This window comes from Mycoplana rhizolycopersici (genome assembly GCF_013378445.1).
Lineage (GTDB): Bacteria > Pseudomonadota > Alphaproteobacteria > Rhizobiales > Rhizobiaceae > Mycoplana > Mycoplana rhizolycopersici.
This window is the reverse complement of sequence record NZ_JABXYK010000027.1, coordinates 1-47,643: the sequence shown is the minus strand read 5'-3', so window position 1 is coordinate 47,643 and position 47,643 is coordinate 1. Positions and strand designations below refer to the sequence as shown.

Genomic DNA, 47,643 nt, shown 5'->3' with positions numbered 1-47,643 from the left:
CTTGAGACGATCGCCACAATGAGTGATGATCAGCTCATCAACTTGCCTGCTGCAAGTTGACCCGTTCCCGGCCCTGTCCGGAAAGCTCGAGGATCGCCCGAGCTACACCACTCCCTGGGACATCATCTTCTCAGCGCCCGCGGCTGTTGATGCAGCGCGCATTTCGCCAGGCGCCAAACGTCCGCGGACCCGCCTGTACGGAAGGACGATATATTTCTCAGCCATTGCCATCGCTGCTGCTCCTTAGTTTGTTCTATAAATGTTCTCATTTGGGGTCGATGTCAACGCGCATCATCGTCAGACCGGCATCGGCCTCCGAACGGGTCAGTGTTTTTTTCGCGCCCGCTTCACCTCCGCGAGCACGGCTACCGCGGTGCATAGCGGAAGTCCTGTCGCCGCTTAAGGAAGAGCCGCCCCTTACTCACCGGTAAAACCGGCAGGCGAATTGGGACGCTTTGGACCAAAATCATCCCCCTGTAACCGCACGTCAATGTTTGATGTGTAGCTGCAACCAATGTGGTGGAATGACCTCCGAAAAGTACTCGTGACAACTGTGCTGAGTTTCGTGATGCTTGCATCTCTCGGCGCAGCACCACTTTACGCCGCGGAGCCTATGGACATTCGCAGCTCTTGCTGGACGTCCAGCAGTTTGTCGGACGATCTGGTCTCCGTTGCCCGCTCATCTGGGCGCTGGACCTGCGGAAATCATATCTATTCGCTCGAAGGCGAGCGGACGCTGTTTTGAGACCGCGAGCAGACCGTCCGAAATTGGATTGCGAATGGCGAGAGCGGATATCCGGGCATCTCGCGATGCGGTCCGAGTTCGACCCTCATCTGCCCTCTGCGTCAGACGCGGTATCGGTAGGGTCTAGGGTTGCTAAGGGCGGAAAGCGGACATTTTCCTCGGATCGTACTCTCAAAGGGTCTCCGAAGGTTTCTCAGAGATGTCGCGCGTCACTGCGACCACCATCTTACCTTCAGCGAGGCCCTCATTTACTGCTGTACACTTCTGTCCCACGAGGGCAACGAGTTCTTCGAAGTTCACCGCTTTGCCAGCGACAGTCTTTTGGAAGGCGCTTCTCTTAACATTCTTGGTCTTCTTGTCTTCCTCGAGTAGCCTTGGACGAGCGGCATTGACGAGAACATAGATCCCTGTGTGAGATGAAGGCTCAAACAAATATTGCTTTGAAAGCTGTTCACCCGGAGTGTTGACCAGCTGATCTCCTGTCCAATGATCCATATCCGCAAGTTTGATCTCAACGGACACCTTCCCCAAAGCGTCTACTCTCGAATGCAGCCTGAGGTCGGGTCGCTTTTCGCCCGCGACTTCCTGCTCCCTTACTACTGTGTAGTAGCGCTCTCCCGCGTCTCTTAGGCGAGCAGCGAGCCAATTCCTAAGATCGCCCTCTTTCGCGTCGCCGCGCCGGAAGAATGCGCTTTCATCATCGTCGGAAGTGTGCAGCCTTTCGAGGAGCGTCTGTACATGCATTTGGCAGAGCTGCCTGAACTCTTCCACAGTCGCTGGTGGCTTGGAGTGATCGTTAAGAAACCGAATTGCCTCATCAAGTGAGAACTCGGGCCTTCTCCCCGCTCCTTGTTTCATGAGCTCGATCTCGTACAAAAACGTATCTCGGTAGCTCGAAAGCACCATTGATTTGGCCAGTCTTTCAAATGCGCTGACAGCATCGGGCGTTTGAAACATCGCCAACATCTTGGTGTAGTTTCGCCTGTTGCTCTCCGCATGGTCTTCTTTTCCCGGCGAGTAGACATTCTCGTGCTTCACATCCTTCTCAGGTGGCCATGCCAGGTATGATGCCTGAACCAGCCACTCTAGAAGAATTGCATCTTGCTTGTACTCCACTCGGACTTGGCTCGAACCTTCGTCCAGAGCAGGCTTGTGTCCTTCTCGACCCAAATATTCGAGAAAGAGCGCCCTCTGCCCGACGCTGTGCAGATCGCCAAAAGTCGTGACCAACACATTTTTAGCGGCACTTGAGTTCGAGTTCATTAGACCATCAAGCCACACCCATGCCTCGCGGAAATCAAAACGGGTCCATGACGCCCGATAGCCCGAGATAAGAAACCTGGAAAGGCGGTCTCGCTCGACAGTCGGCGCGCGAGCAACGACGTCTAGGCAGAGCAATCTGTCGAGACGGTTTCCTGGAAGAGTACACATTAGCATCCGAAGAAGCATCGGAGCCACCAGGTTTCTAATTCCGACACTAGAGTAGGCGATCTTGCTTATGCAATCCGACGCGTGGAGGTCATCGTCACCTCGACCAGAGCTGAAGTCTGCCAGCAAAGCCCCCTTGATCTCAGAGCAAAATTGGCTTGGGAAATTGTTTGCTAATTCCTCAACCCATTGGGGAAAGCCGTTCAATTCGTGGAAAGCGTAACGGAAGGCCTTTCGCGCAAGGCCGGCGTCAGACGGGGGTTCTCCAAATGAGTAATCGAGATTAACGCCTGCTAGGCCTATGTGGCCTAGGTATGTTCGCCGGTCAGCGTAGCTCGTATCATTGATCTTCCAGTATTTTCGCAAGCCATTACTAAAAAGTTTGGCGATCCCCGCCCCATACTGCTCCTTGATCGCGCGAATAGTTCCATTTCCGAGATCATCTGGAGATTGTTCAAAGAGCCAGATGGCGTTGTTGTTATCGAACTCACCAGCGGAAATCTCCCTGCGTCTACTCTCGAAGAACTTTCTATTTTTTCGTGCGGTTCCCCAGGCCTGAATAGTTTCCTTCTTGCTCAGAAACTGTCTCGATATATTATAGCGGTATTGATGCTGGAAGCGTAATTTCATTCGAAGAAACCAGCCGCGGATGCCGAGATGCCGCCGTTGATTCACGGTCCCGTATTTCTTGAGATGCTTTCTGAGCACATCCACTGCAATATTGTGATCTGCACCCCGGAGTTTGGTAAGAATCGTTTGGGCTAAGTCGAGCAGAAATGCCCGCTGGCATTTATCGTTGGCCTTTGACGCAAGCTCGCAAAAGTGGGACACATCGGACCGATCGAAGATGTCTCCATGTCCCTCTTCATCATTAAACTCTAGAGGGTGGATTACTCCGAACGGGACCCGGTGCCCCTGCACGTTATCAGAGAAAAGGGCCACTCTTCGTTGAACAAGAGCGTGTTTGACGTTGGGTCGTGCGCGCAGGCCATTCGCCAATTGCTGTGTTGGTGCCTTGCGACCGAATACGTCAATCCTGCGGCCCTTGCCCATCGCCATCTCAATGGCGTTGAGCAAGTCATCGTCGTCTGGAGGCATATCCTTATCAAGCAATAGTTCCGACGCTATGTGGATTATGGCAGGCACGAACCTTGAGTACCGAGCCGAAGCGTTGGGCATTCGGTACCGGTTCTCAGAACGGCCGGAAAATGCAAAGCGCAGCAAAATTGACAGCCAAATCTGCTTTTGCGCCTTTGGCAAGTCTTCGAGTATTTCGATCAAATACCTAGATGTCGCGGATGAGTAGTTTGAGCGCTCTCTTTGAATACTCGAAAGAATGTTAATCCCGTCGAGCAGAGTGGCCTCGCCAGAGCCGTATTTCAACGCCTTCAGCTGGAACATGTTCCAGTTCGGAGCAGAGTCGGAATCCTCGGCGTCTGGTGGTGTAGCCGTCAGGGCTGCTGCCAGTACATCGGCGCGGAAAGTTTGATCCCCTATCTCATCGAGCGCAGTGCATGCTTCCGCTTTTATTCGATACCCAATTTCTGCATCTCCCACATAGGTCGCCAGTTTTGAAGCGAGTGGCTTCATTTTACCAAATCTAGCGATCTCAACTAAAAACGCGGTCAGCTCAGGAGAGCTGGATTTATCTAGGAGTTCATCGACTAAAGGCCATAAGTCAGCGTGTGAGAAGCGCTTCACATCATCATGATAGAACCACTCGCCTCTGTAACGGAGGTTGTCGTAAAGACGCGCTTGGTTGCGGAGTGCGATCTCCCTATCGCCGACAGATAATGATTTTGGATCACCAGTCTCTATGAGAAGCGCAGGTCTGACATTTGCTACAACTGCCTTTGCAGAGCTGTTCAAGGCGGCCAACCAGCCCATGAGGTGCTCTGTCGACTGCGGGATCGATCGCCGTCCTAGTCCCTCAGCAAAAAGCGGTGCGATTGTCTTTTCAGAATGTGCTCTAGCTCGCAAGCTCTCGTCGAAATGCTCAGCTGCGAGGAAGTCCCGTATCTCCCGATGTGCGAACCTGATACGCCCCCCTACAGATGGCTGAAACAGCCCGCACGCGAGCAGTTGACGCACCTCTGTATTTGTCCAAGCCTCCGCATCTGTAGACAGGATATTCGCAGCATTCGTGGCATCGCCTGCCGCCAACGGAAGGACAGAAAAATCCTGTCTACCGGACAAAATCACGAAGGCTGCAAGTTTCGCTACGGCCTTACGTGCGCGGTTAATGTCGACATTCAAGCGATCTTCGCTTTCAGATCGCCCGAAGAGCCGCCACGTAACCAAATCGCGCATGATTTGGAGTCTTGATTTGAAGACGTCCTCGGGGGAACGGCCCTCATTAACCGCCTTTTTCCAGACATCTAAAAATAGATGCGCGTCCAGCGGTTGTTGGATTAGGCCTGTAGAAAGATGGGCGTTCACAGCGCTGATAAAGTCCGAGGGCTTCACATCACGAGAAATAGCAAGTTTCTCAATGTCCCCAGTCACTAGCGGTGCGAGGCGGTAAATCTTGTGGATCGGGGCGTCTGCTCCCAAGTCCTGTTCGGCATTTCGTGTCTGTCGTATGAAACGATCTAGACGTCTCACATCGCCATCACCAAGCCACTCGCTTGGGCGACTGGTAACCAGAACACGCAGGGGCTGCTGTCGTCGCCCGACCTCTCGTGAGACAATGTTGAGTGCCTTGTCCAGCGCACTTTCGTTGCGTGAAGACGGTAAGCGTGCCTCGTCGAGAGCGTCAAAAAACAGAAACGCGCCTTTTCTTGTTCGTTTCCATTTTTCAAACCGCTCGCCTTGATTTTCCAATTCGAAGTCGAATGAATCCGGCAAGGTCCCGTCTTGCAACGCTTCCAAGCGCATCAGGAACGCGTCTTGTCCTGCCTCAACGAGGCGCTTCACTTGCTGACGAACTTCAGTTGTTTTACCTGATCCAGCTGTGCCAAGGAGAATAGACACATCATTCGTTAGAATTTCTTCCCACGTTTTCCCTGTCTCTCTGGTCGCGAGACTAGCCCAAATGCTATCCGGTTCGTCGTCAAAGTCTGCGGAATAGATTTCGACGAAGCGTCGTGACAAAGAAACGTACTGGCTGCTGTTCACCGTAACCCCCGATACCCGTTGGGGGATAGTATCAGCAGTGTAGCCCATGCGCCATCTAGGTTTTCAGAAACTCAATTAACTTCAACAAGATAGAAGTTCTTGTCGGTTGTAACGCAAGGGGTACCTCCTTCTCGGCGGCGTCCTTCGTTATTCAATCGCCCCCGATGTCCCAAGGGGCCTGATGTAGGCCGCCCGGTTTGCAGTATTGGCTGTTTCGAAGGCGAGGCTGGCTAACATCGGGAACAGGCAGAAAACTCGTCTGGCTAACCTCACGGTTAACCGATGAATTTATATGGATATTTACTGGCCCTCCGGGCCCACCAACCGCTTTTGTGCGGAAAAATTCATCAACAAAATCAATAAGTTAGAAAACCGGAAATCGGCTGAAATGCCATTCTGACGGTATCCTGAGACGCAAATACCGTCGCTCAGTTCAACAGTATCGCTGACGGCATTAGTCAGAGCGATTCAATCATGACTCTCAACGGCTTATCTGTTCCAGTCTAGTGCGGTCAGGTGTTAAGTCCGAAGCATGTGTAGAGACATGACGGTTGCGGGTTCGTGTCCGATACGTTGCAGGTGCGAGTCCTGAAACTATTTATGGTATAGTTTGCGATCAACTATTTGTTGAACGGTCCATTCATCATGTATAGGGTTTGGTCTACATTATGTTGAGTGTGATCGGTATGCGAATCGCGGACACTGGCGGGCCGCACTTGCTTATTGGAGATTGCATTGAGCGGATGTGTGAGATCCCAGACGGGTCTGTCGATCTAACGCTGACGGATATCCCCTATGGTGAGGTAAATCGCGCTAGCAGCGGCCTGCGTAACCTAGACAATTGGTACGCCGATATCTCTTTGACAATGGCTTGATCCCGATATTAGTCGGTCATTTCCATCGGGTTACGACAGGTGCAGTCTATGTTTTATGCGGCACCCCCCCCCCTAAGCGATAATAACCAAAGCCCGTGGGAAAGGCTTATCCGCAGTATTATTGCTGCCTGAACTTCGTTGTGGTCGCAGCGTTTGATACCCTCGCTCAAACAATGCGGAGACTTCATGAGTGCGCTGAGTCGGCTTTGGGCAGGGAACGTTTACGGGACGAACACAGGCAACGTGTTTGTCGAACTCGAAACTAGCGAGCAGGACGACCTGAAGGGTCTGATCAGGTTGCAAGACCACCTGTTCGGACTTGCCCTGTATGATGTCGCTGGAACATTCGACGGAAAGACGCTCGCGCTTAGTGGGGCTGCACGTCAAGTAGCGGAAGGCGTGGCTGCGGGCGACATCGAAGTCAATGGAACCCTCACCGAGAATGGGCAGATCCGGGGCCGGTGGTCATCGACGCTCGGAACGGGCGGAACGTTCATCCTGCATCCACACGACCAAGATAATTCGGCGACCAAACAGGGGCCATCGCCAGAGCAGTTGCATACCGCTGTTCGACAGATTGGCGCTGTTCGGCTTTACGCGGAAGACGTGCGCCATTTGATTCAGTTCATCGCCAGTGACTTTGGTCACAAGACCGTCACGGTCAGCTTCCGCGAACGGCGCATCGAGACGAACATGTATGCAGCCGACTTCCTCAACGAGAGCGAAAGGCTGGGTGAGCACCGTTACCTTCGGCTCTATATCCAAGAGCCCGACCTCTACGGCGTGAACAAGATGGTCGTGATCGAACTGAATGCCGAAGGTGAAAACGAAATTCGTGTGCAAGGTGCGCAGGAGAGTTGGGTCACGGGGAAAGCCGAGTCACTCGTCGCGCATATGAAAAGTTTTGAAAAGCCACTGGCAACGTCGGTGCGAAAGTTCGGCTTGAATGTGAATGGGCTGATGCTGCTGTTCGTAGTCGCCTTGATCCCCGACTTGGATTTTTGGGGGCGCATCGCGTTTCTGGCAGCCGTTGTGCTCATCGCAGCCGTGGTCGTGCAGATGCACAAGAGAATGATCCCGAACACAATGATCTATCTCAGTCCTCGGAAGCCGGGGGCGGTCGGGCGCGCCTTACCCACAGTCCTGTCGTGGGGGCTGGCATTCACCTCGGCCTTGGTGGCAGCGGTAATTTATGGTCTTATCAATGGCGAGATACCAAAACCATGGTAGGAAAACATTCGCATCCAGACGACGGTATTTTTGACGGTATCGGCCTACAAAAATCCCAAAAACCTCAATGATTTCAATGATTAATACGCCCCTCCGGGCCCACCACTCCATCTTTTTATCATCAATAACTTGCATGGCGGCTAGCCAGCAAGGTTAGCCGATCTGTTCGCCTCGTTGCCTTTGGAGCCGCAGGGTGTGGGCCGGGCTTGATTTATCCTGTTTGCATGCTGTCGGTGTTCAAACGTCGATGTCCAGTTCTGGATAGTGGCGGAAAATGCCGCTTTCGTTGAAGGGGAGGCGACGCGGTGAGGCGAGGTAGGTTGCGATTGCCGATCTTTTGGCGACCACACCATGAAGTCGCGTCAGTTCCGGAAATCGCGCTCGATAGCGTTTCATCGCGGCGGGAAAGGCATAGCTCAGGCCCTCGATCATCTGGAACAGCGAAAGATCGACATAGGTCAGGCCGTCGCCCACCACATGGCCGTCTTGAGCCGGGTTTTGCCTCAGAACCCGCTCGAAATAGCCGAGAAATTTCGGAATGCGGTTGGTGACGAACTCGCGCGACCGCGCCTTCGCGGCGTCCTTCTGATCCTCGTAATATTTCGAGACCGCAATCGGGTGATGCGTGTCGTGCGCTTCCGTGACGAAGTCCGTCACGGTAAGCTGCAGGCCGTTGGCGAACCAGCGCAAGGTCTCATCCTTCGGCGCAAGACCAAGCTTCGGGCCGAGGTAGAACAGGATATTTGCCACATGCGAGACGATCTGGTCGCCGTCTCTCAGAAAAGGCGGGGCAAAGGGGATCAGCAGCGTGCGCGTGTCGTCGACAAGCTCCATCATCTCCCGGTTGCCGCGCCCCGGGACGCGTGCGACATCGACATAGTCGGCGCCTGCCTCCTCGAGCGCCAGTCGCACGAATTCTCCACGTCCCTGGATGCCGTCCCAATAATAAAGCTCGTAGGTCATCTGGTCCTCCACGATGCGGTTCGAGACGCGTCGTCCTGGCGGTGTCTGCTGTCTTACTCCTCCTCATCGAGGAGCCGCAGCCCGTCGTCATTGATGCGGGTGCCGAGTATACGGGTGCCGGGCGATCCTTGTTCCTGTTCGGAAATCGCCGGGTCTTCCAGGTCTGGAGATGCCTTCTGCGCGAGGCCCAGCGATTGCAGGCGTTCGGCCATGGCCGTGGGGACCACATGGACACGGCCGTCGGCCAATCGTTTGAGCCAGGAGACCTCTGCAGCCTCCAGGTCTTTCAGCGCGTAGCTCATATCAAATCTCCCGATGGAACGTTGAACACCAGGAGAGAACGATCCGCCATGCCGGCAGTTCCATGCAATTGACGCCGGAGCGCAAAGCCCCGTAGCCGTAATGCGGGCGCCGGAGCGCCTGCGTTAGCCCGTTACTTGTCCGCCGCCGGTTGCGTTTCGTCAAACCCGATCGACCAGTCGCTGGAGCGCTTCGTTCCCGGCGGGTCCCTGTTGACGGTGGCATCGTCGCTGCCGGTGATCACGCGCGGTTTTGCGCTGGAAACGCCGTCGTTCGTTGCACCGTGGCGCGTTTGCCGGAATTGCGGCGCTGCGTCGCGTTCCGCAGCCGGCTGCGTGTTCGTCTCGCCGTCTGGTTTGGAGGCGGGACCATGATTTGCGGCGTTGCGCGCCATGCCGGCCTGAATGATGGCTGTGATCTCGGCGCTGGCAATGCGCTGAACGGCATACATCGTGTCCGGATCGATTCCCGGATCCTCTTCATGGTCCCGATGCACCTCATGGTCCCGTTGCACACGCTGAAGTGCCGAGCGCGCTGCGGGCATATCCGCCAGCAGATCGACGATCGACACCAGAAGCTTTCGGTGGGCATTCAGCCTGCCCTCAATTGACGTCAGTTCGGCCGGCATGTGATCTCCTTTCCTCGTCTCGTCTCGTCTCGTTCCGTGGCGCGACGCGCCCGCTGCCTTTCGATGGACAACCGACAGGCTCGGCCATGGTTCCAAGTTTCGTGATCGTGCCGGAACAAATCGTCCCATCGAGACTTTTTGCTTTTTCGCTTGAACAGGAGCGATGCCATGCCAGCGAAGTCCAAGGCGCAGCAGAAGGCTGCCGGTGCGGCGCTCGCCGCCAAACGGGGTGAGATGAAAAAGAGCCAGTTGAAGGGCGCTTCGAAGGAGATGGAGAAATCCATGACCGAGAAAGAGCTTCGCGACTTTGCCACGGGCAAGCAAAAGGGCAAGCCGGATCACGTCAATTGAGCGGCGTTAAAGGTTATGTTCCATCCCTCAGTGCAGCACGCTGCCGCGTCTGCAGATATCCATCGAATGGTCGGCGCCTTTCCGCTCGGTGGCGATGATCGCTAGATATGTGGCCTTGTCGCGCACGCCGGCCTGATAGAGCAGCATGATGCGTCTGGCGACCTCGTCGGCCACGGCGGAATGGCGCGAAATATGTCCTTTCAGGCAAAGCGTGTCGAACAGTTCCTGCAGCCGGGCGAGATCGTCTGGCCTTGCGGAGGCGGGTGAGCAGGGGAAGTCAGACATCCTATTATCCTCCCAACGGACGAGTTTGCTCCTCCAAAGAGCTGGCGGCAACCAACCAAAGCGATAATCAGGCTACCTCCATTCTGGTGCGCGTGGACCCGTGTGGAACCTCACGGCTTCATCGCAGTTCATGCTCGCAAGGAAGGAGCCAGCCATGAACGCGCAATCTGAAGCAGGTGTATTCACGAAATTCGCCACGCGGTTTGCCGATTGGGCGGGGCATCCGACCGCCTTCGTCGGTGCGGTCGCATTGGTGCTGATCTGGGGAATTTCCGGGCCACTCTTCGGCTTTTCGGAGACTTGGCAGCTTGTGATCAATACCGGAACGACCATCATCACGTTCCTGATGGTGTTCATCCTCCAGAATTCGCAGACGCGCGAGGGGCGGGCGCTGCAGGCAAAGCTGGACGAACTCATCCTGTCGTCGCACGCACAGAACAAATTCGTCGGTATCGAGGACCTGGAAGAGGAAGATCTGCGCGAACTGAGCCGAATGCTGGCGTCGCAGGCAAAGCGTCTTGCAGGGGCGGCAGAACAGTCAAGAAACGGGCCGGATGAATGCGATGACCGCGGCGAGGGCAAGGTAAGCGCATCCGAGCCTCGCTAGGGTCGATCACCGCCTTGCGTGGGTGGGACAAGTCGTTGGCCACGCCGGCTGCTGGCGAGGGAACAAATCGACCCATCTTCTGTTTCCCAAGACATGAGCAACGGCGACAGAAGCACTCTTCAGGCACTCGGGGCAGAGCTCGGCATCGGCACGACGGCTGCATCGAAAACACTGCGCGAATTCCGTGGCAAGTGCCGTGTCCTCGTCGTCTTTGAAGAGCTTTCGAGCGGGAAGGCGGAGGTTCAGGAGTATCTCATCGCCGAGAAGCAGGACGCGTTGCAGAGGCACAACGTTGCCATCATCCGCGTTGCGGCAACGGGCGTCTTCCAGGAACTTCGTCCCCGCGATGACATGGATCCGGACGCGATCCGTTCGGAACTCGGCGGCCCCGCCGCGGACAAATTCGAGGCGGTGCTGCTTGGCGCGGACGGTCTGGTCAGGATGCGGACCACTCAGCCTATCGCCGTCGGCTACCTTCTGGAACTGATCGACAAATTCCCCTCCGCACACGGAAACTGACAATCGATCGCAAACGCCGGTGTTTGGAAAAAGCGACATGTCAGAATTTATAGCCCCCTAATTTAGACTTTGGTATTAGTGCTCGGGTCAGGGAGGACAAGTATGCATCAGATCAACCATTTGGCGATCGCCGCTTCGGCCACGCGCGTGCTGTCGGTCGTGGATTTCTGCAAGGAATACAAGATCGCAAAGCCGGAGGAGGCGAAGCTGCTCCGTCTGTTCGGCCGCTATGCGACGGAATGCGAACTTCGATACAACGTTACACGCGAGCCGCGCGCCCATTGAGGGCGGAAGATGTTTTTAGGCGAAGCCCGGCCGGATGGTCGCAAATGGCATCCGGACGGCGCCTTCCGACAGAGCACATTTAAAAACTTGGGCCTTGGAGCTGTGGCCATGAGAGAATGACCGGTGGCGCAAATGCCCGGAGCGTCGGTTGCGATCGCAGCGCGTCGGCATGCTACGGGCAGTCTACAGACGAATAAAAAATACGCCCGCCAACAGGGTGAGAACTGCCGCCTGCAGCAGGAACATCGGTAGATCCTCGGCCATGGGCACCTCCTTTGACTTCGGAAGAATGTAGGGCGATTGCGGCCATTCCCAAGTGGCCGTGCGGTACAGGCGCACACTCCTTTCGGCTGCTCTTGCGGACGCCGCCTCTTGGGCGGCCACCGTGCCTCGCTGCTACCGATACACCGGGCAATCCCTGCGTTGCGCTTCCGACCGAAGGCCTTCGGCCGCCCCGCACTTATGTCTTCGGGCCTGCTGGTCGTGGAGGGATATCTGCAACTATCTCTATACGTCCTTAACTCACCCTCTGGCTAAAACTGCAACTTCTGATATTGCAGATCAAAGGCATTTCGGGGGTATTCCATGCGCGAGGGTTTTCATCTGGCGACAAAGGTGGCGCGGGTCATTACATGCGAGGGTGATTTTGACGGGGCGGCCTCGCGCGGTGCCGTTGCCGCAACGGTCAATTCTTTGGAACTGTCCGGCTGGGTTCGCGATCTTGCGTCCGGAGCGAGCTTGCAGATTCACGTCGAAGGCGAGCCCGAACGAATCAGAACCTTTGTCGACAGCTTGCTTTCCGGCAGGCTCATCGGAGAGCTCGCCCACGTTCATATCGCCAATGTCGCATGCCATGGTTACACGGAGTTCTTCCTTTCCTCCGCCGGCCAGCAGCGGCCGCACAATTCGTTGGTTTCCTCGCTCGAAAACACCATCCCGTTCCTGCGGCGCCAGTTCGGAGAGGTTGTCAGCACCATGGTCCGGGTCGCCTGGAAGGCTGATGACGACAGGTTGAGGCGGCTTGTGGAAAAGGTGCCGTCGGAGTTTATCAGCCAGCGCCTGCTGCAATTCCCCGGCATTCGCACACAGGATGCCGTCGCTTCCTTCTCTTCGTCCATGTGGACCCAGACCCTTATCCGGAAAAAGCAATCGGCCCGCATCGGCTACGCGCCGGAGGACATTCTGGCGGACAAGCAGCGGGGGAAGGAATTTGCGCGTTTTCTCGGCATGCGGTGTCCGGCAACGCCCCAGTTCAACCAGCCGCTGGAAAAGCTGGAGCTTCGGCCGGGGTTGGCAGTGAAGCCCAGCAACGCGGCCGGCGCACGCGGTGTTTTTCTGATCCATTCGGAAGACAGGATCTTTTCGGTTCGCGACAAGAGCGTGATCTCGTCCATTGCCGAGCTGCGCACCGAGGCGGCCGCCTTTGTCGCACAGAAGAAGGAGAAGGACCGCTGGAACACTGAGGAGATCGTCTATGGCCCCAATGAGGAGCCTGCGAGCGATCTGAAGTTCTACTGCTTCTATGGCGAAGTGCCGCTCGTGCTCGAAGTCATCCGAACCGGTCGCCAGAACGTCCGCTATTGGTATGACGGCAAGGGTGCCCCGGTCAGGACGGGCAAATATGACGATACCGTTCTTGCCGCATCGCCGATCGACAGGGAATTGCTGGAGTTTGCCGGCAACATCAGTCGCAAGATCCCTGCTCCCTTCATCCGGATAGATTTCTACCGTTCGGAGGATGGTCTGGTTTTTGGCGAATTTTCTCCGCGCCCGGGAGGATTTCACCAGTTCGGCGTTGAAACCGACAGGCTGCTGGGTCGTCATTTCGTGGAGGCACAGGCGAGGTTGTTTGCGGACATGTTCGATGGGGACGCGCGGTTCCCCGAATTTCGGCAATTCGTCGCGCAGAACGTTCCCCTGAAAAGCAAGGCGGGGGCTGCGTGGACCGATGTCCGCAAAAGGGTCACATCCGGATTGATTGCCTTGGCGATGGCGGGCGCTTCGCTTGCATTCGCATCCGAGGCCGAGGCTTCGTCTCCAGGGCAGACACCACCGGCTCGGGCGGCGTCAACGGCGCGGTAGCCACTCGCGTTTGGCCAGTTTTTGCGGCGCGTCCCGGCGCGCTTCGTGGCTTCGTGTGGCAAGCAAACTGGACATCGTCCTCTCTAAGCCCCAGTTTATCTATCGGCCCGCCACAGAAGCTGGTGCATGCCGTCATTCTGAAGGAGCCAGGGATTGAGCGTTGCCTTTGTCAAGGAAGAGAGTGCCGAAACGGCTGCGGAAACCATTCTGCCGGACCGTCCGATTTCGCCCCATCCCAACCTTGTGACGCAAACGGGATTGAGCGCACTGGAGCGCGAGCTGCAACAGGCGCGCGCGGCCTATGAGGCCGCAAATGTCGTGGAAGACGTGAACGAACGACGGCGGCAGGTGGCGGGACCGTTGCGCGATGTGCGTTACTTTGCCGAAAGGGTGCGCACGGCCCAGCTCGTCCCAGATCCGGCTTCGTGCGATACCGTGGCGTTCGGAAGCACGGTCACATTCAGCCGCGACGACGGGCGCATCCAGAAATATCGCATCGTGGGGGAGGACGAAGCCGATCCCAAAACGGGGTCGATTTCCTATGTATCGCCGGTGGCGAACATCGTCCTGGGAAAGGCTGTTGGCGACGTGATGAGCCTCGGGGATAGCGAAATCGAGATTATCGACATCTCCTAGAGCATGTCGCGTCTATTGACCTGCCGCGACTCGCGGCGGTGACGGCCTCGACAGGACCGGTTGGGGCGAATGACTGAAGGCCTGGATGACTGAATTGTGCAACCGGTGCCGGCAAATGCCGCGGATGAAGGCTTTCCTCGGTTCAGCCGGCTTCCGCCGGATGGGCGGCGAGGATCGTGCGCAGGTTGGTGACCAGTTCTCCGGCATGGACCGAGAGGCAGGTCGAGTGGTGGCCCGGCATCTGGATATGGCGGAAATTGCGCGCGAGCCTGCCCCATTGTTTGCCGTCGTATAGTCCGCATTGCCGGCCCTGGCCGTCGCGCCCGGTGGAAAGGACCACTACCGGGACAGTGGACGGCTGGGGGACATAGGAGGCAAGCGCTGCCGTATAGACGTGGATCAGCCCGGCATAGCGCGCCTGGAGCTGCTTTTCGCTCGAGCTTTTCGACTGCAGGTCTTCGGCCAGGCGCTGGCGCTCCTTGAGCCGCCGCTCCTTCATGGTGCGGGCGAGATGGGTGATCTCGGCCGGCGACAGATGGGCGACGCGGCCTACGTTCCAGACCTTGCGCATGATCACGCCGAGCCGTTCCTGCGCCTTTTCCGAGCGCTCGGCCGGCGGGGCGAAGAAGGACGACAGCGCGCGATGGATCAACCGGTAGCCCGGACGCGCATTGAGGGATGAGGGTTCGATCATGATGACGAACTCTACCTCGCAGCCGCGCTCCTGCAGCAGGCGGGCACATTCATAGGCCACCAGCGCGCCGTTGCAGTAACCGGCAAGGCGATAGGGGCCGGTCGGGCGCACCGCGAAGATGTCGGCAAGGCGCTCGCGGGCCATCCACTCGATGCTGGGCTTGACGTTGTCGCCATTCATGCCGTGCGGCGCGAAGGCGACGAGGGGATGGGCGCAGTCGTTGGCAAGCTTTCGCACATAGACGCCGCCCATGTCGAAGTCGCCGTGGAACAGAAGCAGCGGATTGCAGCCGGGCGCGAGATTGTAGGACTGCAGTTCAGGGCTTTCGTCGGCGCAGGCCTTGCGCCAGTGCCTGAGCTTTTCGAGGCGGCGGGCCCGCTTTTCGTCCGGGTTCTCGTTTTCGACCTTCTCGTTCATCGCGGCGTCGCTCCCGGGCATTCAGAAGACCTTTTCCACGAGGAGCGGGGCCAGATGCAGCGGCCGGGTCGTCTTGCGCTTCGACCGGATGTCCTGCCATACGCGTTCGACCTGCTCGGGAGAAAGGCCCACGGCTTCCACTGTTTCCTGCGCCGAGATGTTTTCGTTGAAGGCAAAGAGGCAAAGGTCCATCCGGTCATAGGGCAGGGCGAAATAGAATTCCTCCTGCGTCTGGGCGAGCGACCAGGTGTCGGTCGTTGGCGGACGGGCGACGACGCGCGCGGGCACGTCGAGATATTCGGCGAGCTGATAGACCTGCGACTTGTAGAGATGGGCGATCGGCTTCACGTCGGCGGCACCGTCGCCGTTTTTGACGAAGAAGCCCTGATCGTATTCGAGCCGGTTGGGGGTACCCAAAACCGCATAGTTCAAACGGTCGGCGTGATAGTATTCCATCTGCTTGCGGGTGCGCTGCTTCATGTTCGTGGCGGCCACGATACCGAGATAGACCGAGGCTGGCATGCGCTTGCGGTGGATGGAGCCGTCGGGCGCCTGCAGCACGAGGGTCGAGATCGCGAAGTGATCGCTTTCGAGCGGGCTCGATATCGAGACCTTGCAGGCCCAGCCGGGGCCGTAGGCAGGCTCGACCTCGCGGATGAAGGCGTCGCGGCGGCGGTAGCAGCCCATGGCATCGAGCGTCGGGCCGATGTCCTCCACCTCTCCGGCAATGCCGTAGGTGTCGGCGACCTCGCGCGCGATCGACAGGCTTTCGGGATCGGAATCGCGTTCGGGCATATAGAGCGCAAAGACGTTTTTCGCGCCGAGCGCGTGTACGGCGAGCGCTGCGCAGACGCTGGAATCGACGCCGCCGGAAAGGCCGAGCACCAGCCCCCGGCGGCGCATCTGCGTGCGGACCTGGTCGCGCAACGCTTCTGCTATGCGAGCCACCTCGCGGGCCGGGTCGAGCTTCAGCGCTTCGGCGGAGAAGGCAGCGTCAATGCGTGCATCCGGTCTCATCTCGCCATCTCCGTTTCTTGTCTGTTGAATTCGTCTGCCGCCAGCCGGCGACTCAGCTTGCCAGTGTCAGTTCTCGGCAGTTCCTGCGTGAAGGAAACCGAGCGGGGAACCATGAAATCCTCGAGGTTCTTCTGGCAGTGACGGATGACCGCCTGCTCGCTCAGGGTGGGATCGTTCACCACGACGACGGCATGCACGGCCTGTCCCAGAACCGGATCGGGAATGCCGAAGACGATCGCCTCGGAGACGCCGGGGCAGGCGTGCAGCGCTGCCTCCACCTCCTTGGGTGCCACCTTCTCGCCACGCGACTTGATGATGTCGTCCTTGCGGCCGACGAAATAGAGAAAGCCGTCGACATCGGTGCGAAAGAGGTCGCCGGTATGGAGCACGCGCTCCCATGGATGGGGGCCGGGGCGGAGCACCCGTGCGGTCGCCTGTTCGTCCTCCCAGTAGCCCTGCATGACGTGCGGCCCGCGGATGACGAGTTCGCCTACCACGTCCGCACCGACCTTGCGGCCTTCGTCGTCGACCACATAGGCCTCGGTGTTGGGAATGGCGATGCCGACGGAGCCGGGCCTGATGTCGAGCTGCGACGGCGGCAGCCAGGTACAGCGCTTGCACTCGGTCAGCCCGTACATGGAATAGAGCGTGACGCCGGGAAAGAGCCGGCGCAGGCGGCCGATATGCTCCACCGGCAGGGCGGCGGCCGTGTTGGTGATGTAGCGAAGGCCCGGCAGGAAGCCCGGGCGCAAATCGCGCATGTTCAGGATCATCGCCGCCATCGTCGGTACGAGCGGAAAACCCGTGACCTTTTCGCGCAGGATCGTATCGAAGATCGCCTGCGGGAAGGCGAAGGAGTTTTCGAGAACGATCGTGGCGCCGACCTTTGCTGCCATCAGGACCTGGTAGAGGCCGTAGTCAAAGGCGATCGGCAGCACGTTGAGGACGATGTCGTTCGGCGTGTTCTCCAGATAGGTGGTGATCGAGGTCGCCGCCGCCTCGACGTTGCGATGGGTCATCATGACCCCTTTCGGCCGCCCGGTGGAACCGGACGTGTAGATCAACATGGCGAGATCGATATCGATGCCGCCATGACGGGGCGCAGCCGCAGGTTCTGCGATGCAGTCCGAAAAGCGCAGGGTGTTTTCGCCGCCTTCGCCACCGGCGCCGGCCACAATGACGCAATCGACGTTCGAGCCCGGCCTTGCCGCCTCGACGATGCCTGTCAGTTTCGCTTGAGTGATCACGGCGCGGGCGCGGCAGTTGCGCAAGATGTAGGAAAGCCTGTCCGGTTTGGTGGAGGAATTGATCGGGCTGAAGACGCAGCCGGCCTTCAGGATTGCGAAGATGGAGACCACCGCCTCCCAGCAATTGTCCATGAAGACCAGAGCGCGGTCGCCGGGCTCCAGACCGGCTCGCTGCAGCGCTGCGGCAAGGCGGTCGGAACGTGAGTCAAGCTCGCGAAAGCTCAACCTGTTGGCGCCGGCGACCAGGGCGGTCTTCTCGCCATGAAGGCGGGCGCTGTTGCGCAGGAAGTCTTCGACGCGCATGCCTGATCCTCGCAAAGCTTTAGGTTTCGGGCAGCCGCCGAGCGGATGTGTTCGGCGGCGGATGCCTCGTTCAGGCGGCGTCGTCCTGCTGGAGCCCGCCTCGCTTGGACGCGACGAAGGCTGCGAGCTTGGCGATCGAATCGAAGTTGGCCGGCAGGATCTCCGCATCGGCGACAGGAATGCCGAGATTGTCTTCGACGAAGGCGACCAGTTCGAGGATGCCGGTCGAATCCACCACGTCGTTCTCGATCAGGGAATCGTCGTCGCCCGGTGTTCGGGACGTGTCGCCGAAGAGGAAGCTCTCGACGATGAACGCTCGGATTTCTTCATTCAGGGTCGCCATCATGCGTCTCCATATTGGATTGTTCGTGACGGTTCGTGGTGGCCGGGCTGCCAGGCAGACCGTTTCGTGAAGGCTTCGTGCCAGAGCTGCGTCGAGAGGATGCCGACGAAGGCGGTATTGTCGCGGAAGCCGTTGGCCTGCCGCCGGCACTTGGAAAGCAGCTTTTCGGTGGCGAGCGAATTGAACAGTCCCGTCTTCTCGATCGCCGTCCGGTTGAGGAGACGGCCGACATAGTCCGGCTCGGTGCCGGTGAAGAAGGAGGCGCTGTCCGGTGCGCGGTAGGGCTGCTTGACGCGCTTGTTGATAGATGGCGGCAGCAGGCCCGCCGTCGCCTTGCGCAGGATGCTCTTCTCCACGAAGCCCTTGAGCTTCATCACAGGCGGGATCCGGGCGGCAAGCTCTACGAGCCTGTGATCGAGGAACGGGAAGCGCCCCTCGACGCCATGCGCCATCGCCATGCGATCCCCCTGGCTCGACAGGATGTAGTCCGGCAGGAGAAACTTGGTTTCCAGATACTGTGCCTGGTGCAGCGGGTGCCAGCGGGAGAAATCGGCGGGAAGGCGCGAAAGCAGTTCCTCTGCCGCATCGTAGCCGGCAAGCTCCTCGCGAAGCGCTGCGGAGAAGAAGATCTTCGCTGCGCCCGTGCTGCGAAAACGCGGCCGGTGCGAGAACAGCGGGTCGGCGGGGTCGTCGGCATGTGCGCCGAAATAGGCGGCAAGAGCATCCGGAGATTGCTGCTGCAGACCCGGCAGGTAGGGATAGAGGCGGCGAAAGAGCTGCCAGCGTCGCTGCGAGCCGGGCTGTCGGGCGCAGAAGTGGCGGACCCTTGCCTCCTTGAATATGTCGTAGCCGGCAAAGACCTCGTCTGCGCCTTCGCCGGTCAGGACCACCTTCATCGCCTCGTCCCGGACGTGGCGGGAGAGGAGATAGAGCGGGGCAGGTGCCGTGCGGACCACCGGCTTTTCCGTGTGCAGAACGACGGAGGGAAAGGCTTCGGCGATCTCGTCCGGGCCGCAGAAGATTGCGGAATGTTCGGTGCCGAGCGCACGCACCATTTCGTGCTGGAAGGCGCTCTCGTCGTGCTCCTGCGAACCGAAGGTCACCGAGAAGGTGCGCAGACCGCTTTTTGCATAGGGCTTGGCAAGCGCGCAGGTGATGGAGGAATCGAGACCGCCGGAGAGATAGGCGCCCACCGGCACGTCGGCCCGCATGCGGATCGCCGTGGCATCGTCGAGCAGGGCCAGCACTTCGTCTGCGACATCGGCCTCCGAGCGACCTGCCTCCCGGTCCGCCGCGTCGGGGAAGGCGAGATCCCAGTAGGGCCGTACCGCCATCCCGCCATCGTCGACTGTGAGGATGTGGCCGGCGGGCAGTTCCGAAATGTCCTTGAAGATCGTCCGGGGCGGGACGGGGGCCCAGAAGGTGAAGACCTGATCCAGGGCGAAGGGATCCATTTCTGCGCTCAAGCCTGGAACGCCAAGCAGTGCCTTCACCTCCGAGGCAAAGAAAAGCGTATTTTCGCGCCGGGTATAGAACAGCGGGCGGACGCCCATCCGGTCTCGCGCGATCAGCAGGCGGCGGCGCAATCCGTCCCAGAGGGCAAAGGCGAAGTCGCCATTGAGTTGGCCGACGCATTCGTCACCCCTGTCGGCATAGAGGTGCAGGATCACTTCCGTGTCCGACGTTGTGCGGAAGCGATGACCGCGGCTTTCCAGCGTTGACCGCAGTTCGACATAGTTGAAGATTTCGCCGTTGAAACAGACGACGAGCGATCCCTCACCATTCGCCATGGGTTGATGACCGTCGGCAAGACCGACGATGGAGAGCCGCCGGTGGGCGAGGCCGATGCCGTCGCCAATATAGAGCCCGGCATCGTCAGGCCCCCGGTGCTGGACGGACTCGGCCATGCGATGCAGGAGATGCCTTGCCTTTTGGGTCGGCACTTCACCGCCGAAATATCCGATCACTCCGCACATAGCGGTCCCTTCATGCAAATTGCATTGGCAACGCCCGGCGTTGTGGGCTCGACGTTCCGGCGCAGTTCCAGCTTCAGGTGCCCTCGCAGATGGAACCACGCCTGGCGCTCAAGTGTTGTCGATGCCACCTGTTCGAGGCAACGACGCAAACGGGCTACCCACTGAGAGCGATGCCGTTCCGGGCGGGTTAACCCTGATGCCCCGGCGCGGCCGTCTTTACGCTCGTGATGGCCGGTATGAACATCGGGCTGGCGCCGGATGCCTGTCTCACATGGACCGTCGCAGGAAACCGGGCAGCAATCCGGCAAGCCCCGCCGCCAGAAAGCTGGCATCAGGAGGATTGTACATGACGTCACATCACACGATCGATACCGGGCCGGCAGGCGCGGGCGCAGGCGCCGGAGTTCCGCTCGGCGCAGTCGACGCCGGTTCAGGCCTGGTCCGGTTCATGGAGATGGATTTCGAGCTCGGGCCGAACGTTCTGGCGCCGCGCGAGGAAACGGAGCTTTTGGGCAAGGTCTGCGTGGAGCACCTGGCGCACGGGGTGGCCGAGCCCGTCGTGATCGACATGTGCTGCGGAAGCGGCAATCTCGGCATTGCGATCGCCCGCAACATCGAGGGAGCGCGGGTCTACGCCTGCGATCTGACGCCGGAAACGGTGGAGGTCGCGCGCCGCAACGTCGGCCGTTTCTCTCTGGGGGACCGGGTCACGGTCGTACAGGGCGATCTGTTCGAGAACATCCGCAATCAGGGCCTTGAAGGCATGGTCGACATGGTCGTCTGCAACCCGCCCTATATTTCCAGCGGGCGGTTGACGGCCGATCGCGCTCACCTGTTGGAGCACGAACCGCGGGAGGCTTTCGACGGCGGCCCCTACGGCATCGCGATCCACCAGCGCCTGATCTATGACGCGCTAGATTTTCTGCGCCCCGGTGGCGCACTGGCCTTCGAATTCGGAGAAGGGCAGGAACGCCAGACCCTGGCGCTGGTCACGCGGACCGCCGGCTATTCCAGTGCCCGGTTCGTGTTCGACGTCTCAGGCGTTCCCCGCGCCGCGCTCTGCCTGAAGCGCTGAGCCAGCCGGGCATCGCAGCGGGAGCGATTACGCCTGGCCCTTTCGCGTGTCAGCGATGCCGAGGGCATCCTTTGCAGCCAGCGCCCAGATCGCGGCCTGCGTGCGGTTTTTCACAGCGATCCTGCGCAGGATCGCCTTGATGTGCACCTTGACGGTGCCTTCGCTGATGTCGAGATTGCGCGCGATCTCCTTGTTAGAGGCGCCCGCGGTCACAAGCTTCAGGATCGCCTTTTGGCGCGGAGACAGGCCGCCGCGGCCATCGCCAAACGTTACCGGAGCAAGCGGAACATGGGGGTGTTGCGGTGCGGCGCCAACATCGGCCTGCAGTGCGAAGCCGTCGTCCAGCGCAGTTGCGATGGGGGAGCCGGCCGCAGGCGGCAATGTCGCCTCAACCCTTACGTCCGCCTCCGTGGCGATGTTCCTGCTACCCGCCGTGCTGCCCGAGACGACCGAACATTCGTCCGCGACGAGCTGCAGGGCCTTGATGAAGTTGTCAGCCGACAGGCCCTTGTGCAGGTAGCCCTTGGCCCCGAGCGTGACGGCCGTATCGGCCGCCTCCGCATCGTAGTTGTCCGCGAGAACGACGATCCTGGCACGTGGATTGACATCCAGAATGGCCATTATGGCATCCGATGCAGTCGCGCCTTCGATCGTACCCACGATGAATAAAAGGGATGTGCCGGCATCCGGCAACTTGCTGATGTCGGCTAGCGACTCTCCCACGCCGACGACATTGAATGCGAAAGAATCGAGCAGAATGCGCGTTCCTTCCCGAAATAATCGGCAGGATTCAAGCAGATAAATATTATGCGTCATGCGTTTCTCCAAGATTGTCACGGATGGCGCGATGTTCGCTGGCGCGAGGCCTCTCGAAGTCAAACGCAGAACGATATTGTTAACGAGAGAATTTAAATTCCTTTGAATTTATATATAGTCAAAAATATACTAAATAACAAACTTTGTGGATACCTATTTCTGGCATTTCTATTTGTGTTTAGAAAATTATTTATAGCATGTGCCCATTTCGTCATCAATTGTTTTTTCCTAATGTATTGAGTAGGGCGTCGTCCCTCAATTTCCTTTCGAAGATATACCTAAGGGTGACAGGGGCTCGGCGAGTGGTAAAGGCCGTTCCATGAATTCGGCGGAGCCACACGCCATGCCATACTGCTTTGGTTGAGGTTTCGGACGAGATTGTCCGTGCTGCAGTCCTCTAACTGGCTATGGCCCGAAATAAGTATATCTCCCGCTCCCCTCCCAAGGGGTAGCCCTTCTGTTTCCTTGCAAAGCGACAGGCGCGAATGGTGTCCTTGTGGCGCTCGAACGCGGAGACGCATCTCCGCAGTACCGCTTGAAAAACAAGAAGGGGAGGGTGCTTTGAACGAGCTGAGAAAACTCGCTTATGCGACGCCGGCATGGCGAAACGCCGGTTTCCTTGAGACTGCGGGCCAGGCCTTCAAGCGTACGCTCGATGTGGCCGTCGCCGGATTTCTTATGGTCCTGCTTGCCCCGCTCTTCGTCCTGATCGCCATGCTCGTGGCGCTTGACGGCGGCCCTGTACTGTTCAGACATACAAGGATCGGAAAGCAGACGAAGCCGTTTGGCTGCCTCAAGTTCCGGACCATGATCGTGGGCGCTGAAGAGTGCCTCCAGGAATATCTCTTCCACCATCCCGACGCACGTTTCGAGTGGAAGGAGCGCCAGAAGCTCGGCTTTGATCCGCGCATCACGCCGATCGGCAAATTTCTTCGATCGACCAGCCTAGACGAGATACCTCAGATCTTCAACGTGTTGCGGGGTGAGATGAGTCTGGTTGGGCCGCGGCCGGTGACCAAGGCGGAACTGGCGCACTACAAGCAGCACGTCGGCGAATATGCGAGCGTTCTGCCCGGGATAACCGGCCTATGGCAGGTCAGCGGGCGCAACGACGTCAGCTACGACCGTCGTGTCGAATACGACCGGGAGTATGTGAAGATGCGCTCGATCCTGCTGGATCTGAAGATCCTTCTCAGGACGCCGGGCGTGGTCTGGTCTCGCAGGGGTGCTGAGTGAGCTCATGCACAGGAACCTTCCCGAACAGCCGGAGGAGGAGGGCGGATGCGCCTCCGGCAGACATCATGCCAACAGCTCCGCCATCGTTACTGCAGCGGTCTCCGTCCTGATCGCCACCTATGTGAAGGAAAAGGCGGCCAATCTGGCCGCCTGCCTGGACAGTCTGGGGGCACAGACGCTGCCGCCTGCGCAGATCGTCCTCGTCGTGGACGGTCCGATCGGTGCCGACCAGGAGCAGGTGATCGACGCATTTGCCACAACCGGAAATGCATGGGAACTCCGCGTCGTGCGGCTTTCGAAGAACGGCGGGTTGGCCGCCGCGCTGAATGCGGGCCTGAAAGCCTGCACGATGCCGGTGATCATGCGCATGGACAGCGACGACATCTGCCTGCCGGATCGCATCGAGCTCGAGTACCGCTACCTCGACGCCCATCCGGAGGTGCACATCGTCGCCGCCTGGGCCGAAGAGTTCGACGACGAAAGCCCGGCGGTGCGGCTTCGCATCGCGCCCACCGTGCATGATGCGATCATCAAGGCGCTACGGTGGCGCAACGTCATCGTTCACCAGTCGGTGGCGGTCCGGGCCGATCTGCTGCGCTCCGTCGGGGGCTACAGCTCGCGCTTCGGCCTCCTGGAAGACTATGATCTCTGGATCCGGCTGGCACTTGCCGGCGCGCAGTTCCACATCATTCCGAAGGTTCTGGTGCGCGCGCGCGCCGGCGCCGGCTTAAACGACCGGCGAGGCGGCTTTCGCTATCTGGTCAACGACGTCCGCTTCCGTGCGCACGTCTTCAGGGCCGGCTTCCTGACGCTGGGCGAATTCCTGATGGTGACGACGCTCTACTCCGGGTTCCGGCTCATCTCAGGGCCGATGCGAAGCAGGCTTTATGCACTCGTAAGAAGCAAACCGTGAGGGGACTGCCATGGAAAGGCGAACCCGAAAATCCGCAAGCGAGGCTGCCCCTCAGGAAGACACCGGGCCGCTACCGGAGCTTTCCGCGCCGATGCTTTTGCCGCCTGAGCCTGCGGTAACTGAGCCCGCCGAGGCGGGGCCGCGATATTCCGTCCGGCGGTTCTTCGACGGGGCGGCCTCCGTGCTGGTGATGGCCGCGGTCGCCTGGCCCTTCCTGCCGCCGGTCTTCGAATCGACCGCGACGCTGGTGTTGAGGCCGACGGACATGGAGGGGCAGGCAAACTATCCGCTGGCCGTGCGACAGCCGCTTGACGAAAGCTTCATCCTGTCCGAGCTCGATGTCTTCCGTTCGGAGGCCATCTCGGATGCTGTGGTCAACACCCATCGCCTGGCCTTCGATGACGAATTCATGTCCAAGCCCGGCGTTGCGACGAAGGTCGCAGGGCTTGCTTCCGGCCTGTTCGGGAACCTGGTCACCGAAAGCATCGCCCGGGAAGACCCGAAGGTGCGGCTGGTTGAAACCGACCGCTCGGGCGGCGAGGTTACCCTGATAGGCGTAAAGGAAAAGCTCCTGGACAAGATGGTGCTTCGCCGCGACCGGCAGTCCTACACCGTTCGCGTCGGCTTCCGTTCGAACGATCCGGAAAAGGCCGCCGCGATGACGAACACGCTCGTGCACGCCTTCCTGGCCTCGCAGGTCGAGCGCAAGGCGCAGAATGCCGACGCGATGAAGGGACTGCTGAAGGATCGCATCGACGAGGCGCAGCGCGAGGCCGACCGCTCGTCGGCGGCGGTGGAGCAATTCATGATCAGCTCCGGCCTGATCGATCAGGGCGAGCAGATCGCGCTCGAGGCGCAATTGCGTGCTCTCAGCGACGAGCTCGCCACGGCACAGGCCCGCCTCATCGATGCGCAGACGAGGGCGAACTCGCTGGCGCGGATGCAGGCGGCCAACACGCTGGAGAGCGCGCCGGAGGTGCTTGCTTCGCCCACGATCCAGCGGCTCAACCAGAGCCTCACGGAGAGCATGTCGCGGCTCGCCGTGATGTCGACGGAGTCCCGCAACATTCTCAAGCAGGCCGCCGACGAGCGCGATCGCATCGTTCGAAGCGCGCGTGTGGAGGCGGACAACTGGGTCGAAAGGGAAAGCCGCCTCGTCAGCGAAGTCGCGCGGATCCGTCGTGCGATGGTCGAACGCGAGAAGTCGACGCTGCAACTGGAACAGCTTCGGCGCCAGGCTAGCATCGATGCGGAACTGCTGAACGACGCCCATACGCGTGCGGCCGCCCGGGCCATGGCCACGGGTGCGCTGAAGCCGGATGCCGAGGTCATTTCGCAGCCGATTGCGCCCGATAAGGCGGTGTTTCCGAACGTGATCCTCTATGGCATCGGGTCTATGGGGCTGGCCGGACTAGCAGGCGCCGCCATGAACGCCTCGGCGATCCGGCGCGACCTGACCAGGCTGATGAAATCATGAACGCAACCGGATACGGCGGCGGAGCGGAGCGGAGTGTCACCAACTTCGTGTTGGGCACGCTGCTGCTGAGTGTCTTTCCGGTGTTCTTTCTGGCGCAGCTTTCGGCAAACCAGTCGATCGCGGCGGTGCTTCCCTTTGCGCTCGGTACGGCCGCCTTCGGTTCGGTTGCCGTGGTCGCGGCCGCCGGCGGACGGAAATGGGCGATCACCCTGCTCTTCGTCTTCGCATTCTTCGGATTGAGTTTCGGCATGCGCATGGATGGCTATGCCCGCACGGGCGGCATGGACTGGCAGAACATGACGAAACTCGTCGCCTGGCTGCTGGTCTTTCTGATCTTCCCGTTTCATATCCGGCGACTTGCACCGTTCCTGCGCGAGAAGACCATCGTGCTGGCACTGATCTATGGAGGTGTGGCCTTTGCTTCCTCCGCCTGGTCGCTGATCCCCGCCTATACCGCTGCCAATTCGCTCGGCCTGATCTCCTACATTATCCTGGCATGTATCGTCGTCTCAGTCCTGGGGGCGGCGGCGACGATGCGCCTGCTGACGCTGACGCTGCTCGTCTTCCTGACGATCGGGTTGATATCGGGCATCGCACTGCCGGACATTGCATGGCTGCCGCCTTCGACAGAGGAAAGCGTCTATCGTCTACGCGGCTTCTCCGGACATCCCAACGTTCTGGGGGCGCAGGCCGCCCTGCTGGTCACGTTCGCAGTGGTGCTTAGACGGCGCCGGCTGCTGCCCGCGATGCTGTTTCTCCCCGCACTGTTGGTGGGGTTCGCTGCGATCATCGCCGCCGACAGCCGCACGATGCTCGCCGCGACGATTGTCGTGTGGGTCGTGATCTCGCTGCGCGAGCGGAAGCTGTTGGGCCCGATGGCGGCGCTCGGCGGTGTCGGGATGATCCTGGCGGTGGCGTTGATCGCGGTCGGAGAGTTTCCCGACCTGACATTCCTCCTCGGACCGCTGGCGCGGACCGGATCCATCAGCGAGGTCGTCACGCTGACCGGGCGAACCGAACTCTGGGTCGTTTCCGGAGAGCTGATCGCGCAAAAGCCGCTTCTCGGCTGGGGATTTGGTGGAACAGAGGCACTCTTGATTGAAAGCGTCGGGCGCACGTTCCAGGGGGCTCCGGTCAACGCCCACAACATGTATATCCAGGCGATCTTCAATCTTGGCTTTCTGGGTGCGTTGCCGATCCTCACCCTTCTTGGCGTTCTCGTGACGCGGATGTGGACGAGGCCGGATGCGATACGCGACCAGCCCGTTCTGCTGATGATGGTGATGGGGCTGACCGAAGTCAGCATCCTCGCATTGCCGGTCCTTTTGACCTTCACCTTCTTCCTAGTTCTCGCCCGTGAGGCGCGGCCTGACGTTGCTGGCGAAGGCGTTTTGTCGTCGGGGCCGAAAGAGATGAGGACAGCTTGATGGAGAAGCCCAGGCTTGCGCGCATCGACGGGCGGCAGTCACACGACGGAGGCGGTGTGATCGGCGCCTATCTCGTCGTCCGCAACGAGGGCGACCGGCTGCCGCATCTTCTCGACTATCACCGCCGCCTCGGCGTCGAGCGGTTCTTCGTCTGCGACAACGGCTCGGACGACGGCTCCACGGATTTTCTGCTCTCGCAGGGCGATTGCGTCGTCTACCACACCGCGGAATCCTTCGGGGAAGCCGGCTGCGGCATGAACTGGATCAACGCGATGGTGGCCCGCCACGGCGAGAGCGGCTGGTGCCTGTTCATCGACGCAGACGAACTCTTGGTCTATCCGCATGCCGAAAAGGTCGGCCTCGGACAGTTCTGCCGGTTTCTGGAGAAATCCGGCCATGAGGGCATGTTCGCCACGATGGTGGACATGTATGCCGATGGTCCGGTCGCCGATGCCGTCTATGTCCGCGGGACGCCGTTCGTCGAGACCTGCCCCTATTTCGACGCGGACTATGTCGTCCGGCAGAAGGCCAGCCTGCCATTCTCCAATCGCTTTCTCGACGTCGAAGCCGTCGGCGGGCCGCGGCTTCGGGTGTTCTATCCGCGCTATCACCGGATGAACATCTGGGAGATGGCGGTCGCCCGGGCGATGCGCAACCTTCGGCAGCATCGCCTGGGCAAGATGATCGGCATGCAGCGTTCCAGCCTCGGGTCGCTGCCGCCTGATATCACCAAGGTGCCATTGATGCGCGGAAAACCCGGGCGCCGCTGGGCGACGAACCACCGGACAGAACCGCTGGCGATCGCGCCCGTCACCGGCGCGCTTTTGCATTTCAAGCTGTTTTCGACCTTCGACGAAAAGGCGCGCAGCGAGGTCAGCCGCGGCGAGCATTGGGACGCAGGCGTTGAATATCGTCGCTATGTCGCCTTGCATGAGAAGCGCGCGAGCGTGTCGTTCATGTACGAGAACAGCAGGCGCTATCGCTCCAGCGGCGATCTTCTGCAATGCGGCATCATCCGCTCGACGGACGCCTTGGATCGATACGCAGCCGCACCGATGCCGGCCGCGCGCCCCCGCATCGTGTCGGTGAACCCATGAGCGCGCCACCGGACACCTGCCGTGCCGTCGGACCGCCGCAGTTTGTGGCCGGGCGGGCGTCCGCTGCGATGACGTGGCTGAGCGGCTTGCAAAGGGCCGCCTGGATCGGGCGGCCGTCCACCTATGCGCTGGGCGCGCTCGTGCTGACCGTTCTCGGCTGCGGCACGACCCTGATGGCGCCGAGGCTGCTGGGGCCGGTCGATTTCGGCCGGTTCGCGCTGCTGACGACGCTTTTCACCTATGCGGGCCGGGTCGATCTCGGCCTGTCGCAACTGGCCGACAAGCAGATCGTGGGCAGAGGCGGGCCAGCGGCGACGAAGGCCGCGCGCGACATCCTCGGCGCGCTCTGGCTCGTCGGCCTTCTTGCGATGGCAGTCACGGTGCCGGTCGCACTGCTGCTGGCGGGGGCGGAGGTCTCGTTTTCGCCGCTCGATACCGTCCTTGCGGTCGGCGGCGGGGTGATGGCCATGATCGCGAACGGCCCGGTGACGGTTTACCGGGCCGCCTCGCGGCTCTGGGAATTCACGGCGCTGGCCCTGATCCTGCAACTCGGGATGACGGCGCCGCGCCTTGCCGGTCTCCTCTATGGCGGCGTGACCGGAACCTTCGCCGTGCTTGCGGTCTACTATGCGATCCTGGCGGTGCTCTTCGCGCGGCCCGTGTCGTCTCTGCCGAGCCTGAAGGCGCTCGTGGCTATGGCGCGGTTGTCGTTGCCGCTCTTTGCCTTCACCGCCTGCTGGGTCTTCTATCTCGGCGCGAACCGGTGGATCGCGTCCGTCCTCTCTTCGCCGCACGATCTCGGCCTGTTCTCCTTCGGCGCCAGCCTGGCGATGATCGGCATCGGCCTTTTGTCGACGATCGCGCAGGTGCGATATCCGAAGCTGCTCGTGCAGATGGGGCAGGCCGGGGAAGGGCGGTCCAGCACCATTGGCGCCAGCACAGCCGGGATCGGTACACCCGGGGCCGGTGCGATGGTGGAAAGGGAATTGCTGGCTTTGACCGGGCTTCTTGCAGCCATTGCGCTTGCGGCGATCCTGTTTGCCGGACCGGTCATCGGCTTTGCCTTCCCGGCCTTTACGGAAGCGACGCCCTCGACCATCGCATTTGCGGCCGCCTGCGTGCCGCTCGGCGTGATGACTTGGATGGTGCCGATGATCGTCGTGCGGTCGCACCGGCCGATGGCCGACGCCGCCATGCTCGCAGCCGTCGGCTTCCTGTCGCTGGTGCTGGCGATGATCGCGGGCGATCGGCTCTCCGGGATCGAGGGGCAGGCGTGGGGCAATGCTGCGGCGGCCTTCGGTCTTTTGGTCGCAATGGCGCTGATCATGTTCCGGCTCGGCATGCTGGGCTGGCGGGTGCTGTGCCGGATCATCGGTGTGCAGGCGATGGTGCTGGGTGTGCTCGCGTTGATCGTCGCCATCGCCTCGCCGGCCCCGGCAAGGGCCCAGACGGCGGCAGTCCCCATCGTGACCGAAGGCTGGAAGGTCATCTTTCAGGACGATTTCGATCGGCTCGATCTGCAACTCGGCGATGTCGGCACCTGGCTGCCGTACTATCCCGGCGGCGGGCGGAGCAATTCCGGCAACAACGAGCTGCAATATTACGTCGATCCGCGACCGGCCGGCGACAGCTCCGACATCCAGGCGCTGGAGCCTTACCGCGTCGTGGACGGCGTGCTGGAAATCCGCGCGAGCAAAGTTCCCGACGCCTTGCGGGCAAGGAGCGGCGGATATGCCTACGCATCCGGCCTGCTGACGCCCTCCAATCGGCTGAGTTTCCTTTACGGCGCGGTCGAAATCCGCGCGAAGGTGCCGCGCGGGCGCGGCCTGTGGCCTGCCTTCTGGCTGCTTCCCTCCGACCGGACCTGGCCGCCGGAGCTGGATGTGCTCGAGGTGCTGGGACACGACACCCACACCCTGCATGTCACCGCGCACAGCGGCCTCGGCATCCCCGCCGGCGACAAATCCGCGCGAACGGGTGCTGCGGTGCCAACGGTTGATTTGTCGGAGGATTTCCACGTCTACGGCCTGATCTGGACCGCGGACAGGCTGGTCTGGACGTTCGACGGGCAGGCGGTCTTCGAGACGCCGACGCCGCAGGACCTTCACAAGCCGATGTTCCCGCTGGTCAATCTCGCGGTCGGGGGCAACTGGCCCGGGTCGCCGGATGCAATGACGGCCTTTCCGGCGACCTTCTACGTCGACTGGATCCGGGTGCGTCAGCCGGGGTCCGAAATTCCGAAAGCTGAATTGGAGAACAAGCCATGAAGCCGATCGCCTTTTGCGCCCTCAGCCTGGCGACGATGCTGGCCGCGATGCCCCTCTGTGCCGCAGCCGCGGAGCGGGCGCCTTACCGGCTGGCGCCGGGGGATATCCTTCAGATCGGCGTCTTCGGCGTTGCCGATTTCGGACGGCGGGTCACGGTCAACGTCGATGGCGACATCTCGGTGCCCTTCCTGGGTGAAGTCGAAGCCGAGGGGTTGACCATTCGCGACCTGCGTCAATCGCTGGGCAACAGGCTGATAAAGGACGGCCGTATCGAGGCCGCCGACGTCACGGTCGAGCTTCTGGAGTACCGGCCCTTCTACATTGCCGGCGACGTGTCTCGGCCGGGTGCCGTGCCCTACAGGCCGGGGCTGACGGTGCGCCATGCCGTGGCGCTCGCCGGCGGTTTCGACGCCCTTCGCTTTCGCGCCGAAAATCCCCTGATGACCGCACCCGATCTGAAAAACGAGAACGAAGAGCTGTGGATCGACCTCGTGCGTCAGGAGGCGCGCGCCATCAGCCTGAGCGCGGAGCTCTCCGATCAGGACACGTTCGATCTGTCTCCCGCCTATTCGGCGCCGCTTTCACGCAAAACGATCGACGAGCTTGCGGATTTCGAACGCCGTGATTTCTCCATGCGCAGGTCCGCTTTCGTCACCCAGAGGGCGTTCCTGGAGAGCTCGCTCAGGCGCGTCGATGATGAGCTGGCGACGCTTGCGGAAAGCCGCAAGCATAATGCGCAGGCGCTTATTCTGCAGCAGGCTGCCGTCGACCGGATGGAAGGATCTGCCACCAAGGGGCTGGTGATGGTCAGCCGCGTCGACGACGAGCGGCAGACGCTCGCCGAACTGCGCGGCCAGCAGGTGGACATCCAGTCGCGGCTGGTCATGGCGCAGCGCGCGCGCGCCGAACTCACCCGCAATATCGAGCTGCAGAAGGAGCAGCACCGTGCCCAGCTGAACGAGCGGCTGCGGGAGGCGACGATCGAGAAGGAAAAGCTTTCCAGCCGGCTGCGCGCCTCGGGCGAGAAGCTGCTTTATACCGGAGCCATCAAGGCGCAGCTCCGCGATGACAATTCCGGCCTGAGCGTGGTGCTCCACCGAAAGGTCGACGGCGCGCTGACCGGAATCCAGGCGGACGAAGATACCGAGATCCTGCCGGACGACGTGGTCGAGGTTACGCTTCGGCCGGAGCAAATGATGCTTGCGCCCGACAGCAACTGACCGCCGTCACGCAGGGTCAGTGCCTGCCTTCCAGCGACGAAATCGGCGTATAGAGGTTCGGCCTTCTGTCGCGATAGAGGCCCCATGCGGCCCGCTGCCGCTCCAGCGCATCGAGATCGAAGGTGGCGGTGATCACGCTTTCGCCGGCGCGATCGGCCTCGGCGACCTTTGCTCCCGTCTGGTCGGCGATGAAGGAGGAGCCGTAGAAGGTGAGGGACGTGCCGTTGAGCCCGTCCTCCCTGCCGATGCGGTTCGACGCGACGACCGGTATCATGTTGGCGGCGGCGTGGCCCTGCATCGCCCGCTGCCAGTGCGCGGCGCTGTCGATGGTGGCGTCGTGCGGCTCGCTGCCGATGGCCGTCGGATAGAGCAGGATCTCGGCGCCCATCAGCGCCATGCTGCGGGCGGCTTCGGGAAACCACTGGTCCCAGCAGATGCCGCATCCGATGGCGCCGAACCGCGTGTTCCAGACCTTGAAGCCGGTGTCACCGGGCGAGAAGTAGAACTTTTCCGTATAGCCGGGGCCATCGGGGATATGGCTCTTGCGGTAGTTACCGAGAACCTGCCCGTCGGCATCGATCACGGCGAGCGAGTTGAAAAAAGCGCGCCCCGCCTTCTCGAAGTAGCTGACGGGCAGGACGACGCCGAGTTCTGCCGCCAGACGCGAGAAATGGCCGATGAGGGCGTTATTCTCGAAGGGATGGGCCAGTTCGAAGAAGTCGGCATTCTGGTCCTGGCAGAAATAGGGCGTCTCGAACAGTTCCTGTATGAGGACGACGTTCGCGCCTTTGTCAGCCGCCTGGCGGACAAGACTGTCCGCCAGGGCGATGTTTCTATCCGTGTCCCAGGTGCAGGCCATCTGCGTGGCTGCGACGGTAACGTTCCGCATCGTGCTCGCCCTCACGCCTGATAGGTGACGCGGCCGTCGCAGATCGTCGTGACCGGGCGGATGGCGGCGAGATCCTGGCTCGCCGACGCTTCGACGTCGCCCGACAGCACGACGACGTCTGCCAGATATCCGGCCTTGAGCACACCTTTCCGGTCTTCCATGAATTCGAGCCAGGCGCTCGTTCTGGTATAGGCGGCGAGCGTTTCCTCCAGCGACAGTCGCTGGTCGGGAAGCCCCTCCTTCCATGGCTTGCGCGACATCGCATCGCGGATGCAGCCCATCGGATCGAGCGGAGAGACGGGCCAGTCGGTGGCGAAGACGATCTCGGCGCCGGCGTCGACAAGCGTCTTCCATGCAAAGGCGTAGGGCCAGCGCTCCTCGCCGATGAAGGACAGGTAAGGCTCGAGCGGCAGGCCGGCGCTGCCCGGCGGATGCGTCGGCTGCATGGATGCCACCGTGCCAAGGGAGGCAAAACGCGGAATATCGTCGGGATGGACGACCTCGATGTGCTCGATGCGGTTGCGGCTATCGCGCTTTCCGTTCGCGGTGATCGCAGCCTCGTAGCCGTTCAGCACCATGCGCACGGCGCCGTCGCCGATCGCGTGGACGGCGACGGGCAGGCCGAGCCGGTCGGCCTCAATGGCGATGCTGTCGAAATGCTCCTGGCTGAACAGCGGATCGCCCTTCCAGCCGGGCTTGTGGCTGTAGTCGTCGACGAAGACGGCGGTCTCGCCTTCGGTCACGCCGTCCATGAACATCTTGACGAAGTCGCAGCGCAGCCGGTCGCCGGTGAAGCGCTCATGCCATTTCGCCGCCTTCTGCTCCAGGTCGGAGAGAGGCATGAAGTTCTTCATGTGGTAGGGCATGCGCACGCGCACCGGAAGCCCGGAGGTTTTTTCGATCTCGTCCAGCATTTCGAGCTGGTAGAGGTTCCCGTCCATGTTCTGGATGGAGGTGATGCCCAGCGAAGCGCAATAGGCAAGCCCCTGCTTCAGAACCTCGATGTCGCCGGCCCGCTCTTCAGGCGTCACGTTCTCCGGCTCGCCGCCGGTGCCGACGCCCAGCATTTCTCGCCCGCCCGTTTCACCCAGTGCGGAGACCGGACGGATGGCGTTGCTTTCGCGAAGCTCGCCGTTCGCAAGGCCGTCCTCGCCCATGACGATCTCGTTGCCGACGCCGACATCGCGGCCTTCGAGGATGCCCGCCTGCTTCAGCGCGATCGTGTTGGCCCAGGCGACATGATGGTCGGGCGCAACGATCAGCAGCGGGCGATCGGGCAGGATCCGGTCGAGATGATGGCGGGTCAGCCGTTCCTCGTCGGACAGGATGGTGTAGTCGGCATGCTGGGCGATCAGCAGGCGGCGATCGGGATTGGCGGCGGCGTAGGCCTTCACCGCCTTTTCCAGCGCTTCGAAGCCCTTGACGCGATAGAGCGACAGTTCGGTCAGTTCGACCGATCCGCCGAAGATGTGCATGTGCGCCTCGTTGAAGCCGGGCAGCACGGTTGCGCCACGCGCGTCGATCACATGCGTGTCAGGACCGGAAAAGGGATCGATCTGCGCCTCGGAGCCGACCGCAAGGATGCGGTTTCCGGAAAGCGCGATCGCTTCGGCGCGCGGGTTGGCCTCGTCCATGGTGAGGATGCGCGCATTGCGGATGATGAAGCTTGCTTCTTTCTGCATGGTTTCCTGGTCCTGTCTCTCAGAACGCCATCTGGCATATTGTTCGGAAGAAGCCGAAGCTGTCCTGGTTGGTCTCGTCGCCAAGCGGGTCGGGCTGCGAGGAAAGCTTGACGATCACGGTCGCTGTCGAAGGGTCGACATAGAGCCACTGGCCGTGGATGCCGATCGCGCAGAAAGCGCCGTCGGCCTCGCCGGACTGGTACCACTGGCTGCGATAACGGCCATTGGGCAGGTCGACGTTGCGTCCGGCCTGCCACGCATCGCGGTCGCCGTTTGCGGCCATGTCGTCGATCCAGGCCGCCGAAACGATCGGGCGGCCATCGACCCTGCCGCCCTGGCGCAGCATCTCGCCGACACGGGCGAGGTCGCGTGCGGTGACACAGATGCCGCCGGCGGTGCGCGCGGTGCCGATGGCATCCACCGCGACATAGGCGTCGTTCTTCGCGCCCATCGGGCGCCAGAGCAGCTCCGACATCAGTTCAGGGAAGGGGCGGCCGGTGACCCGGTCGATGATGACGCCGAGCAGGTCCGAATTGGGCGAGGCATAATAGAAGGGGCCGCCATGCGGCCGGTCTGCCTTTTGCAGCGTCAGCAGGAAGTCTGCGAGGTTTTCCGGCTGTTCGCCCGGCTCCGGCGGATTCCAGAGCATGGCGCGCCGATAGCGGGCGAAGGCGCCCTTCGGATCAAGGTAGGCTTCCTCGAAATCGAGGCTGACGCGCATGTCCAGCACGTCGCGATAGGTGCAGTCGCCGTAGACGCTGCCCTTGGCTTCCGGCAGGTAGTCGGTCACCGGACGGTCCGGGTCGATGACGCCCTCGGCCTCCAGAATGCCGGAAACGATGGCCGTGAGGGACTTGGACACGGAAAAGACGATGTGGCGGTCGTTCACGTCGGAATGCGGCGCATAGTATTCGCAGACGACGCGGCCCTCCCGCATGACCACGAAGCCGTTGGTGTGGGCGTGCTCCAGCATGCCCCTGATCGTGTCGACGCCTTCGACGTCGGTCTTGATCTTCGTCGCAAGCAGGTGGTGGCTTTCCAGCGCCACTTCCCGCTCCGTGCTCACGCAGCGTATCTCGGCAGTCGGAACGAGGTTTCGGAGATTGTGGAACGCCCATCGGCTGTAGGGGGCGGTTCGCCAGTTGGCGAGTGTAACGTCACGACGGGCGAAGCCGTTCTCGTCCTTGAAGGTGGGGGTCATTTTCAATATGCGCCGGCCCTTGCGGACTGACCGCGCCGCCGGCGTTCCTCCTCACGGCAGCACCGTTGCATCGCGTGAAGCGACGGGCGCTGCGACAGATTGATATTGCCGCACCCCCGGTTGGAATTCCGGGGGTGCGGAAGTGTTCCTTACTTCTGCAGTTCGGTCCAGATCTTCGTGTAGAGTTCCTGGACTTCCGGCGCGCAAGCGAGGTTGAACTTGCCGGCGGCCTTGAATTCCTCGGGGATGACGATCTCGGGGGCGGTCTTCATGTCTTCGGGCATGAAGGCTTCGGAACCCTTGATGCCGTTGGCATAGCGGGCGAAGGAGGACAGCATCGCTGCGTTTTCCGGATCCATGACGAAATTCAGGAAAAGCTTGGCGTTGTCGACGTTCTTTGCGTCAGCGAGGATGGCGGCGTTGTCCATCCAGATCGGGTAGCCTTCCTTCGGATAGCCGTAGACGACGTCCGGGTTCTGCAGGCGGGAGCGGAAGGATGCGCCGTTCCAGTTGGTACCGGCCGCAATGTCGCCCTTGGCGTATTTCTCGATGTTGCCGTAGTCCATCGAAAGCCACTTGGGCTTTGCGGCTATCAGCATGTCGCGTGCCTTCTTCAGCACGGTCAGGTCGCCGGTGCAGGGCTCGCCGCCGGCATAGGTCACGACCATGTGCATGACGTCGGACATTTCAGGCAGCACGTTGACCTTGCCGACGAGCTCCGGCGGCGGGTCCATGAAGATGGCCGAGGTGTTGACGTCTCCGGAATAGACCGACTTGTTGACGGTTACGCCCGTCGTACCCCACTGCCACGGAACGGAATATTTGCGACCCTGATCGAAGGGGACGTCCACCCACTGCGGATCGACGTTCTTGAAGTTCTCCATCTGGTCGGGGCGCGATTCCATCAGCAGCCCTTCGGAGATCCAGATCGGCATGACGCTTGCGGAGGGAACGACGATGTCGAAGCCGTGGCCACCCTGGCGGACCTTCGCCAATGCCGTGTCGTTCGAATCGTAGTCGGTGATCGTCACCTTCACGTCGTAGGCCTGCTCGAACTTCTTGATCATCTCGGGGCTGGTGTAGTTGCCCCAGTTGAAGATGTTCAGTTCGCCGGCCGCGTGCGCGATGGCGGTGGAAGCCATCAGCCCGGCGGCGAAGGCGGCAATTCCCAGTTTCAACTTCATGCTGTTCTCCTGTCGTGCGTTGTTATTTGTCGTCTTTCTGCGGATTTCGGCTGAGGAAGAAGAAGACCGTGACGATGGCGAGCGACAGCATCAGGAAAACGGTCGAAATCGCGTTCATTTCCGGCGTGACCACGCGGCGCAACTGGCCGAGCATGTAGGTCGGCAGCGTGTCCTGGCCGCCGGACTTGACGAATTCGGTGATGACGACGTCGTCCAGGGAAATGACGAAGGCGAGCATCAGTCCGGCGAGGATGCCCGGCCACAACAGGGGCAGCGTGACATAGCGGAAGGTCTGGAAGGCGTTGGCGTAGAGATCCGCCGCCGCACGCTCCAGCGACAGGTCCATGCTCTCCAGTCGCGCGCGGATGGGGAGGTAGGCGAAGGGAACGCAGAAGGCGGAGTGGGCGAGGATGAGGTAGCCAAGCCCTGAATATCCGGTCCACACCTTGATCCGGGAGAACAGGATGAGAAGGGCGACCGCGGTGACGATCTCGGGGACCAGCAGCGGCATGTTGACCATGGAGTACTTGAACGTCAGGCCGCGGTAGGGAGCGGTGCGCGTCGTTGCGAGCGCCGCAAGCGTGGCGCAGACGGTGGCGATCACCGCGGCGATCGAAGCGATCTGCAGCGAGCGGATCGACGCCTCGATGACCTGCTGGTTCTGCCATGCGCTCTGGAACCAGCGCAGCGAGAAGCCTTCCCAGGTGGCGATCGAGGTGCCGGAGTTGAAGGCGTAGACCACCAGCGTCGCGATCGGCAGGTAGAGGACGAAAAAGCTGAACATCGCGATCGTGGCGAAGCCCGGCTGCCGTCGGATGGAGAAGCGCTTAGCCATGGGCGCTGCCTCCGTTCTTTCCGGCGTTTCGGACGTAGTAGAGCATCGCGAACAGCACGATCACGACCAGCGTTACCGAGAGCGCGGCGCCGAGCGGCCAGTTTCGTCCCTGTCCGAACTGCAATTCGATAAGGTTGCCGATCATCAGGTTCTTGCCGCCGCCGAGGACACGGGGAATGACGTAGGACGAGAGCGCGGGGATGAAGACCAGGATAGAGCCTGCGATGATGCCCGGCTTCACCAGCGGCACGATGACCTTCATCAACACGTTGAAGCGGGAAGCGTACAGATCGTAGGCCGCCTCGATCAGCCGGAAATCGAGCTTCTCGAGGCTTGCATAGAGCGGCAGCACCATCAGCGGCAGATGCACGTAGGTCATGCCGAGCAGGATGGCGAAATCGGTGAAGAGCATCTGGATCGGCGCCTGGATGATGCCGAGCTTGATCAGAATCGTGTTGATCAGGCCTTCGCTACGGATCACTTCCTGGATCGCGAAGGCGCGGATCAGCATGTTCGTCCAGAACGGAATGGTGATCAGAAACAGCCAGATCGAACGGTTTTGCGGCGCGCGCGTGGCGATGAAATAGGCCGTCGGGAAGCCGAAGATCAGGCACAGGACGGTGGTTGCCAGCGCAAGCCGGATCGATCGCCAGAAGATCGTAAAATGAGCATCGGCAAGCGAGACGGTGTCGTCGAAGATGTCGCGGGAGAAGAAGACGTTGAACCAGCCGTCCGTCGAGAACGCCCATTTGACGTCGCCGTAATTGCCGGGCGCCAGAAACGAATAGAGGAGCACGATCAGCAACGGTCCGACGCTGGCGACCCCGATGAGGATAAGGGCCGGAGCGCTCAGAAACCAGCGATCGCGAATGTCTTTCCTGTGCAGTTTTTCATTCAGCTCCGCCGCGTCGACGCTCATGTCAGTCCCTCAGGATCTGGGCGACGTCGTCGCTGATTTCGATACCGACCTCCTCGCCGACGGAATATCCGCATGGACCGCTGCGGGCATTCTGCAGGCGGATCATGAAACTGCTGCCATCGGCGAGGCGAACGTGCAGGTGCGTATCCGTGCCGAGATAGACGATGTCGTGAATGGTGCCGCTCAGCGGTGTGACCGCCGTCGATGCCGTGGCGCGGGCGTGCTCCGGACGGATGACGATCGTGACCTTTCCGCTCGGCTGCGTTCCGGCCGGGAAGGTCGCCGGGATCTCGGCGCCGGAGGGCAGGCGTACGCGCGCCCGGTCGGCCCCGACGTCGACGACGTCGACATCGAGGAAATTGGTCTCGCCGATGAAGTCGGCGACGAAGCGCTCGGCCGGGCGATCGTATATTTCCCAGGGCGCGCCCACCTGGCGGACCTGCCCCTGCGACATGACCGCGATACGGTCCGACATCGTCAGGGCTTCTTCCTGGTCATGGGTGACGAAGACGAAGGTGATGCCGGTTTCGGCCTGCAGGCGCTTCAGCTCGATCTGCATCGATTTCCTGAGCTTGAGATCGAGCGCCGACAGCGGCTCGTCGAGCAGCAGCACCTTCGGCCGCGGCGCAAGTGCACGGGCCAGTGCCACGCGCTGCTGCTGGCCGCCGGAAAGCTGGGTGACGAGATTGTTGCCGCGTGCTTCCAGATGCACGAGCTTCAGCATCTCTGCGACGACCGCGTCGATCTCCGCCTTTGGCTTTCCCAGCATCTTCAATCCGAAGCCGATGTTGTCGGACACCGTCAGGTGCGGGAAAAGCGCGTAGTTCTGGAAGACGGTGTTGACCGGGCGCTGGTTGGGCAGGAGGTGCGCGATTTCGGCTCCATCCAGCCTGATGCTGCCTTCCGAGGGCATCTCGAAGCCCGCGATCATCCGCAGGAGCGTGGTCTTGCCGCAGCCGGAGGGGCCAAGGAGGGTGAAGAACTCGTTCGACCGGATTTCCAGGCTCACATCATTGACGGCCTGGAAGTTGCCGAACCATTTCTTGATGCCGTGCATTCCAATGGCGCCGCCATGGGATGCAGTCGCGCTGGACTGGTCCATCTGATCCCCTGTCTCATCCGGACTGCGGTTTCCTCGCCGTCGTCCGGTGGTGGCATCGGGCCGCTTCTGCGGCTCTTTTCGATGTTGTGATAGTCTTTTCTTGAATATGATCACAACAAAACATAATTTGATCAAAACTGCAAAGGGCAAATATTGTGCATGCGTGAAAAATAGTCAGGGGATAGCGCGCCTTCAGCTCTGGAACTTCACTAGATCGTCTGCAGGCTTGCGTTGCAAGAGGGGGCATCCACATGATGGTGATCGAAGGGCGGCAGGCGACGGAATCCATCAAGCAGTGGGTGTATCGCACGCTACGTCATGCGATTATGACAGGCCGCTTCAGGCCCGGGCATCCGCTGACCATCAACGGACTTGCCGAAATGCTCGATGTCAGCGCCATGCCGGTGCGGGAAGCGCTGCAGTTCCTCGTTGCCGACGGCGCGATCGAGCTTCTGGACAACCGGCGCGTCCGCGTTCCTCTGATCGATCCCGACAAATTCGACGAGATCCTTTCAGCCCGCATCGCGCTCGAGACCGTCGCCGCCGAGCGGGCACTGGCGCATATCGATTTTATCCGGCTCGCCCATCTGCAGCACCTCGACCGCCTTGTCGACGAGGCCTATGGGCGGGGGGATATAGAAGGCGGAATTGCCGCCAATTTCGACTTCCACCGCTGCCTCTACGAGGCGCGCTCCAGCGCGGTGCTGCTACCGCTGATCGAATCCCTGTGGCTGCGGCTCGGTCCGTTCATGCGGCTTGCCGCGGAAAACCTCCACGAGCACTATCTGGTCGACCGCCATGCCGAAGCGCTTGAAGCGATCAGGACTGAGGATCCCGCAGCATTGAAGGCGGCAATCGCGGCCGATATTCAGGACGGGGCAGGCGATATCGGACGCGCGCAGTTTCTGGAGACGGCGGCGCAGGAGTTCGCTGGCACCCATCGCAGTTAACTCCCGCGGTGGCGGTGCGCTGGCGGGTTTGCCTGAACCTGGCGGGCGAGTTCGCGGCCCAAGGCGCGTGGCGAAGAGGCGGCCGTAAGCAGGCGGCGCCGGAAGCTCCGGCGCCGCGCCAGTGTCAAAGGTCTGCTGCTTCCAGTGCCGCGTCCTTGCGTCGTTCTGCCACTGCCTCGGCCTTGTGGCGGCCCAGCGAGCGCAACGCGACGAAGAACACCGGCGTCAGGAACAGGCCGAAAAAGGTCACGCCCAGCATGCCGGAGAAGACGGCGGTGCCGAGCGACTGGCGCATTTCCGCACCGGGGCCGGTTGCGATCATCAGGGGCACCACCCCGAAGATGAACGCGAACGCGGTCATCAGGATCGGGCGAAGGCGAAGCCTTGTCGCCTCGACCGCCGCCTCGACCGCCGTCTTTCCTTCGCGTTGGGCCTGCCGGGCGAATTCGACGATCAGGATCGCGTTCTTCGCTGCCAGACCGATCAGCACGATCAGGCCGATCTGGGTCAGGATGTTGTTGTCCATCCCGCGCAGGTGCACGCCGATCAGCGCTGCCAGCACCGCCAGCGGCACGATCAGGATGATCGCCAGCGGCAGCACCCAGCTTTCATACTGTGCCGCAAGCGCGAGGAAGACGAAGATGACGGACAGGGCGAAGATGTAGACCGCCGTGTTGCCGGTTGCCCGCTCCTGGAATGCGAGTTCCGTCCACTCGAACGAGGTGCCGGCCGGCAGCATTTCCTTGGCCAGCGCCTCCATCTTGTCCAGCGCGGTGCCTGTCGAGACGCCGGGGGCGGGATTGCCCTGCAGCGGCACCGACACGTACATGTTGTAGCGCTGGACGAGCGTCGGCCCGCTGGCATCGCGAATGTCGACCAGCGTTCCGAGCGGGACCAGCGCGCCGGTCGCCGACCGCACCTTCAGCGCCAGGATGTCGGCCTGGTCCAGGCGGAACTGCTGGTCTGCCTGCGCCCGGACCTGATAGACACGGCCGAAGGCGTTGAAGTCGTTGACGTAGGACGTGCCGAGGTTGATCGACAGCGTCTCGAAGATGTTCGGGATCGGCACATTCAGGGCCCGCGCCTTGTCGCGGTCGATGTTGAGGAAATATTGCGGGCTCGAGGCGGAGAAGGTCGTGAAGACGGCGGTCAGCCCCTCGGTCTGGTTCGCCGCCCCCATCATCTGGTAGGCGAGACCCAGAACGCGGCGCATGTCGGCGCTTTCCAGATCGAGCAGCTGCATCTTGAAGCCGCCGGAATTGCCGATGCCACGGATCGACGGCGGCGGGACGGCGATGATGAAGGCTTCCTGGATGCTCTGCAGGCTGCCGTAGAGCTCGCCGATGATCCGGTTGGCATCCTCGCCATTCTTCAGCCGCTCCTCGAAGCTCGCAAAGCTTGCGAAGATCACGCCCGCGTTGGAGGCATTGGTGAAGGTCGCTCCGGAAAAGCCGGAGAAGGCGACGGCGTTCTTCACGCCCGGCGTCTTCTGGATGATCGCGGATGCGCGCTGTACCACGGCATCGGTGCGCGCTAGCGAGGCGCCTTCGGGCAGTTGCACGACGACGATCGCATAGCCCTGGTCCATGGTGGGGATGAAGCCGCGCGGCACCACCTGGCCCATGTGCCAGGTCGCATAGAGCAGGCCCGCAAAGACGAGCAGGCTGGCTGCGATCGCAGTCCAGCTCTTGACGAGATGGCGCACGATCCAGGAATAGCCTTCGCTGAGCCTGTCGAAGCCATGGTTGAAGCCGTCGGAGAGCTTGCGGACGACGCGCGTCAGCGGATTGCTGCTGTGCTTTTCCTGGGAATGCGGTCGCAGCAGCATACCGGCCAGCGCGGGTGACAGCGTCAGCGAGTTCAGCGCCGAGATCGCGGTCGCGACCGCGATGGTGACGGCGAATTGCTGGTAGAACTGTCCCGAAATGCCGGGGATGAAAGCGGTCGGTACGAAGACCGCGATCAGCACCAGCGAGATCGCGATGACGGCGGCGCCGACCTCGTTCATCGTCACGTGTGCTGCCTCCTTCGGCGTCATGCCGAGCGCGAGGTTGCGTTCCACGTTCTCAACGACGACGATCGCGTCGTCGACGACGATGCCAATGGCGAGCACCAGGCCGAACAGCGTCAGCATGTTGAGCGAGAAGCCGAAAGCGAGGAGGAAGGCGAAGGTTCCGATCAGCGACACGGGGATCGCGATGATCGGAATGAGCGCCGTGCGCCAGGACTGCAGGAAGACGAGCACGACGATGGCGACGAGAATGGCCGCCTCGATGATCGTCTTGTAGACCTCGTTGATCGATTCGGAGATGAACTCGGTCGGATTGTAGACGATGCGGTATTCGAGGCCCGGCGGGAAATTCGGCGAAACCTCGTCCATGACCGTCTGGATGGAGGCGGCCGCCTCCAGCGCATTCGTGCCGGGACGTGCGAAGATGCCGATGGCGACGGCGGGCTTGCCGTCGAGATAGCTGTTGGAGACGTAGTCCTTGGCGCCAAGCTCGATGCGGGCGACGTCCTGCAACTGCACCAGGCGCCCGGCCTCGGTGGACTTGACGATGACGTAGCGGAACTGGCGCGGATCGGAGAACCGGCCCTCGGTCGTGACCGTGTACTGGAAGGCGTTCGTGCCCGAGGTCGGCGGCCCGCCGATGGCGCCGCCGGAGACCTGCACGTTCTGGTCACGCAGCGCCTGGACCACGTCGCTGGCAGTCATGCCGTAGGCGCCGAGCTTTTCGGGGTCCAGCCAGATGCGAAGCGCATATTCGCGTTCGCCGAACAGGGTGACGTCGCCGACGCCGTCGAGGCGCACCAGGCGGTCGCGGATCCGCGACTTGGCGTAGTTGGAGATGTAGAGCTGGTCGTAGCGGTCGTTCGGCGACAGCAGGTGGACCACCATCATCAGGTCCGGCGAGCTTTTCGCCGTGGTGATGCCGATGCGGCGGACCTCTTCGGGGAGCCGGGGCTCGGCGATCGCGACGCGGTTCTGCACCAGCACCTGCGCCTGATCGAGATTGGTGCCGAGCTTGAAGGTGATCGTCAGCGCCATCGAGCCGTCGGCGGTGGAGTAGGAGGACATGTAGAGCATGTTCTCGACGCCGTTGATTTCCTGCTCGATGGGCGTGGCCACTGTGTCGGCGATCGTCTGGGCGTCGGCACCCGGATAGGACGTCCGGACGACGATCGTCGGCGGCGCGATTTCGGGATATTGCGCCACGGGCAGTTGGAAGTAGGCGATGCTGCCGATGATGAGCAGCACGATGGAGAGGACCGAAGCGAAGATCGGGCGGTCCACGAAGAAATGGGCAAATCTCACTGGAGCTGCTCCGCGCTGATCGTTTCGGGAACGTCGTCCTGGCGTTCGGGCGGAAGGGTGATGCTCTCGGCGGCGACCTTGATGCCGGGGCGGATGCGCATCAGCCCGTTGACCACGATCGTCTCGTCGCCGGTCATGCCGTCTCGGATGACGCGATAGCCGTACAGGCGGGGGCCGGTGCGGATCGGCTTGGTGCTGACGCTGCCGTCTTCGGCGAGGACGTAGACGACGCGCTCGTTCTGGTCCGATCCGATGGCCTCGTCGGGTACCAGGATCGCGCGGTAGGGCAGCGATCCTCCGATCTGGATGCGGCCGAACAGGCCGGGCTGCAGGATGTAATCCGGATTTGGCAAGCGGGCGCGGATGCGCATGGTGCCGGTCTGGTCGTCGACCCGGTTTTCGGCAAAGTTCAGCTTGCCGTCGAAGGTAGAATGCTGGAAGTCGCCGATGGCCACGGTCACCGGCAACTCGCTTCCGCCTTCCTGCAATTGGGTTCCCGCCGCACGCGCCGTGTCGGCGTAGGAGAGCAGGCGGCGCTCGTCGACGTCGAAGTAGAAGTCGATCGGATCGAGGCTGACGATCGTCGTCAGCACCGTCTGGTCCGTCTGCACCAGGCTTCCCGGCGAAATCAGACGCCGGTCCACGCGGCCGGAGATCGGCGCGGTGATGTTGGTGTATTCCAGGTCGAGCTTGGCGCGTTCGACGGCGGCTTCAGCGCCGCGCACATTGGCTTCGGCAGAAGCGAATTCGCGCCGGCGGTCGTCAAGTGTCTGGATGGCCTGGCTGCCGCTCTTGACCAGGGCATCGGCACGCTTGAACTGGGCCTCGGCGAAGGTGAGCGTAGAGCGTGCAACCTCGAGGGCGGCATTGGCTTCGTTGAGCGCAGTCTGGAACGGCCGCTGGTCGATGACGAAGAGGAGATCGCCCTTCTTGACGATCGTGCCGTCCTTGAAGTGAACCTCCTGCAGGTAGCCGCCGACCCGGGAGCGGACGGCGACCTCGTCGACGGCGCGAAAACGGCCGATGAATTCATCGTTGTCGATGACTTCGCGCACGATCGGCTTGGCGACGGTCACGGAAGGCGGCGCATTCTGGGCGAAAGCGCTGGCCGGGAGGAGGGCAGCCAGTGCAATCAGGACGGTGGCGGATACGAAAGGCTTCGTCATGGGCTTGCCTCGTCTTGAGGAACTTCACGGAATAGCGGTGCGACAGGGGCGTGGCCGCGATTGCGGCAGCGCATTCGTCATAAAAATGGTGTCTCAGAATTCGCAGGCGTATCGTCGATCCGGCCCCGGCAACGACGCCGGCAGGCGGGATACGGCATCATCGTCACTGTCACCCGAGCGGCGTTGCGATCCGGCTGCACGCGGGATAGACCATCCCGGGCCACAGCACCGCCACGAGCGGTTGTCCCTCGGTTCATCGGCAGCGCTCGACGACCTCGCTACAGGTAGGGGCCACAATTGCGCAACGTCAATACCGCGGTCGCATTTCCGCCAAGCTTTTGCCGCGTCAGCTATGGCGTGCAGGCGGGAGGCGCCAGGTTTATTCTTGAGAAAGTCCTAGATATTCAATTGTTTACTTTAAATTCGCACCTTGCGGTGAAAACCGCGTCGGCGAAAGGTCTGATGCTTTTTCGCCACATCGCCGCTTCAACTGCCTCCGTTTCCGGGCCGCGTGATCTGCGCTTCAACTCCCGATGAACAAATGCCGTTCCGCCTGAATTGATACTTGACTAGAAAATTCATGATAACTAATGGTTGTTTCGGTTCCGGTGGTGCGCAATTTCGAGAATTGCTCGCTCTCGGGGTCGGAGAGGCGCGTTGCGCAGGGACGTTCGGCCACGGAACGTTTTCTGAAGCGCTGCCATCGAAGCATACATGCGAATTTCAGGTCTTTGCCGATCGCTCATTGCGTATCGGATGGCGAAGCTTTGGCTTCGACGCACTTTTAGGGCAGGCGAATGAGAGTTCCTTTCCAAGGTCTTAGATTGCTTTTCGATTGTCGATAGCCGCTTCGCCGGGCGGCATCGGCAGCAGCCCGTTCATTCGGCAGAGCAACCTTGAGCATCGTCGCCGCGGCTGGGGCGCGGCGATCGCAACCGCCACCAGCCCTTTTCGATGAAGAGCCAAAGATGTCCGATTCCGTCATAGCCAATAGCAATTCCTTGAACGCGTCACAGGCTTCCGAGCCGAGGGGAACGATCACGATCGATGCATCCGGCTCGAGCGGCATGGATCTGGAAGCATTCCTGCGCGGCGGGTTCCTGGCCGATGCCGGTGTGATCGGCGGCATCGGAATGCCGGTCTTCGACAATGGCGGCCAGTTCAGCGGCGCCGAGATGCTGATGGGCTACGGCAGCACCAGCACCTCCAAATACGTGCTCGCTCACGGCGATCTTGAATATCGGTTCGACACCCACACGGTTGCCGGCACCATCAACACGATCGAATACGGCACGCGCGGGACGGGCAGCTACGACAGCAATGGATATTTCGTGGGCGGCAACGCGCTGCTGCGCATCACCGGCCTCGACCTCTACAACGCGGTACCGTCGAACAGCACCGAAGAAGCCGAGATCGAGTCGACCGGCGAGGTTCACAACTTCGCGATTGGCCATATGTACGGGCCGGACGGTGATCAAGGCCGGCAGAACCTGTTCGCCGACCAGCTCGACCAGTATGCCCAGCATTTCATCGGTTCGACCGGCGACGACGTCTATGTCGGGACCCGCTTCAACGATACGATCGAGGGCAGGGGCGGCAACGATATCATCGACGGCGGTCTCGGTGACGACACGATCATTTTCGCCGGGGCGAGCAGCGGCTACACGATCACCAACAACGCGAACGGCAGTGTAGCGATCCTCGACACGGCAAGCGGGGCGACGACGCTCCTGCACAATGTCGAGTTTGCGCGGTTCGACACCAGCATCATCGACCTGAGCGAGGGGACGGAGACCGTCACCGGCGAAGCCCCGACCGATATCGGGCTCTCTTCGTCATCGGTGAAGGAAACCGCGGCCGTGGGGACGCAGGTGGCGAAGCTGACGGCCATCGATGCGGACAGCGATATCTTCACCTATGCGCTGGTGAACGACGCCGGCGGTGCCTTCAAGATCGTCGGCGACAGCCTTCAGGTGGCCAAGGGCCTCGACTACGAAACCGCCAAGAGCCACGTCATCAAGATCAAGGTGACGGATGATCGCGGCAACACCTTCGAGAAGCAGTTCACGATCGGCGTGCAGGACGTGAACGAGGCGCCGGCCGGCCCCGCCCTCAGCAAGAGCACGATCGTGGAGGATGCCAAGGTCGGCACGACGATCGGCCTGCTTTCGGCAACCGATCCCGAAGGAGACAAGATCACCTACAGCCTGTCGTCCAATCCGGGCGGAATTTTCAAGATCGTCGACAACAAGCTGCAACTCGCCAAGGCGGTCGACTACGAGACGGTCAAGTCGCATGCGATCACCGTCATGGCGAAGGACAGCGCCGGCAACAGCATCAGCAAGGCGCTGACCATCAAGGTGACGGACGTGGACGAGGCGCCGACGGCGGTTTCGCTGTCCAAGACTTCGGTCGCCGAGAACAGCAAGGCCGGCACCACGGTCGGCAAGCTTTCGGCCAAGGATCCGGAAGGCGGAGAGGTCTTCTACAGCCTGCCGTCCAATCCGGGCGGCATTTTCAAGCTTTCGGGCAACAGCCTGCAACTGGCCAAGTCGGTCGACTACGAGACGGCCAAGAGCCATTCGGTCACCGTTCTTGTGACCGACCTCGGCGGCAACACGACTTCCAAGACCTTCACCGTCGCCATCGAGGACGTCAACGAAGCCCCGACGTCGCTTGCCCTGTCGAAGTCGACCGTCAAGGAGAACGTCGCCGTCGGCACCACGGTCGGCACGCTCTCGGCCAAGGATCCGGAAGGCAAGGCGCTGACCTACACGCTGACCGACAATGCCGGCGGCCTGTTCAAGCTTTCCGGCAACAGGC

The 47,643-nt window shown here is 61.2% G+C and carries 37 protein-coding genes and 1 pseudogene; 18 read left to right on the top strand and 20 right to left on the bottom strand.

Features of this window, described 5'->3' with window-relative positions:
* Window positions 1-916 precede the first annotated feature (916 nt).
* Window positions 917-5,290 carry an NACHT domain-containing protein gene (locus tag HV823_RS26920; RefSeq protein ID WP_246301969.1) on the bottom strand — a complete coding sequence of 1,458 codons (4,374 nt, stop codon included), beginning with the start codon at window positions 5,288-5,290 and terminating at the stop codon, window positions 917-919.
* 1,061 nt (window positions 5,291-6,351) lie between these two features.
* Here HV823_RS26920 and HV823_RS25125 point away from each other — a divergent pair.
* Complete coding sequence (locus tag HV823_RS25125) at window positions 6,352-7,395, top strand: hypothetical protein (protein ID WP_176952414.1); 1,044 nt, start codon at window positions 6,352-6,354, stop codon at window positions 7,393-7,395.
* Between the two features lie 237 nt (window positions 7,396-7,632).
* Here the strand turns inward: HV823_RS25125 and HV823_RS25120 are convergent, their stop codons facing one another.
* The 3 genes and pseudogenes from HV823_RS25120 to HV823_RS25110 all read right to left on the bottom strand — a co-directional run.
* A complete protein-coding gene (locus tag HV823_RS25120) occupies window positions 7,633-8,358 on the bottom strand; it encodes a glutathione S-transferase (RefSeq protein ID WP_176952413.1) in 726 nt (241 codons plus the stop codon).
* A 53-nt stretch (window positions 8,359-8,411) separates the two neighbouring features.
* The gene (locus HV823_RS25115) at window positions 8,412-8,660 is read right to left on the bottom strand and encodes a hypothetical protein (RefSeq protein WP_176952412.1); all 249 of its coding nucleotides are present in this window, start codon (window positions 8,658-8,660) and stop codon (window positions 8,412-8,414) included.
* Between the two features lie 131 nt (window positions 8,661-8,791).
* Window positions 8,792-8,980: pseudogene (locus tag HV823_RS25110) on the bottom strand (hypothetical protein); the annotation flags it as partial.
* 474 nt (window positions 8,981-9,454) lie between these two features.
* Between HV823_RS25110 and HV823_RS25105 the strand changes: the two are divergent.
* Window positions 9,455-9,637, top strand: coding sequence for a DUF3008 family protein (locus HV823_RS25105; protein WP_176952411.1), 183 nt, complete (start codon window positions 9,455-9,457; stop codon window positions 9,635-9,637).
* Window positions 9,638-9,664: 27 nt separating this feature from the next.
* Here the strand turns inward: HV823_RS25105 and HV823_RS25100 are convergent, their stop codons facing one another.
* Window positions 9,665-9,922 carry a hypothetical protein gene (locus HV823_RS25100; protein ID WP_176952410.1) on the bottom strand — a complete coding sequence of 86 codons (258 nt, stop codon included), beginning with the start codon at window positions 9,920-9,922 and terminating at the stop codon, window positions 9,665-9,667.
* 154 nt (window positions 9,923-10,076) lie between these two features.
* Between HV823_RS25100 and HV823_RS25095 the strand changes: the two genes are divergently transcribed.
* The 5 genes from HV823_RS25095 to greA all read left to right on the top strand — a co-directional run bounded on the left by HV823_RS25095 (window position 10,077) and on the right by greA (window position 14,051).
* Entirely contained in the window at window positions 10,077-10,529 is a 453-nt protein-coding gene (locus HV823_RS25095) for a low affinity iron permease family protein (protein WP_176952409.1), read from the top strand.
* A 93-nt stretch (window positions 10,530-10,622) separates the two neighbouring features.
* Window positions 10,623-11,048, top strand: a complete 426-nt coding sequence (locus HV823_RS25090) for a DUF4174 domain-containing protein (protein WP_176952408.1) — start codon at window positions 10,623-10,625, stop codon at window positions 11,046-11,048.
* Between the two features lie 102 nt (window positions 11,049-11,150).
* Window positions 11,151-11,333, top strand: a complete 183-nt coding sequence (locus HV823_RS25085) for a hypothetical protein (protein ID WP_176952407.1) — start codon at window positions 11,151-11,153, stop codon at window positions 11,331-11,333.
* A 585-nt stretch (window positions 11,334-11,918) separates the two neighbouring features.
* Complete coding sequence (locus HV823_RS25080; RefSeq protein WP_176952406.1) at window positions 11,919-13,415, top strand: ATP-grasp fold amidoligase family protein; 1,497 nt, start codon at window positions 11,919-11,921, stop codon at window positions 13,413-13,415.
* Window positions 13,416-13,568: 153 nt separating this feature from the next.
* The gene (greA, locus tag HV823_RS25075; protein ID WP_176952405.1) at window positions 13,569-14,051 is read left to right on the top strand and encodes a transcription elongation factor GreA; all 483 of its coding nucleotides are present in this window, start codon (window positions 13,569-13,571) and stop codon (window positions 14,049-14,051) included.
* A 142-nt stretch (window positions 14,052-14,193) separates the two neighbouring features.
* Here greA and HV823_RS25070 read toward each other — a convergent pair whose 3' ends face one another.
* The 5 genes from HV823_RS25070 to asnB form a co-directional block, all read right to left on the bottom strand.
* The gene (locus tag HV823_RS25070) at window positions 14,194-15,162 is read right to left on the bottom strand and encodes a thioesterase domain-containing protein (protein WP_176952404.1); all 969 of its coding nucleotides are present in this window, start codon (window positions 15,160-15,162) and stop codon (window positions 14,194-14,196) included.
* Window positions 15,163-15,183: 21 nt separating this feature from the next.
* The gene (gene nadE / locus HV823_RS25065; RefSeq protein ID WP_176952403.1) at window positions 15,184-16,179 is read right to left on the bottom strand and encodes an NAD(+) synthase; all 996 of its coding nucleotides are present in this window, start codon (window positions 16,177-16,179) and stop codon (window positions 15,184-15,186) included.
* Entirely contained in the window at window positions 16,176-17,729 is a 1,554-nt protein-coding gene (locus tag HV823_RS25060) for a class I adenylate-forming enzyme family protein (protein ID WP_176952402.1), read from the bottom strand. The genes nadE and HV823_RS25060 overlap by 4 nt, the downstream gene beginning before the upstream one ends.
* Window positions 17,730-17,799: 70 nt before the next feature.
* Window positions 17,800-18,075, bottom strand: coding sequence for an acyl carrier protein (locus HV823_RS25055; protein ID WP_176952401.1), 276 nt, complete (start codon window positions 18,073-18,075; stop codon window positions 17,800-17,802).
* A complete protein-coding gene (gene asnB, locus HV823_RS25050) occupies window positions 18,072-20,048 on the bottom strand; it encodes an asparagine synthase (glutamine-hydrolyzing) (protein ID WP_176952400.1) in 1,977 nt (658 codons plus the stop codon). Before asnB ends, HV823_RS25055 begins: the two co-directional genes overlap by 4 nt.
* A 448-nt stretch (window positions 20,049-20,496) precedes the next feature.
* Between asnB and HV823_RS25045 the strand changes: the two genes are divergently transcribed.
* Window positions 20,497-21,123: a N5-glutamine methyltransferase family protein gene (locus HV823_RS25045; RefSeq protein ID WP_425487702.1), complete on the top strand. Its 627-nt coding sequence runs from the start codon at window positions 20,497-20,499 to the stop codon at window positions 21,121-21,123.
* Window positions 21,124-21,150: 27 nt separating this feature from the next.
* On the opposite strand, the gene HV823_RS25040 is transcribed toward HV823_RS25045, so the two are convergent.
* Window positions 21,151-21,951, bottom strand: a complete 801-nt coding sequence (locus tag HV823_RS25040) for a response regulator transcription factor (RefSeq protein ID WP_246301968.1) — start codon at window positions 21,949-21,951, stop codon at window positions 21,151-21,153.
* 549 nt (window positions 21,952-22,500) lie between these two features.
* Between HV823_RS25040 and HV823_RS25035 the strand changes: the two genes are divergently transcribed.
* Genes HV823_RS25035 through HV823_RS25005 form a run of 7 tightly spaced genes read left to right on the top strand, consistent with a single transcriptional unit; the run spans window position 22,501 to window position 31,576 of the window.
* Window positions 22,501-23,175: a sugar transferase gene (locus HV823_RS25035; protein ID WP_246301966.1), complete on the top strand. Its 675-nt coding sequence runs from the start codon at window positions 22,501-22,503 to the stop codon at window positions 23,173-23,175.
* A gap of 4 nt (window positions 23,176-23,179) precedes the next feature.
* The gene (locus tag HV823_RS25030) at window positions 23,180-24,088 is read left to right on the top strand and encodes a glycosyltransferase (protein WP_176952398.1); all 909 of its coding nucleotides are present in this window, start codon (window positions 23,180-23,182) and stop codon (window positions 24,086-24,088) included.
* 10 nt (window positions 24,089-24,098) lie between these two features.
* The gene (locus HV823_RS25025; RefSeq protein WP_176952397.1) at window positions 24,099-25,565 is read left to right on the top strand and encodes a GumC family protein; all 1,467 of its coding nucleotides are present in this window, start codon (window positions 24,099-24,101) and stop codon (window positions 25,563-25,565) included.
* Entirely contained in the window at window positions 25,562-26,992 is a 1,431-nt protein-coding gene (locus HV823_RS25020; RefSeq protein WP_176952396.1) for an O-antigen ligase family protein, read from the top strand. The genes HV823_RS25025 and HV823_RS25020 overlap by 4 nt, the downstream gene beginning before the upstream one ends.
* Entirely contained in the window at window positions 26,992-28,089 is a 1,098-nt protein-coding gene (locus HV823_RS25015; RefSeq protein ID WP_176952395.1) for a glycosyltransferase family 2 protein, read from the top strand. The genes HV823_RS25020 and HV823_RS25015 overlap by 1 nt, the downstream gene beginning before the upstream one ends.
* A complete protein-coding gene (locus HV823_RS25010; RefSeq protein ID WP_176952394.1) occupies window positions 28,086-30,356 on the top strand; it encodes a family 16 glycosylhydrolase in 2,271 nt (756 codons plus the stop codon). The genes HV823_RS25015 and HV823_RS25010 overlap by 4 nt, the downstream gene beginning before the upstream one ends.
* The gene (locus HV823_RS25005) at window positions 30,353-31,576 is read left to right on the top strand and encodes a polysaccharide biosynthesis/export family protein (RefSeq protein ID WP_176952393.1); all 1,224 of its coding nucleotides are present in this window, start codon (window positions 30,353-30,355) and stop codon (window positions 31,574-31,576) included. Before HV823_RS25010 ends, HV823_RS25005 begins: the two co-directional genes overlap by 4 nt.
* A gap of 16 nt (window positions 31,577-31,592) precedes the next feature.
* Here the strand turns inward: HV823_RS25005 and aguB are convergent, their stop codons facing one another.
* The 7 genes from aguB to HV823_RS24970 form a co-directional block, all read right to left on the bottom strand.
* On the bottom strand, window positions 31,593-32,465 hold the full coding sequence (aguB, locus tag HV823_RS25000; RefSeq protein ID WP_176952392.1) for an N-carbamoylputrescine amidase: 873 nt from the start codon (window positions 32,463-32,465) through the stop codon (window positions 31,593-31,595).
* An 11-nt stretch (window positions 32,466-32,476) separates the two neighbouring features.
* Window positions 32,477-34,147 (bottom strand): amidohydrolase, encoded by a 1,671-nt coding sequence (locus tag HV823_RS24995; protein ID WP_176952391.1) that lies wholly within the window; start codon window positions 34,145-34,147, stop codon window positions 32,477-32,479.
* A gap of 19 nt (window positions 34,148-34,166) precedes the next feature.
* Window positions 34,167-35,348: a serine hydrolase domain-containing protein gene (locus HV823_RS24990; protein ID WP_176952390.1), complete on the bottom strand. Its 1,182-nt coding sequence runs from the start codon at window positions 35,346-35,348 to the stop codon at window positions 34,167-34,169.
* A 149-nt stretch (window positions 35,349-35,497) separates the two neighbouring features.
* The gene (locus HV823_RS24985; protein ID WP_176952389.1) at window positions 35,498-36,532 is read right to left on the bottom strand and encodes an extracellular solute-binding protein; all 1,035 of its coding nucleotides are present in this window, start codon (window positions 36,530-36,532) and stop codon (window positions 35,498-35,500) included.
* A gap of 22 nt (window positions 36,533-36,554) precedes the next feature.
* Window positions 36,555-37,367: an ABC transporter permease gene (locus HV823_RS24980; RefSeq protein WP_176952388.1), complete on the bottom strand. Its 813-nt coding sequence runs from the start codon at window positions 37,365-37,367 to the stop codon at window positions 36,555-36,557.
* A complete protein-coding gene (locus tag HV823_RS24975) occupies window positions 37,360-38,286 on the bottom strand; it encodes an ABC transporter permease (protein WP_176952387.1) in 927 nt (308 codons plus the stop codon). Before HV823_RS24975 ends, HV823_RS24980 begins: the two co-directional genes overlap by 8 nt.
* Before the next feature lies 1 nt (window position 38,287).
* Window positions 38,288-39,388 (bottom strand): ABC transporter ATP-binding protein, encoded by a 1,101-nt coding sequence (locus HV823_RS24970; protein WP_176952386.1) that lies wholly within the window; start codon window positions 39,386-39,388, stop codon window positions 38,288-38,290.
* A gap of 251 nt (window positions 39,389-39,639) precedes the next feature.
* On the opposite strand from HV823_RS24970, the gene HV823_RS24965 reads away from it, so the two are divergent.
* On the top strand, window positions 39,640-40,338 hold the full coding sequence (locus HV823_RS24965; RefSeq protein WP_246301964.1) for a GntR family transcriptional regulator: 699 nt from the start codon (window positions 39,640-39,642) through the stop codon (window positions 40,336-40,338).
* 124 nt (window positions 40,339-40,462) lie between these two features.
* Here the strand turns inward: HV823_RS24965 and HV823_RS24960 are convergent, their stop codons facing one another.
* On the bottom strand, window positions 40,463-43,654 hold the full coding sequence (locus HV823_RS24960; RefSeq protein ID WP_176952385.1) for a multidrug efflux RND transporter permease subunit: 3,192 nt from the start codon (window positions 43,652-43,654) through the stop codon (window positions 40,463-40,465).
* A complete protein-coding gene (locus HV823_RS24955; RefSeq protein ID WP_176952384.1) occupies window positions 43,651-44,820 on the bottom strand; it encodes an efflux RND transporter periplasmic adaptor subunit in 1,170 nt (389 codons plus the stop codon). Before HV823_RS24955 ends, HV823_RS24960 begins: the two co-directional genes overlap by 4 nt.
* A gap of 297 nt (window positions 44,821-45,117) precedes the next feature.
* Here HV823_RS24955 and HV823_RS24950 point away from each other — a divergent pair, with 297 nt between their 5' ends.
* Both HV823_RS24950 and HV823_RS24945 read left to right on the top strand, forming a co-directional pair.
* A complete protein-coding gene (locus HV823_RS24950; RefSeq protein ID WP_176952383.1) occupies window positions 45,118-45,357 on the top strand; it encodes a hypothetical protein in 240 nt (79 codons plus the stop codon).
* A gap of 431 nt (window positions 45,358-45,788) precedes the next feature.
* On the top strand, window positions 45,789-47,643 hold a 1,855-nt coding region (locus HV823_RS24945; protein ID WP_176952382.1), incomplete at its 3' end, for a cadherin domain-containing protein.

Excerpts from the sequence above, each read along its gene's own strand:
- HV823_RS25125 (WP_176952414.1), top strand. The coding sequence starts at position 6,352 with ATGAGTGCGCTGAGTCGGCTTTGGGCAGGGAACGTTTACGGGACGAAC.
- HV823_RS25120 (WP_176952413.1), bottom strand. The coding sequence starts at position 8,358 with ATGACCTACGAGCTTTATTATTGGGACGGCATCCAGGGACGTGGAGAA.
- HV823_RS25115 (WP_176952412.1), bottom strand. The coding sequence starts at position 8,660 with ATGAGCTACGCGCTGAAAGACCTGGAGGCTGCAGAGGTCTCCTGGCTC.
- HV823_RS25105 (WP_176952411.1), top strand. The coding sequence starts at position 9,455 with ATGCCAGCGAAGTCCAAGGCGCAGCAGAAGGCTGCCGGTGCGGCGCTC.
- HV823_RS25100 (WP_176952410.1), bottom strand. The coding sequence starts at position 9,922 with ATGTCTGACTTCCCCTGCTCACCCGCCTCCGCAAGGCCAGACGATCTC.
- HV823_RS25095 (WP_176952409.1), top strand. The coding sequence starts at position 10,077 with ATGAACGCGCAATCTGAAGCAGGTGTATTCACGAAATTCGCCACGCGG.
- HV823_RS25090 (WP_176952408.1), top strand. The coding sequence starts at position 10,623 with ATGAGCAACGGCGACAGAAGCACTCTTCAGGCACTCGGGGCAGAGCTC.
- HV823_RS25085 (WP_176952407.1), top strand. The coding sequence starts at position 11,151 with ATGCATCAGATCAACCATTTGGCGATCGCCGCTTCGGCCACGCGCGTG.
- HV823_RS25080 (WP_176952406.1), top strand. The coding sequence starts at position 11,919 with ATGCGCGAGGGTTTTCATCTGGCGACAAAGGTGGCGCGGGTCATTACA.
- HV823_RS25070 (WP_176952404.1), bottom strand. The coding sequence starts at position 15,162 with ATGAACGAGAAGGTCGAAAACGAGAACCCGGACGAAAAGCGGGCCCGC.
- nadE (WP_176952403.1), bottom strand. The coding sequence starts at position 16,179 with ATGAGACCGGATGCACGCATTGACGCTGCCTTCTCCGCCGAAGCGCTG.
- HV823_RS25060 (WP_176952402.1), bottom strand. The coding sequence starts at position 17,729 with ATGCGCGTCGAAGACTTCCTGCGCAACAGCGCCCGCCTTCATGGCGAG.
- HV823_RS25055 (WP_176952401.1), bottom strand. The coding sequence starts at position 18,075 with ATGATGGCGACCCTGAATGAAGAAATCCGAGCGTTCATCGTCGAGAGC.
- asnB (WP_176952400.1), bottom strand. The coding sequence starts at position 20,048 with ATGTGCGGAGTGATCGGATATTTCGGCGGTGAAGTGCCGACCCAAAAG.
- HV823_RS25045 (WP_425487702.1), top strand. The coding sequence starts at position 20,497 with ATGGAGATGGATTTCGAGCTCGGGCCGAACGTTCTGGCGCCGCGCGAG.
- HV823_RS25030 (WP_176952398.1), top strand. The coding sequence starts at position 23,180 with ATGCACAGGAACCTTCCCGAACAGCCGGAGGAGGAGGGCGGATGCGCC.
- HV823_RS25025 (WP_176952397.1), top strand. The coding sequence starts at position 24,099 with ATGGAAAGGCGAACCCGAAAATCCGCAAGCGAGGCTGCCCCTCAGGAA.
- HV823_RS25020 (WP_176952396.1), top strand. The coding sequence starts at position 25,562 with ATGAACGCAACCGGATACGGCGGCGGAGCGGAGCGGAGTGTCACCAAC.
- HV823_RS25015 (WP_176952395.1), top strand. The coding sequence starts at position 26,992 with ATGGAGAAGCCCAGGCTTGCGCGCATCGACGGGCGGCAGTCACACGAC.
- HV823_RS25010 (WP_176952394.1), top strand. The coding sequence starts at position 28,086 with ATGAGCGCGCCACCGGACACCTGCCGTGCCGTCGGACCGCCGCAGTTT.
- HV823_RS25005 (WP_176952393.1), top strand. The coding sequence starts at position 30,353 with ATGAAGCCGATCGCCTTTTGCGCCCTCAGCCTGGCGACGATGCTGGCC.
- aguB (WP_176952392.1), bottom strand. The coding sequence starts at position 32,465 with ATGCGGAACGTTACCGTCGCAGCCACGCAGATGGCCTGCACCTGGGAC.
- HV823_RS24995 (WP_176952391.1), bottom strand. The coding sequence starts at position 34,147 with ATGCAGAAAGAAGCAAGCTTCATCATCCGCAATGCGCGCATCCTCACC.
- HV823_RS24990 (WP_176952390.1), bottom strand. The coding sequence starts at position 35,348 with ATGACCCCCACCTTCAAGGACGAGAACGGCTTCGCCCGTCGTGACGTT.
- HV823_RS24985 (WP_176952389.1), bottom strand. The coding sequence starts at position 36,532 with ATGAAGTTGAAACTGGGAATTGCCGCCTTCGCCGCCGGGCTGATGGCT.
- HV823_RS24980 (WP_176952388.1), bottom strand. The coding sequence starts at position 37,367 with ATGGCTAAGCGCTTCTCCATCCGACGGCAGCCGGGCTTCGCCACGATC.
- HV823_RS24975 (WP_176952387.1), bottom strand. The coding sequence starts at position 38,286 with ATGAGCGTCGACGCGGCGGAGCTGAATGAAAAACTGCACAGGAAAGAC.
- HV823_RS24970 (WP_176952386.1), bottom strand. The coding sequence starts at position 39,388 with ATGGACCAGTCCAGCGCGACTGCATCCCATGGCGGCGCCATTGGAATG.
- HV823_RS24965 (WP_246301964.1), top strand. The coding sequence starts at position 39,640 with ATGATGGTGATCGAAGGGCGGCAGGCGACGGAATCCATCAAGCAGTGG.
- HV823_RS24955 (WP_176952384.1), bottom strand. The coding sequence starts at position 44,820 with ATGACGAAGCCTTTCGTATCCGCCACCGTCCTGATTGCACTGGCTGCC.